Consider the following 57,017-nt stretch of genomic DNA (forward strand, 5'->3'; position numbering starts at 1 on the left):
GCGAACTCCGTCATGCCCCCGTGCTAGCACGCCCCCGGCCCACCCCGCCAGGCGCGCCCCCGCCACACTCACCTGCGCGCTGGCGCGAAGGCGCGATGGGGCGAACGTACGAGGTGCGGCGGAGGGTCCGTGCCGCCGAGGGGCGCGTCGCAGGGCGCGCAGCCGCCGGGCTCGGCGGGGCGGGGACGCGTTCGCTCGGGCGCGTGGGGGCACGGGTCAGACGGGGGTGAGGCGGAAGATGCGGAGGTCGCGGTCCACGCGGGACTGGTAGCGGTTGAAGACGGGCCACATGGCGTTCAGGCGGGCCCAGGTCTCCTCGCGGTCGGCGCCTTCCAGGAGGGTGCCGGTGACCTCGTGCGCGCGCTTGCGGATCTCGACGGTGGCGCGCGGCTCCTTGAGGAGGTTGCCCGTCCAGGCCGGGTGCTTCTCCTGGCCGAAGTTGCTTCCGACGACGATCCAGCCGCCGTCCTCGGGCATGCAGAGCAGCGGCGTCACCCGGGGCTGCCCCGACTTCGCGCCCGTGGTCGTCAGGTAGAGCGTCGGGATCAGGAGCTGGGCGAGCATCATGCGCCCGCCCGTGACCCGGTGGATCGCCCGGTCGAGCGCGGGCACGACCTTCGGTCCGACCTTGGCGAACCAGGCGGCTCCGGAGATGCTCTGGAACAGCGGGCGGAACACACGCTGCACGGGCGTGGGCGCGGACATCGGCGGCTCCCGGCGACAAGACGGATGACTACGAAAACAAACTAGCGCTTGGTTCGCGATCCGTCAGCATCGAGGGCCGCCGGAGCGGCCCTCGCGGCGTCACAAGGCGGTCGAAAGGGTCGAACCCCTGCGGGTCTTGGCCAGCCGCAGCTGGGTCGGGATGCGGGTCCGCAGCTCGGCCACATGGCTGACGACGCCGACGGATCGGCCGCCTCCGCGCAGCGCATCGAGCACGTTCATCACCTCGTCCAAGGTGTCCTCATCCAGGGTGCCGAAGCCTTCGTCGATGAACAGCGTGTTGATCTCCGCACCGCCCGCCTCGGCCGCCACGACGTCGGCGAGGCCGAGCGCGAGGGCGAGGCTCGTGACGAACGACTCGCCGCCGGACAGCGTGGCCGGCTCGCGCTCCTGGCCCGTCCAGGAGTCGACGACGCGCAGGCCGAGGCCGCCGCCCGCCTTCTTGCGCTCGCCCGCCGCGCGCTCGTCGGTGCGCAGCAGCAGGTACCGGTTCTGCGCCATCGTGGACAGCCGCGCGTTCGCCGCGGCGACGACCTGGTCGAGCCGGGCCGACAGCACATAGGCGGAAAGCCGCATCTGCACCGGGTTCGGCGGCTGCCCGTTCACCAGATTGGCGAGCTGCGCGGTGGTCCGGTACAGGTCGCGCGCGGGGATCCAGGCGGCGTGCGAGGCCCGCAGCGCGGCGGAGAGCTTCGCGAGGTCGGCGCTGACCTTCCGGGCCTCGTCGCGGGCCGACACGAGCGCCGTGTGGGCCTCCTCCGCCTCGGTCGCGGTCTGCCGGGCCTTGTCGGCGTCGATCTCGTCGGCGGCAGCGGCGGCGACGAGCGCCGGGTCCGCCAGCCGGGCGCGGACCGCAGCGTCGGCGTCATCGAAGCGGCGGACCTCCTCGCGGGCCGCGGCGCGATCGGCCTCCTGGAGCAGCGCGGCGCGCGCCTCGTCCACGGAGGCGAACTCCTGCTCGCGCCAGGCCGCCTCGAACGCCTCCTCGGCCTGGGCCAGCTCCCGGGCGGCGGTGCCGACCCGCGCGTCGGCGGCGACGGCCGCCTCCAAAAGGGCTTCTTCGGCGCTGAGGCGGGCGATCCGAGCGGCGAGCGTGAGGTCCTCGCCGCGTGCGGTGGCGAGCTCGGCGCGCAGTTCCCCGGCCTCCTCGGTGAGCGCCTGGAGCGAGGCGACGGCCTCGGCGACCTGCCGGGCCGCCTCCGCCTGCGCCGCGCGCGCCGTGTCGAGCAGCCGCTCGCCCTCGCGGACCCGCGCCTCCAGCGGCTCGACGCGGCGCTCGGCTTCCCGCCGCTCGCGCAGCTGCGTCCGCGCGGCGGCCAGCGCCTCCATCAGGGACGCGGGCGGGCCCTCGACCCGATCGGCCAGCACGTCGTACTCGGTGCGCACGCCCTCGACCCGCAGCGCGGCTTCCTCGCGGGCGCGCCGGAGCTTCTCCTCGACGGCGGCGGCCCGCTCCTCCTCGGCGTCGGTGGGCACCTCGGCCGCACCCGGCGCGGGCGCGGGATGCTCGGGCGAACCGCAGACCTGGCAGGGCTCGCCCTCGCGCAGCCCGGACGCCAGCAGCGCGGCCATGCCCGCGAGCCGCGCCCCCCGGATCGCCTGGAGCGCGTCGGTGGCCTCCTGCGCGCGGTCCACGGCGGCGCGGCGCGCCTCCTCGGCCTTGGCGAGGTCGTGGCCGAGTTGGTCGCGGCGGCGGGCGTCCTCGACGGCCTGGCCCGCGTCCTGTTCGGCCTTGCGGGCGGCGGGAAGCTGGGCCGCGCCGATCCGGGCCAGCTCCAGCTCGCGCCGGTCGGTCTCGATGACCGCGGGCAGCCGCTCGACCTCCAGCCGCGCCTTCTCCTCGGCGGCGGCCTGGTGCTCCCGGCGCGTGTCCTGCTTCGCGCTCTCCCGCGTCACCTCCGCCAGCTTCGCCTCGCGCCCGCGCAGCGCCTCCAGCCGCGCCACCTCGTCCTGCCACACCCGACGGGCCCGCCCGACCACCTCGGCCGGAGCCTTGGCGTCGAGCACCCCGCACAGGCACTCTTCGGGGCCATCTGAGGAGGCGCCATCCGAGCAGGCGCAGGGGAGCGGGGAGGGCGGGGTGAGGGCGGTGAGCGCGCCTCGGGCGGCGACGGCGGCGGCCCTGGCCGCCTCGGACTCGCGGAGCCGGGCCGCCGCGGCGGAGCCGTAGGGGCGGACGCGTTCGGCCCGTTCGGCGGCGGCCAGCCGGTCGCGCAGCGCCTCGACGCGCGGGGCGACACCGTCGAGGTCGGCGCGGCGGCGGACCGCCTCGGCGTGCTCGCGCCGCAGCCGCGCCTGCTCGGCGGCCCCGGTCGCCGCCTGCTGGGCGGCGGTCATGCGCGCGCGGGCCGCCTCCAGGGCCTCGGCGGCCCCTTCCAGCCGGGCCGCGTGCCCGGCGGCCAGTCCCTCGGCCCACGCCAGCAGCGCCTCCTCGTCGGCGCCTTCGGGCGGGTCCTCGCCCGCGACCTGGGTGACGAGCCTCGCCGTCGTGACGACCTCGGCGTGCAGCGCCTCGGCCTCGCGGTTCGCGCGGGCGCGCTCGTCGGCGAGCCGCTTCTCCACGGCCGCGTAGATCTCGGTGGCGAACAGCTTCTCCAGCACCCTGCGGCGGTCCTCGACGCCCGCGCGCAGGAACGCCGCGAAATCGCCCTGCGGGAGCAGCGCGACCTGGCTGAACTGGTCGATGTTCATGCCGAGGGTGTTCTCGACGTGGTGCGCGGCCTCGTCGATCCGGGTCGACAGCGCCCGCCACCCCCCGCCGTCCCGCTCCTCAAGGATGACCGACGCCTGCTGCCTCGTGGTGCCCGTGCCGCGCAGCTTGGGCCGCTGCCACTCGGGGGTGCGGGTGAGCCGGAACACCCGGCCGGAGATCGCGTACTCCAGGACCACCTTCGGCTCCGCGCCCGGCGCCGCGTGGTCGCTGCGCAGGCTGCGGATCGCCTTGCGCGGCCCCGGCACCGTGCCGAACAGGGCGAAGCACACCGCGTCCAGGACGCTCGTCTTGCCCGCGCCGGTGGGGCCCTGGATGAGGAACAGGCCCGCGTCGGCCAGGGCCGAGAAATCGACCCTCTCGGTTCCGGCGAAGGGTCCGAAGGCGCTGACCGTCAGCTCGCGCAACCTCACCGGGACGCCTCTTCCCGCACGGGCTCGCGCTGCGCCGGGACGGGCGCCTTCTCCTCGCGGCGGCAGTACTCGAAAGCCTCGCGCAACAGGGCCTCCTCGACCTCGGTGGCCGCCTCGCCGGTGACCTCCTTGACGAACTCCCCGGCCATCTCCGGCGCGGTGCGGGTCGCCAGCAGCTCGGCGCGGCCCGGGCCGTCGGAGGCGAAGGACTCGGCGGCGAACTCCAGGACGAGCGCGTGCGGGAAGCGTGTGCGCAGCCGCTCCATGGCCCCCACCACCCGCCGGGTGTCGGTGAGGACCGCCTTCACCCAGGACTCCTCGTGCCGCGCGTGGGCCGGCTCGGAGAGCAGCTCTTCGAGGGTGCCCGTCAGCTGGGCCAGCCGCCTCGGGACGGGCGCCTCCACGAACTCGCAGCCGCGCAGGCCGTCCGGGCCCAGGTCCACCAGCCAGGAGCCCTTCACGTGCGCCCGCTCGGAGAAGGAGTAGGCGAGCGGCGACCCCGAGTAGCGGACGTGCTCGCGCAGGGCGCGCCTTCCGTGCAAGTGGCCCAGGGCGACGTAGTCGATGCCGTCGAAGACGCCCGCGGGGACGATGCTCGCGCCGCCCACGGAGATGTCGCGCTCGCTGTCGCTGGTCTCGGGCGCCTCGCCCGCCGAGACGAAGGCGTGCGCCATGACGACGCGGGGGCCGCGGTGGCCGTCGGCGTGGATCCTGCGCACGGCCTCGGTGAGGGCCGCGGTGTGCGAGCGCTCCGCCAGCTCCCAGGAGGCGCGGACGAGCTCCGGCTCCAGGTAGGGCACTGGGTAGACGGCCACGTCGCCGAGCACGACCGGGCGGCCCACCTCGCCGGCGTCGGTGCGGATGTGGACTCCCGCGCCCTCCAGCAGGCGGGAGCCCACGCCGAGGCGGATCGCCGAGTCGTGGTTGCCGGAGATGATCACGATCTCGGCGCCCGCGGCCCTGAGCCGGGCGAGGGTCTCGTCGTACAGGCGGACCGCGTCGACCGGCGGGATGGCGCGGTCGTACACGTCGCCGCTGATGAGCACGGCTTCGACGCGCTCGGCGGCGACGGTCTCGACGAGATGGTCGGCGAACGCGGCCTGGGCCCCGAGCAGGTCCTCCCGGTGGAAGGATCGGCCCAGGTGCCAGTCGGAGGTGTGCAGGAGTCTCATGGCACGACCGACCCTAGACCTGGGCACCGACACTTCGGCCTCGGATGCCACTTCCGGTATCGAGATTCACACGGGGCCCGCGGGCTCGGGTGACCTCGCGTACCCGGAACGTCACCTCTGGTGGAATTGTGCAGTCGCACAATCCTGCCGCGCCCCGGGGGTGGCCGGGCCCACGCCGAACGTGGGACCCTGGACGGCCCGACGGCGGCGTGCTGTAGTGACGGCGGCTTCCTGGGAGGTTCCGCGATGGGCGTCCACGGTCGTGACCGGGAACTGGATCTGCTCGACCGCCTCGTGGTCGAGGCGCGCGCAGGGCGGGGCGGTGCCCTTGCCGTGCGCAGCGGGCCGGGCCTCGGCCGCAGCACCCTGCTGCGCTGGGCGGCCCGCCGCGCCTCGCCCGACTTCCGGGTGCTGAGCGTGCCCGGCGTCCGCGTCGAGGCGGACCTGGCCGGTGCGGCGCTCGACCGCATCCTGCCGGGCGGGTCGGGCGACCCCCTGGAGGTCCACCGGCGGCTCACCGCGCTCGCCGCCGACCGGCCGCTGCTGTGCGTCGCCGACGACGCGCACTGGATGGACGCCCCCTCGCTCGCCGCCCTGGCCTTCACCGCCCGCAGGGCCGGGACCCTGCCCATCCTCATGCTGTTCGGCGCGAGCGACGGCAGGGTGCGCGGCGCCGGCCGCGACAGGCTCGCCGCCATCCCCGACCTCCCGCTGCCCCCGCTGGACGACGCCGCGGCCCGGCTCGTGCTGCGCGAATGCGTCGAAGGCATCCCTGGAGAGGTCGAGTCGGTGCTCGTCGAGCTGGCGGGCGGCAACCCGCGCGCGCTGCGCGAGCTCGGCAGCGCGCTCACCCCGGGCCAGATCTCGGGCATCGAGCCGCCTCCGGCGACCCTGCCCACCGACAGCGAATTGCGCGCCACCTTCCGCAGACGCTACGACCGCCTGCCTGAGGACGCCAAGAGCCTGCTCGCCTTCGCCGTCGTGGAAGAGCGGCTGGACATCGTCACCCTGGGCAGGGCCGCCGCGTCGGGAGGACTCGACCTGGCCGCGCTGGAGCCGGCGCGGAGCGCGGGCCTGCTGACGGTGGACCGCGACCACGTCAGCGTGCCCAGCGCGCTCATGCGCAGCGTCCTGGAGGCCGACTCCCCGCTCACTTCGCTGCACACGGCGCACCGGCTCCTCTCCCAGGTCATGGACCGGCCCGGTCAGCGCGCCCGGCGGGTCATGCACCGGACCGCGGTGGACCGCCGCCCGGGCGACCTCGCGGAGCTGCGCGCCGTCGCGGCGGGGGCCGAGCCCGCGGAGGCCGCAGGGATCTGGGCGCGCGCCGCGGAGCTGTCGGGCGACCCGGCCGACCTGCTCGGCGCGGCGGCGGCGCACTGGCGGGCCGGCGCGCCCGCCCGGGCAAGGGTGCTGGTGCGCCGCGCGCTGGCAGACCCGGAAGCGCCGCCCGGAGAGGCCGAGATGCTGCTCGGGGAGATAGAGCTGTTCGACGGGATGCCCGAGAAGGCGCGAACGCTCTATGCCTCGGCGGCCGACCTGCTGCCCGAGGCCGGAAGGCTGGACGCCCTCGCCCGCGCGGGAGAGGCCGCGTACCTGGCGGGCGACATCATGTCCTACCTCGACCTCGCCGAGCGGGCCGCCCGCACACCCGGCTCGGACCTGCTCACCCTGCACTTCCAGGGCATCGCCGCCGCGTTCGTCGGCGAGGACTTCAGCCATGCGCTGCGCAAGGTGCTCACCCTCCCCGAGACCTGCCTCGACCACCTGTGGGCGAGCACTGCGGCGTCACTGCTGGGCGACGACTTCGCCGCGCACGAGATCGCGGGCGCCGCCGTCAGGGCAGCCTACGGGGCCAGCATCGCGCTCAAGCCCTGCGCGCTGCATCTGCTCGCCCAAGCTGAGCTGTGGAGGGGACGGTTCTGCGAAGCCGTCGAGGCCTCCCGCGAAGGGCTGGCCCTCGCCGAGGCGACAGGGCAGGGCAACGTGGCCGTCGACCACAGGGCACTGCTCGCCCTGGTCGCGGCGTTGCGCGGTGACCGCGCGGAGAGCCGGAGGCAGGCGGGCACGGCGGCCGCCGCGGCGGCGGGGCGCGGGCTGAGCCGTCCCGAGGCGTTCCTAAGCTGGGCGGAGGCGGCGCTGGACCTCCTCGCCGACAGGCCCGCCGAAGCGGCCGCCCGCCTTCGGACCATCACCGTGCACCCCGTCGTGCGCGTCATGTCGACCCCGCTGTACGTCGAGGCGGAGGTGCACTCCGGAGGGCGGGAGGCCGCGGCGCGGTCACTGGCCGTCTTCGACGGGTGGGCCGAGGCGACCGCGAACCCGGCGCGGCTGGCGCTCTCGCGGCGCTGCCACGCGCTGCTCGCCGAGGGGTCCGAGGCCGAGGCGCACTTCACCGCGGCGCTCGCCCTGCACCGGCTCGGCGGCTCCCCCTTCGAACTGGCCCGCACCGAGCTGCTGTTCGGCGCGTGGCTGCGGCGGTCCCGGCGGCCCAGCGACGCCCGCCCGCACCTGAGGCACGCGCTGCACCTGTTCCGGCACTACGAGGCGGAGACGTGGGCCGGCAGGGCCCGCGGCGAGCTGCGCGCGGCGGGGGAGACCGCCGCGGGCGGCGAACCCGCCGCCGAGCTGACCGCCCAGCAGGAGCAGATCGCGCGCCTCGCCGCCGAGGGCGCGACGAACCGGGAGATAGCGGCCCGGCTGGTGCTGAGCCCGCGGACCGTCGAACACCATCTGCGCAACGTCTTCACCCGGCTCGGGGTCCGGTCGAGGGTCGAGCTGGCGAAGTTCTTCTGAGCCGCCGGGAGACGGCGAGAACCCGGTCTGAGCAGGGGTTTCCTGGCCGGGGCAGGGGTCGCTGGACCGTTCCCATCCGGGCGCGGGGCACACCGGTGATGTCACCGATGCGGGGCCCGCGGACGGTCGGCAGACTCGGTCCCACCCCACCCCCCGAGGAGAGAACATGCTCCGCAAGATAGGCGTCATCATGGCCGCGATCGTGGCCGTCCTCGCCGGCTTCACCGCCCCGGCGCACGCCGCGAAGACCCCCGTCGTGTTCGTCCACGGCTACACCGGCAGCGCCTCCAACTGGACGACCGCCATGACGCTCTTCCGGGCCGGCGGCTACGCAGGCTCCGAGCTCTACGCCTACGAGTACAACTCCTACGGCAACAACATCACCAACGCGCAGGGCCTGGCGACGTTCGTCGACAAGGTGCGCTCGCAGACCGGCGCGTCCCAGGTGGACATCGTCAACCACTCCATGGGCGGCCTGGTCAGCCAGTACTACCTCAAGGTGCTGGGCGGCAACACCAAGGTCCGCCACCTCGCCTCGATCGCGGGCGCCAACCACGGCACCACGTTCGCGAGCGCCTGCCTCATCTACGTGACCTGCCAGCAGATGTACCCCGGCTCGTCCTTCATCGCCACGATCAGCAGCGGTGACGAGACCCCCGGCAGCACCAAGTACGGCACCTGGTACTCGCCCTGCGACGGGGTCATCCTCCCCTACACCAGCACCCCGCTGTCCGGCGCGACCAACAACTACGTCGCCTGCCAGACCCACATCGGCTTCCTGACCGACACCGGCGTTCTCTCCCAGATCCGGACGTTCCTCGGCACCTGATGCCGCGTCCGGCCCGGCCCGGCCCCCTTGTGCGGAGGGGGCCGGGCCCTTCCGTCCGGCCCGCCCCCACCCAGCGCGCGGGGGCGGGCCTCGCGGGTGTCGAACGGCCGTGCGAAGGCGGATCTGGGCCGTCGGACGAGTTGTCCACAGGCGTGAAATCGGGGCTGACGGATCCGGGCTATGTTGCCCTCATGAACGAGCGAGACCGTCCTTATGTGCTGCTGAGCTGCGCGGCGTCCGTCGACGGGTACATCGACGACGCCTCGCCCGAGCGGCTCCGCCTGTCGAACGAGGCGGATTTCGACAGGGTCGACGCCGCGAGGGCGGAGGTCGACGCGATCCTGGTGGGGGCGACGACGATCCGGCGCGACGATCCGTCGCTGCTGGTGCGTTCGGCGGCGCGGCGCGCCGCGCGCGTGGCACGGGGCCTGCCGGAGAACCTGGTGAAGGTGACGGTGACGGGCCGGGGCGGGCTCGACCCACGGGCGCGGTTCTTCACGACGGGGGAAGAGCCCAAGCTCGTCTACACGGCGGACCCGGTGGCCGCAGCGCTGAGCGCGGAACTCGGCGACGCCGCCGAGGTCGTCTCCCTGGGTGAGAAGGCCGACCTCGGCGCCCTCCTCACCGATCTGGCCGCACGCGGAATCCGGCGACTCATGGTCGAAGGCGGCGGCGGAGTCCACACCGGCTTCCTCACCGCCGACCTCGTCGACGAGATCCACCTGGCCGTGGCCCCCTTCTTCGTGGGCGATCCCGCCGCCCCCCGCTTCACCCACCCCGGCCTCTTCCCCCAGAGCCCCTCCCGCCCCATGCGCCTGGCCGAAGCCCGCTCGATCGGCGACATCGCCTTCCTCCGCTACCTCATCGACCACCCCTCCCCACGCCCAGGAGCCCCCGCCTCCGTCTGACACCGCTCGGTGGCGGGCGGGCGGTCCCCGGCTTCCCGGCCGGTGGTCCGGCGGTGGCGGGTGGGCGGGTCCTCGTCTTCCGGCCGGTGGTCCGGGGGTGGCGGGTGGGCAGAGAATGGTCGGAGAGGACGAGGAGGCGGCGATGGCGGGTGCGAGCGCGGAGGACGTGCGGTGGCTGGAGGTCGCGTGTGAGCTGGCGGGGTCCTGCCCGCCTTCGGAGACGGCGTTCTCGGTGGGGGCCGTGATCGTGGGGGCGGACGGGAAGGAGGTGGCTCGGGGCTTCTCGCGGGAGGTCGATGACAAGGTGCACGCGGAAGAAGCGGCGTTGGGGAAGGTTTCGGGCATGGACCTCGCGGGGGCCACCGTCTACAGTTCGCTGGAGCCATGTGCGCGGAGGCTCTCGCGGCCCAGGTCTTGTGCACGGCTCATCGTGGAGCGGGGCATCCGGCGGGTGGTGTTCGCCTGGCGGGAGCCCGTGCTGTTCGTCGAGGGGGACGGGCTGGAGCTGCTGGAGCGGGAAGGGGTCGAGGTGGTGGAGGTCCCGGCGCTGGCGGCGCGGGCCAAACTGCCGAACGCCCACCTGCTGTAGCGGTCGCGGCCGTCGGCGGCGGGCGACCGCCGACCCCGGCGATTGAGACTCAGGTCTCATCGGCATATGCTGCGCCCAAGCAAGCACTCGGTGGGTTGCGGAGGGTTTTCCATGCACGAGCACAAGAGCTTCTTCATCGGCGGCGAGTGGGTCGCCCCGGCCGGGACCGGGGTCATCGACGTCGTCTCCCCGCACACCGAGGAGGTCATCGGGCGCGTTCCCGACGGCTCCGAGGCCGACATCGACGCCGCCGTCGCCGCCGCGCGCCGCGCCTTCGACGAGGGGCCGTGGCCGCGGATGTCGCCGGCCGAGCGGGCCGAGATCGTCGGCCGGCTGTCGGCGATCTACGCCGCGAACATCGAGCCGATGTCGCAGCTGGTGACCGAGGAGATGGGCTCCCCGGCGCTGTTCTCCATGTTCGCGCAGGCCGCCATCCCGCAGATGGTGCTGCAGTACTACGTCGACCTCGCCGCCACCTACAAGTGGGAGGACGAGCGGCAGGGCATGCAGGGCCCCGTCAGCGTCGTGCGCGAGCCCGTGGGCGTCGTCGCGGCGATCGTGCCGTGGAACGTCCCGCAGTTCACGCTGATGCTGAAGCTCGCCCCGGCGCTCATCGCGGGCTGCACGATCGTGGCGAAGCCGTCGCCGGAGACCCCGCTCGACACCTACCTCCTCGCCGAGTGGATCAAGGAGGCGGGCATTCCGGAGGGCGTCGTCAACATCGTGCCCGCGGGCCGCGAGGTGGGCGCGTACCTGGTCGCCCACCCCGACGTCGACAAGGTCTCCTTCACCGGGTCCACCGCGGCCGGGCGCAGCATCGCCGAGGTGTGCGGGCGGCAGCTCAAGCGGGTCACCCTGGAGCTCGGCGGCAAGTCCGCCGCGATCATCCTGGAGGACGCCGACCTCGCCTCCACCGTCGAGGGCTTCAAGCTCGCCTCGCTGATGAACAACGGCCAGGCCTGCGCCGCGCAGACCCGCATCCTCGCCCCCCGCTCCCGCTACGACGAGGTCGCCGACGCGCTCGCGACCATGGTCGGCGGGATGGCGGTCGGCGACCCGGCCGACTTCGGCACCGAGATCGGCCCACTCGTCGCCCAGCGCCAGCAGGAGCGCGTCGAGGGCTACATCCGCATCGGCCAGGACGAGGGCGCGAAGGTCCTCGTCGGCGGCCTTGACCGCCCGCACGACCGCGGCTGGTACGTCGCGCCGACGGTGTTCGGCGGCGTCACCAACGACATGCGCATCGCCCGCGAGGAGATCTTCGGACCCGTCCTCGCCCTGCTCGCCTACGACGACGAGGAGGAGGCGATCCGCATCGCCAACGACAGCGACTACGGCCTCGGCGGCTCCGTCTGGACCGCCGACGAGGAGCACGGCGTCGCCGTCGCCCGCCGCATCCGCACCGGCTCCTGCGGCGTCAACCTCTACAGCATCGACCCGGCGACCCCCTTCGGCGGCTACAAGTCCAGCGGTCTCGGCCGCGAACTCGGCCCCGAAGGCCTCGACGCCTACCTCGAGCTCAAGTCGATCCCCCGCCCGGCCCCCAAGGCCTGACGGCTTCGCGCCCGCGCCTCCGAGCCCCCGGAACCACCCTGTCCGGGGGCTCGCCCCCTTTTCCTCCCCGGCCGCCGCCCTCGTCGATCGAACGGCGCGGCGGCCCGACGGACAGCGACGCGTCAGGCGGGCGGGTCGGTAATGGTGGGCGGGGCGGTGTGCAAGGGGGCCTCCGGGTCGGGGTCGAGGCCGGTGTCCTGGTAGGAGAGGGGGTCCTCGATGGCCTCCAGGTGGGTGAAGACGGAGGCGTGGGGGAGGGCGGCGCGGATGGCGGTCTCGACGTCGCTGGCGGTGCGGTGGCCGTGGAAGACGGTCCAGGAGCCCGGGACGAGGACGTGCAGGGAGACGAAGGAGCGGCTGGCGGCCTGACGGGTGCGCAGCGCGTGGAAGACGATGCCTTCGTCGCGGAAGGGGCGCAGCGCTCCGTCGATGAGGCCCAGTTCGTCGTCGGGCAGGGCGCGGTCCATGAGGCCGGAGCCGGAGCGCCGGACGAGCTTCGCGCCGGTGAACGCGATGTTCGCCGCGACGGCCAGCGCGATGAGCGGGTCGAGAGCCTGCCAGCCGGTGAGGCCCACGACGGCGACGCCGGCGATGACGCCGACGGACGTCCACACGTCGGTGAGCAGGTGCCTGCCGTCGGCCTCGACCACGATCGACCGGTTCGCCCGGCCGGCCCGCACCAGCACCCACCCGACCGCCAGGTTGATCAGTGACGCGACGGCCGACACCGCGAGCCCCGCCCCGACGTCCTCGACGGGCTGCGGCGACAGCAGCCGGCTCACCGCCGCGATGACGATCGTCACCGACGCGATGAAGATCATGATGCCTTCGGCGCCGGCTGAGAAGTACTCGGCCTTGGTGTGCCCGTAGGCGTGCTCGTCGTCGGCGGGCATGGACGACCAGCGCAGCGCCCCCACCGCGATGAGCGCCGCCACCAGGTTCACCACCGACTCGGCCGCGTCCGACAGCAGACCCACCGACCCGGTCAGCCACCAGGCCGTCGTCTTCAGCGCGATCGTCGCCACCGCGGCCGCCACCGACAGCCAAAGCAACCGCCCCAGCCTTTCCGACCCCACCCGCCACTTCCTTTCCCTGAGCAACCTTCTCAACTATGCCCGACCTGTTGTTTCGGACGCTCGGGCGGGCCGGGGGAGACGATCAGCGGACGGGAGGAGTTCGCGCCCGTCGCAGGAGGGCGAGGTCCGCCGGTCAGGGTCGCGCAGGTCCGAAGGGCGCGCGCCCGGCCTCGGCCGAGGAGGCGCCGACCGCCGGAGCAGGGCATGATGGGTGCGGATGAGAAGGGCGGGCGGGCGTTGAGCGAGGTCGCGGAGCAGGGCGAGCCCGGCGGGGGCGGGGTGCGGGAGGCAGTGGCGGGGAACGTGCGGCGGATCCGGCTTGCACGGGGGCTGAGCCTGCGGGAGCTGTCGGAGGCCACCGGGGTGAGCAAGGCGCTGCTGTCGCAGATCGAGCGGGGGGTCGCGAATCCGACGATCGACGTGCTGTCGCGGGTCGCCGCGGCGCTCGGGGAGAGCTTCGTGGAGCTGGCGCGGCCCCGCATGGACGGACCCGAGGTGCTGCGGGCCGAGCCGGATGAGGAGGCCGGGCAGGTCGCCAGGACGCTGTTCGGATCCTGGGAGCGGCGGCGGTTCGAGATCTCCGAGGGGTGGATTCCGGCGGGCACGCGCAGCGTGAAGAACGCGCACGGCACCGACACCGTCGAGTACGCCTACGTGGTGTCCGGCTCCGTCACCGTCGAGTCCGAGGGCTGGTCGGTGGACCTGGCCCCCGGCGACGCGATCAGGTTCGGCGCCGAGCACGACCACGTCTACACGACGGGCTCCGAGCCCGCCCGGGTCCTCACGATCCTGTCGTTCGACGAGCTCTGACGGCTCAGCCGGACTTGCGGGCCGGGTCGGGGACGCTGGCGAGGAGGCGGCGGGTGTAGGGGTCCGACGGGGCGTCCAGGACGCGGGAGGTGGGGCCCTCCTCGCGGCGGGTCCCTTCGGCGAGGACGTAGACGCGGTCGGTGATCTGGCGGACGACGGCCAGGTCGTGGGTGATGAAGAGGAGCGCCATCGACAGCGACTCCCGCAGTTCGGCGAGCAGGCCGAGGATCTGGGCCTGGACGGAGACGTCGAGGGCCGAGACCGATTCGTCGCAGATGAGAAGCTTTGGACGGCCTGCGACGGCGCGGGCGATCGCGACGCGCTGGCGCTCGCCGCCCGACATGCCCGCCGGAGGGCGCGCCGCGACGGCAGGGGAGAGCCCGACGAGTTCCAGCAGCGCCGCCACTTCGGCCTTCCCGCCGTCGCGGCCCGCCGCGCGCAGGGCCTCGGCGAGCACCGCGCCGACCGAGCGGACGGGGTTGAGCGAGGAGTAGGGGTCCTGGAAGACCATCTGGACGCCGTGCAGCACCCGGGCCCGGTCTGCCTTGGGCAGCGCTCCGAGGTCGCCGTACGTGATGCCGTCGAAGGCGATCTCGCCGCCGTCGGGGCGTTCCAGGCCGACGACGCAGCGGGCGAGGGTGGTCTTGCCGGAACCGGACTCGCCGACGATCCCGACGGCCTCGCCGGGCGCGACCCGCAGGTCGATGCCGCCGAGCGCGGGCCGCTGCGCGCCGCGGAACGTCCGGGTGAGGCCGCGGATCTCCAGCAGCGCGGCCGCCTCCGGGCCTGCCTCGACGGGCTCGGCCGCGATCTCGGGCTCGGGGGCGACGGTCAGGGAGACCTCGTCGGCCTTGACGCACGCCGACATCCGGCCGGGCCCGGCGGGCCGCAGCGCGGGCGTCCCGGCGCGGCAGACGTCCGAGGCGAGGGCGCAGCGGTCGGTGAACCCGCACCGGCCGGTGACGGCGTCGTGCGCGGGCACGTTGCCGGGCACCGAGGGCAGGACGGCGAGCCTGCGGTCGAGCGGCGGCTCGGCGGCGAGCAGCGCCCGTGTGTAAGGGTGCCGGGAGCCTTCCCGGACGGCGTCGGCGGGCCCCGTCTCGACGGTCCGGCCCGCGTACAGGACGAGGACGTCGTCGCACATCGAGAACGCGACGCGCAGGTCGTGCGTGATGAGCACGAAGGCCATGCCGCGTTCGTGCTGCACCCGCCGGACGAGGTCGAGCACCTCGGCCTGGGTGGTGACGTCCAGGGCGGTCGTGGGCTCGTCGGCGACGAGGACCCGGGGGTCCCCGGAAAGGGCGCAGGCGAGGCCGACGCGCTGGCGCATCCCGCCGGACAGCTCGTAAGGGCGGCGGTCGGCCACGTCGGCGGGCAGGCCCACCTCGGCGAGCCGGCGGGCGATCTCCTCCCGGGTGCGCTTCGCGCGCGGCAGCCCGTCAGCGATCTGCTTGCCTACGGGACGCAGCGGGTTGAGCAGCGTGAACGGGTCCTGGAGGAGGAGCGACACGGTCGTGCCGCGTAGGCCGCGCAGTTCCTTGGGCTTCTCGGAGACCCGCACCCCTGCGAGGTCGACATCGCCGCTCGCCTTGAGTCCGGAAGGCAGCAGCCCGAAGAGCGCGCGCACGGTCAGGGACTTGCCTGAGCCGGACTCCCCGACGATCGCCAGCGAGCGGCCCGCCTCGACGGTGAAGGACACGTCCGAAAGGAGGGTCCGTCCGTCGGAGGTCCGCTGCACGGCGAGTCTTTCGACCTCGATCAGCGGCTGCGTCTTCCGCGCCGCGGCCGTCCCCGTCGTCGTGGCCGTCATCGCGCCAGCCTCCGCTGCTCGGCCCGCTCCTGGAGCCAGTCGCCGACGACGGTCACCGCGGCCGCCGTGATGATGATCGCGAGGCCCGGGGCGACCGAGGCCCACGGGTTCGTGAAGAGCTGGCCCTTGTTGTCCGAAAGGGTGCGGCCCCAGTCCGGCGAGCCGGCGGCGACGCCTAGGCCGAGGAACGACAGCGACGCCAAGGACACCAGCGCGTACGCGAAGTTCAAGAACGCGTTCGCCAGGGCCACCGGAAGGATGTTCGGCCAGACGTGCCGCGTCATGATCCGCCAGGACGACAGGTTCTGGAGCCGCGCGGCCTCCACGTACGCCCGGGAGCGCTGCTCCAGGACCGCGCCGCGCACGACCCTGGCGTCGGTGGGCGCGAAGAGCACGATGAGGACGAGGACGGCGAGCCCGTACCCGCCGCCCATGACCCCGGCGACGACGATCGCGACCAGCAGGGCGGGCAGGGAGAGCACCAGGTCGGCCCAGCGCATGGCGAAGGCGTCGGTCCTGCCTCCGAGGTATCCGGCGGGCAGCCCGATGAGGTTGCCGAGGACCATCGACCCGGCGCTCACCGCGAGCGCGCCCAGCACCGCGGTGCCCGCCCCGGCGACGAGCAGTTGGAGCACGTCGCGGCCGAGTTCGTCGGTGCCGAGGGGGTGGCCGGGGCCGGAGAAGGTGATGCCGGTGGCGAGGTCCTGGCCGGTGGCGCCGGGCACGATCAGCGTGCCGAAGACCGCGCAGACGCCCGCGACGGCCAGGACGAGCAGGGCGACGGCGACGGCCGGGCCGGGGATCCGGAACGGGAGCCTCATCGCTCCTCCCCGAAGCGGATGCGCGGGTCGGCGACGGTGTAGGCGACGTCCACGAGCAGGTTCACCGCCGAGATCAGCAGGGTCAGCAGCAGCGCGAGGGCCTGCACGACGGGCATGTCCTTGAACGTCACCGAGTCGACGAGCAGCGAGCCGAGGCCGGGCAGCGTGAACGTCACCTCGATGAGGACGGTCCCGGCGAGGGTGCTGGTGACGATCAGGCCGATGGCCGTGAGGATCGGGATGAGCGAGTTGCGCAGCGCGTATCCGGCGATGACCGGCGCGGACAGGCCGCGGGCCCGGGCGAAGACGATGTAGTCCTGGTCGAGTTCGCGGACGAGTGCGGTGCGGGTGAACCGGACGAGGAGCCCGGCGGCGCCGATGGCGAGGGCGACGGCGGGCAGCGTCAGGTGGACGAGCCTGCCGGTGAAGCCTTCGCCCGCCCCGTACACCGGGAACCACTGGAGGTAGACGGCGAACGCCGTGAGCAGCACAAGGCCGACCGCGAAGGGCGGCGCGCTCATGCCGGCGACGGCGGTGACGGCGGCGGCCCGGTCGGCGGCCCTGCCCTTGCGGAAGGCGCCGACGATCCCGAGCGGCAGCCCGATGAGGACGGCCAGGAAGGTGCCGTAGGCGGTGAGCTGAAGGGTGAGGCCGAGTCGGGAGCCGATGGACTCGGTCACGGGCATGCCGGTGCGGATCGAGGTGCCGAGGTCGCCCTGGAACACGCCGCCGAGCCAGCGCAGGTACTGGGCGACGAGCGGCTCGTCCAGGTGGTGGCGCGCCCGGATGGCCGCCAAGGCCTCGGGGGAGGCGGGGCGGGTGCCCAGGAGGGTCCGCTCGACGGAGCCCGGCGCGAGGTAGAGCAGGCAGAAGACGCCGATCGAGAGGATCGCCAGGACGGCGAGCGTGCCCAGCGCCCGCCGCGCCAGGAAGCCCGCGCTCACGCCGCCCGGCCCGGCGCGGGCGCGCCGGCGAGCGGCGGGGCGGTGGCGGTCATGCGCGGTCTCCGGCGGGGACGGGGGCGGGAAGGACTCCTTGGGCGGTGAGCCAGTCGAGGATCCGGTCGCGGGCGTCCGCGCAGTGCGCGGGATCGACCAGCTCGTGGCCCTCGTGAGGATATGTCACCATCTCCACGGTCGCGCCTGCTCTGACCAGGGCCTTGTACAGGCGCTCGGCCTCCCCGAGGGTGGTGATCCTGTCCTCGGCTCCGTGCAGGATCAGCGTCGGGGTCGTCACCGAGTCCGCGGCGTAGAGCGGCGAGCGGTCGGTGAGGAACTCGCGGCCGTCGGGCGTCGCCGGGTCGGCGCCCGGCAGGTACACGACGTCGTAGCCGCCGCCGATCGCGCTGGTCGTGCGGAAGCTCACCCAGTCCGGGACGCCCGACATGACGACCGCGGCCTGGAAGCGCCCGGTCGTGGTGATCGCCCGGGCCGTCAGGTAGCCGCCGTAGCTCAGGCCCGCGACGGCCTGCCTGTCCGGGTCGGCGACGCCCTCGCAGATCAGCAGGTCGGCCCCGGCGAGCACGTCGGCGAGGTCGCCCCCGCCGAAGTCGCCGATGACGGCGCGGGCGTGCTCCTGGCCCCGGCCGCTGCTGCCGCGCGGGTTCGGCAGCAGCACCGCGGCCCCGGCGAGGGCCAGCGGCAGCGCCATGAGGTTCGACTCGCCGGGCGCGAAGGACTGCGCCCACAACCAGGTCGGCCCGCCGTGCGCCAGGACGACCAGCGGAAACGGCCCGGGGCCCTCGGGGCGCAGCACGATGCCCTCGATCACCCGGCCGTCCTCGGCCTCCCAGCGGCGGACCTCCCGGACGACGCCCTCGGCGAGCTTCGCCAGATCGGCGTTGAAGGCCGTGCGCGGGGTGAAGCCGCCGCGGCTCAGGGAGCCCACGGCGACCTCAGGAGGGCTTTCCGGGGAGTCCCAGACGACCGCCGCGCGGTCGGGGCCGCAGGGGACCAGTGAGGGCTGGCCGTCGCGCCCGCCGAGCGCGGCCGAGGCCGCCCAGCGCGAGACGACGGCGCCGTCGGCCTGGACCACGCCGCCCTGGACGCCCGTGCCCGCCCAGCCCGCGAACCAGAGCCGGCCCGCGTCCAGCCAGCCGAGGTCGGTGACGTCGTCGAGGGACTCCCAGCACGTCGCCCCGCCCGAGGCGAGGTCGACGCGCAGGACCCGGCCCGACACGATGGAAAGGCCCTCCACCACGACCGCGCAGGCGCCGTCCGGAGACAGGCGCGGACGGGCGAGCTGCCAGGGCGTGGTCAGAAGGGTCCGGACGGAGCCGTCCCGCAGATCCACCTTGACGAGGCGGGGCGCGTAGTAGCCGCTCGGAGCCGGGTCCGCGGAGACGACCGCGAGGGCCGTGTCCTTGCCGTCCCAGTCGGCCTCCCACACGGTGAGCCCGTCCATGGGCACCGGCGTGAGGCCCTCCTGCCCGGCCCGTGCCAGGAAGAGGCGGCGCAGGCGGGTGCCCGGGGAGTCCACGTAAGGCCCCTCGGGGGAGGGGACGCGCAGCCCTAGGTGCATGCCGTCCCGGTCGCTGCCCGGGTCGGCGACCCGGACGAGGAGGGCGCCCCCGGCCGCCGCGATGACGTCCTCCACCGCGCCGTCCACGGCCTGCGACCAGGCGATCGCGCCGGTCGCGGCGTCGATCTCCTCGATCCGGCCGAGATCCGACGTGGCCGCGACCAGCCTGCCGGTGCCGGGGATCCAGCGCGGCATGACGTGGTCGGTGCCCGGCAGCGGGCGGACGCCACCCGTCTCGTCGCCGGCCGATCCTCCCGCGTCCATGACGTGCAGCACGGTGCCGCCGTCCGACGGCACCGTGAAGGCGATCAGGGAGCCGTCGGCGGTGACGTCGGACGGGACGCGGGCCGCGGTCAGGGCGGCGTGGGCGGCGCGGGGGTCGGCGGTCCCGTCCCATCGGTTCATTTGGCGGAGACCTCGGCGGCCCAGGGGGAGATGAAGAAGTACGGGCCGTAGCCTTCGGCGGTGACCTTCGGGCCGAACGCGGTGGCCGACTGGCCCCACCACAGCGGCTGGTACGGCACGTCGGCGGCGGCGAGTTGGAGCGCCTTGCCGATCAGCTGCCCGCGCGCGTCCACGTCGGTGGTGGCCTTGGCCTCGTCGAGGGCGGCGGTGACCTTCGCGTTGGCGTAGGAGGCGATGTTGGTGCCGCCCGCCGCCGCGTTGGCGCCGTTGAGGAGCTGCTGGGTGAACTCGGCGGGGTCGCCGGTCGTGGCGAAGTACCAGCCGTAGAGCAGGCCGGACTTGCGCTCGGTCAGCTCGGCGATCCACGCCTCCAGCGTGATCTCCTTGACCGTCAGCTCGATCCCGAGGCCCTTGAGGTTCTCGGCGAGGGTCAGCGCGGCCTTGCCGAGCTGGGAACCGCTGTTGGGGTAGGTGAGGGTGGCCTTGAAGCCGTTCGGCACCTTGGAGGCGGCCAGTTCGGTCTTGGCCTTGGCCAGGTCGAACTCGACCTGCGGGATGCCCGCGTAGATGGTCTCGACCTGCTCGGCGCCCAGGCCCGCCCACTGCGCGGACGACGGCAGGGTCGTCGCGACCTCGGCGTGCCCGCCCAGGATGCTCTTGACGATGCCCTCGCGGTCGACGGAGTGCGCGATCGCGCGGCGCACGTGCGCGTCGTCGAACGGGGCGACCGCGGTGTTGAAGGCCAGCGCGACGAGGGAGCGGTCGGTCGTGGTCTTGACCTCGACGCCGTCCAGGCCCTCCCACTGGGAGAGCTGCTCCAACGGCACGTTCAGCGCGATGTCGACCTCGCCCTGGCGCATGGCCAGCAGGCGGGTGGAGTCCTCGGCGATGAACTCGAAGCGGATCTTGGCGATCGAGGCCTTGCCGTTCCACCAGGCGTCGTTGCGCTCCAGCGTGACGTGCGAGTCGGGCGCGAACTCGGTGACCTTGTAGGGGCCGGTGCCGAGGAGCAGCACGTCCGGCGTGCCGATCTTGTCGCCGCCCTCCTTGAGGAACTTCTCGCTCGTGACGAGGAGGGTGCCGGGGGAGACCGTCCAGGCGAAGGAGCTGTCGGTCTGCTTCAGCTCGATCGTGACCTCGTGCTCGCCGGTCGCCTTGACCGACTTCACGCCCGCGTAGGCGTAGGCGAAGGCCGAGGTGGAGCCCTTCTTGGCGTTGTACTCCAGGCTCGCGACGATGTCGGCGGCGGTGACGGGGGTGCCGTCGGAGAACACGACGTCCTTGCGGAGCCGGTAGACGAACGTCTTGGCGTCGTCGCTCTTCCAGGACTCGGCGAGGGCGGGCACGAGCTCGCCGTCGGGGCCGACGCCGACCAGGGCCTCCTGGGTGAGGAGCGCGACCACGTAGTTCATGATCCCGGCTTCCTTGCTGGCGTCGAGCGAGCTCAGCGAGGACGGGAGGGCGACCCTCAGCTCGTCCAGCGTGCCGCCCTTGGCGGCCTCCGGCGCGTCCGGGGCGCCGCACGCGGTGAGGAATCCGGGCAGCGTCGCCACGCCTCCGGCCACCGCGATCCCTCGCAAGAACGACCGCCGAGAGACCTGCTCGAAAGCGCCCATCGCCACCTACCCTTTGCTCACTATGGCCTTCACCAGCGGCGTCTACCATATCTATCCGATTGGGCAGTGACACTAGTAATCCCCACCGAACCAGTCAAGAAGCCTGAACCGCCACGGAGTGCGTCCTTCGTCACGCCGCGCACCGAGGCCGATGGGGCCTAGGCAGGAGCGCGCCGAGCGGCCACAGTGAGCTGTGATGTGCGACACGGTGCGGGAGGTCGGGATGGGGCTGGGCGTGGTGCGGCGGCTGGTGGCCGTCGGGGTGCTGGCGGGGCTGGTGGTCGGGCTGGCGCAGGCGCCCTCGGCGGCGCGGGAAGAGGCGACGGTGTGGCTGTGCGCCCCCGACCTCGCCTCCGACCCCTGCCAGGGCGGGCTGTCCACGACGGACGAGAAGACGGGCAAGGTCACGACCGTGCCCGAGAGCCGGCCTGTGGACTGCTTCTATGTCTACCCGACGGTCTCCCAAGAGGTGACGGTCAACGCGAGCCTTGAGGCGAAGCCGCCGGTGACGTCGATAGCGAGGCACCAGGCCGCGCGGTTCTCGGACGTGTGCGAGGTGTGGGCGCCGGTCTACCGGCAGCGGACGCTCACCGCGCTGCTCGGGGGGAACCTCGGCCTGTACGGGCCGGAGGTCCAGGCCGAGTCCGCGCGGATCGCCTACGAGGACGTGCTCCGGGCCTGGAAGGAGTACCTGGCGCGCAGCGAGGACGGGCGGGGCGTCGTCCTGATCGGGCACTCGCAGGGCACCGGGATCCTCCGGCGGCTCATCCGCGAGGAGATCGACCCCGACCCGGCGGCCCGCGCCCGGCTCGTCTCCGGGCTCCTGCTCGGCGGGACCGTCGCCGTCCGCAAGGGCTCCGACCGCGGCGGGGACTTCCAGAACGTCCCGCTGTGCGAGGCCGAGAGCCAGACGGGCTGTGTCCTGACGTACGCCTCCTTCAGCAACGAGCCCGGCGAGGACTCGCTGTTCGGACGCGTCCCGGCCGAGGACAATGGCAGCGGCTTCCCCTCCGGGCCCGAATATGAGGCCGCCTGCACGAACCCGACGTCGCTCCGCTACAATCTCCCGGGCATCGCCAGGACGATCCTGCGCACGGACCCCGTCCCCGGCCTCCTCGGCATCGCCGCGAAGATCACCTACTGGGGCGAGCCTCCGACGGCCGCCACCCCCTGGCTCGTCCCGTCCGACAAGTACGTCGTCCGGTGCGTGCACGAGAACGGCGCGCACGTCCTGCGCTACACGGGGCTGCCCGGATCGCGCACCCTGCACGCGGCGCCTCTGCCGACGTGGGGCACCCACCTGCTCGACGTCAACATCGCGCTGGGGGACCTGCTCAGGATCGTCGGCAAGCAGACGGCCGCCTACGGGGCCTGATCACCGGGCCCGATGACATGCCTGATCATTTGGCCTGATCACGTGGCTGCGCCGCGCTCGCCGAGAAGGTCGGTCAGCACCTTGATCTCCGCGCTCTGGCTGCGCACGATGCTGGACGCGAGCGCCCGCACGTGCTCATCGTCGGCGAGCGGGAGGACGGCCTCGGCCATCTCCACACCGCCCTTGTGGTGGGCGATCATGAGCGTGAGGAAGAGGACCTCGGCGTCGCGTCCGCGCAGCCCGCGCAGCCGCGTGAGGTCCTCCTGGGAGGCCATGCCGGGCATCTGCGTGTAGTCGGCGACGGCGGCGCCGCCGTGGTGGCCGCCCATCCACTCCATCGGGCGGCGCGCACCCGTCAGTGGCAGGCCCCACTGGATCAGCCAGTCCTGCATGCGGCCTATCTGGTTCTGCTGGGTGAGCGCCATGTCCAGCGCGATCGCCCGCAGCGTCGCGTCGTCGCTGCCGTCCCGGATGATCAGCGCCATCTCCACCGCCTGCGTGTGGTGGACGGTCATGTCGCGGCTGAAGCCCGCCTCCGCCGAGGTCTCCACCGGCCGGTGCGGGGCGGCGACGAACGCGCCGGCGAGGCCCGCCGCGAGCAGCAGGACCAGGCCGAGCAGGACACGGGGGAGCTGCGCGGCGCGCCGCGTCGGGGTCATCGGGTGGATCCTCCGCAATCGTGGGGCCGGGGGCTCGTGGGGCCGGGGGCGCGAACTTCTACCGACAATAGAAGACGGTCGCGGGTGGGCCGCACCGGTCCGGAGGAACCCGTCAGGGGCCCGCGTTACCCTGGCGACCACTCGCCGGCGAAGCCGGACGGCTGAGGAGGGGGACGGCGTGCGTCTGGGCGACCTGGAACGAGCGGTGATGAACGAGCTGTGGGCCAGGCCCGGGGATGGCGTCCTCGCCAAGGACCTGGCCGAGTCCCTGCCGTCGCATCCGGCCGTCACCACGGTGCTGACCATCCTCGACCGCCTCGTCCGCAAGGGACTCGTCACCCGGGAGCGCGAGGGCCGCGCGCACCGCTACCACGCGCTGCACAGCAAGGAGGCCCACGTCGCCGAGACCATGAACGAGGCCCTCGCCACCGCCGACGACCGCGAGTCGGCCCTCACCCACTTCCTCGGCACCGTCTCGCCGGACGACGTGGCGGCCCTCCGCCGCATCCTGGAGGCCGCCCCGGATACGGAGCGGGACTCCTAGCCGTGGCAGGGCTCTTCGTCGCGGTGGGGCTGCTCGCGCTCGCCGCCGTGCTCCTCGGACCGCTGCCCGCGGTGCTCGCGCGCGCCGCCTGGTGCGAGCGCGCGCCGCGCGCCGCCCTCGCGCTCTGGCAGGCGGTCACCGGCGCGGCGGCGCTCAGCGTCGCCGGCGGGCTGCTCGCCGTCGCGGTCGCGCCGCTGGCCGCGACGCTCCACTGCAGCCTGCGGGTCTTCGCGGCGCAGACGCTCGCCGGCGATCCGCTGCGCGGGATGGGCGCCACCGAGATCGTCGCGCTCGGGTGGGCTCTGGCGGTGGCGGGCGGGATCACCGCGGCGTTCGGGCACGCGTTCGCGCGCCAGACCGGGGTCCGGCGCAGGCACCGGCACCGGGTCGGGCTCGTCGCCGTGTCCCGGCGCGACGGCGCCCTCGTCGTCGACCACGAGGTCCCCGCGGCCTACTGCCTGCCCGGTTTCCGGCCGCGCGTGGTCGTCACCTCGGGGCTCGTCGCGCTCCTGCCGCCCGCGGAGCTCGCCGCGGTCCTCGACCACGAGCGCGCGCACGCCAGGGGCAGGCACCATCTGCTCCTCCTGCCGTTCCACGCGCTCGCCGCCGCGCTGCCGCGGCTCCCCGCGCTGCGGACCGCGCACGACGACGCGGCCCGGCTGGTGGAGATGCTCGCCGACGACCACGCGCGGGCCCGGCACGGCGGCAGGGCCGTCGCGTCGGCGCTGGTCCGGCTCGCCGCGGGGCGCGCCGCCGTCCCGGACGCCGCGCTGGGCGCGGCCGAGCACTCGGTCGTCGCGCGAGTGCGCCGCCTCACCGCGCCCGCGGCCCCGATGCCGCTCTGGCAGCGGGCCGCGGTGTACGCCGGGTCGGCGGCTCTGTGGGCGGTGACGCCCGCCGCGCTCGGGCTCTGCCTCCTGTGAGGCTCAGGCGTCCGGCGTGCCGACGCCGTTGGTGCACGGGGCGCCCGGCTCGGGGGCGTTCGGCGACTGGGCGAACTCGGTGACGAACGCCATCAGCCCGGCGTCGGCGGGTTCGGCGACCTTGAGCTGGGCGCCCCACGCGCTGGCGTGGATCCCGTCGGTGACGCCCGGGTGCGGGCTCACCAGGACGTACGGCTTGCCCCGGAGGAGGTCCCGCAGGGCCGTCACCTTGTCGTCGGCGAGGTTCTCGGGGTAGGTGATCCACACCGCCCCGTGCTCCAGGGCGTGCACGCCGTTCTCGTCGCGGACGGGCCCGGAGTAGATCCCGCAGTTCTGCCAGACGGCGTCGTGGTCGCCGCCGACCGGCGGGGTCTGCCCGTAGTCCATGTCGGACGTGGTGTGCTCGGCGGTCAGCCCCTCGAAGACCGTCACCCCGTCTTCGCGGACGCTGGACGACACCGCCCCGGTCTTCTTCGGCGGCGCGGTCTCCTGCTGGGTGACCATGAACACCAGCCCCGCGGCGACCGCGACGCCCGCGGCGCCCACCGCCGCGATCCCCAGCGCCTTCTTGCGCCGCTCCCGCGCCGCCTCCCGCTGCCGCATCTCCGCGACCCGCTGCCGCGCCTCGCGTGCCGACTTCTGACTGGGGGACATCGCACTCCTCCGGGGGAAACCGCCGCACCCGGGGGGACCGGCGACACATCTTTCTACACAACGTAGAAAAATATAACCGCCCCGCCCAGCGAACCGCCCCGATCCTTCCCGATACAGCCCGGTTGAAGGCGGGGCGGCCCCTGTGGCTCGACTCCGGCGGCCCGCCGTCGCCGTGCTCGTGGTGGCCCCCGGGCCGACTGGCGCCATGCCCGGTCTCATGTCGGGAATTCGGCTGAGCGAGGGCTGAGGCGTCGGATATCCGCGATCGGTGGGCGCTGGTTAGCGGGTTCCGGGGGAGGGGCCGAATATGGAATCTCGCTTCTGGCGCGTGGGAGAGCGCGCCGTGTAGGGGGATTCCTTGAGTGTCATGACAGGGCCGGCGCAGACCTCGCGGAGCAGGGCGGCCACTCTGGCGCTGGCCTGCGCCGGGGTTTTCGTGGCCTATCTGCCCGTCGTCACCGTGGTGGTGAGCCTGCCGGCGATCCAGCGGGCGCTGGGGGCGTCGACGGCGCAGCTCGCCTGGGTGCCTGACGCGTTCGTGCTGCCGGTGGCGGCGCTGATCCTCAGCGCCGGGGTGTTCGGCGACGTCCACGGGCGCCGGAAGGTGTACCAGGTCGGGCTCGCGCTGTGCGCGGCAGGAGCGCTGGTGTCTCTGTGCGCGCCGTCGATCGAGGTGGTGTGGCTGGGGCAGGCCCTGTCGGGGGCGGGGGCCGCGGCGCTGCTGCCGGTCACGCTCGCGCTGATCAGCCACGTGGTGCCCGACCACCGGGAGCGCGGCAGGTACATCGGGCTGTGGACGACGTGCATGATGGCCGCGATGGCGGTGCCGCCGCTCATCGCCGGGGTGATCCTGGAGTTCGCCGGCTGGCGCTGGATCTTCGTGCTGCCGATCCCCGTCGCGCTCGTCACCATGGCGGTCGCCGCGCGGTTCCTCGACGAGTCGCGGGCGCCCGGCGGCCGGCGGCTCGACTGGCCCGGGCAGATCACCGCGGCTCTGGCGATCACCGCCCTGGTCTACGGGGTGATCGAGGGCGGCGCCACGTCGTTCACCGCAGCCCGGGCGCTCACCGCGCTCGCCGTCGCGGTCCTCGGCGCGATCGCGTTCGTCGTCGTCGAGAGGCGCAGCGCCTCGCCCATGTTCGACCTGTCGCTGTTCCGGGTCCCGGCGTTCGTCGCCTCGGCCGTCGCCGCGCTCGTGAGCTTCCTCGGCCTGATCGGCTTCTTCTTCGTCCTCAGCCTCTACTTCGGGGTGGTGCAGCGGCTCAGCACCCTGGAGTCGGGGATCCGGATGGTCCTGGTCAACATCGTCTGCATGCTGCTCGGCTTCGCCATGGCCCGCCTCCTGCGCCATCTGACGCCGCGGGTCCTGATCACCGCGGGCCTGGTGATCGCCGGGATCGCGCTGCTGACGCTGACCGCCCTCGACGCGGACACGTCCCTCCCGTCGGTGGCCTGGCGGCTGTGCCTGCTCGGCCTCGGCCTCGGCCTGGCGTTCCCCGTCATCACCGGCATCGCCGTCGGCTCGGTGCCGCACCACCAGGCGGGCATGGCGGCCGCGGGCAACAACGCGTTCCGCCAGGTCGGCGGCTCCCTCGGCCCCGCGCTGCTCGGCGCCCTGCTGACCGTGAAGGTCCTGGACGCCCTGCCCGACAGGCTCAGCGCGTCCGGCGTGACGGGGGCCGCCGCCGAACTCGTCACCTCGACCGCCGAGGACGGGGGCCTCGGCGCGATCGCCGGGCTTGACCTCGGGGCGCAGCGGGACGCGGCGCTCGAAGCGGTCTCGCAGGCCTTCCTGGAGGGCATGCGGTGGTGCCTGTCGGTCTCCGCGATCCTGCTGCTCCTCGCCGCGCTGGCCGCGGCAGTCCTGCTGCGCCGCCCTCGCCGGTTCCCTCAGGCGGACACCGCCTGAGGGAACCGGCAAGCCTACGATGACGCAGGGGGACCGTCCGGACCCTCAGCGTCATCGCAGGCTCGCTGCGGCGTCTCCCGGGAGGACGGAAGTGGCTCCGCCGACGCTCGACCGGCTCGACCTGAAGCTGCTCCAGGCGCTGGAACTCGACGGCAGGGCGCCGTTCAGCCGGATCGCGCGGGTCCTCGGGGTGTCCGACCAGACCGTCGCCCGGCGCGTCCGGCGGCTGCGCTCCACCGCCCGGCTGCGGATCACCGGCATGGCCGACGACGCGCGGCTCGGCAGGGAGACGTGGATCGTCCGGCTCGGCTGCACGCCCGACGTCGCCGAGCAGCTCGCCGCGGCCCTCGCCCGGCGGCCCGACACGCAGTTCATCGACCTGGTCTCCGGCGGCACCGAGGTGATGTGCGGGATGCGCCCGCGCAGCCGCCAGGAGCGCGACGACCTCCTGCTGGACCGGCTTCCGCGGACCCAGCGCGTCACCTCCGTCGGCGCCTACTGCGTCCTGCGGTCGTTCTGCGGCGGGCCGTCGGGGTGGCTGCGCAAGGCGAACGCGCTGGACCCGGACGAGGAGGCGGCGCTGCGCCCGCCGGAGGTCTCGCCCAGCCTGGGCCCGGTCGTCCTCGACGCCCTCGACGAGGCGCTCTTCGCGGCCCTCCGGGTCGACGGGCGGGCGCCGCTCGCCGACCTCCAGGCGGCCACCGGCCAGTCGGAGTCCGTGGTCCGGCGTCGGCTGGACCGGCTGCGTGCGGACGGAGTGCTGTACTTCGCCGTGGAGTATGACCATGTGTCCCTCGGCCACGACGTCGAGGCGATGTGCTGGCTGACCGTGGCGCCGCACGCCCTCGCCGCGGTGGGCGCCGCGGTCGCCGCCCATCCCGAGGTCCGGTTCGCCGCCGCCACGACCGGCGCCTCCAACCTCGTCCTGTCGGTCCTGACCCGCACCACCGACGCGCTCTACACCTATCTGACCGACAAGATCGGCACCCTCGACGGCATCCGGAGCGCCGAGACCGCCCTCACCCTCCGCCGCGTCAAGATCCTCACCTACGTCCCCGCCGCCGCACGCGGCTAGGCGTCAGGGCGTCAGGGCGTCGTGGACGGCGCGGATGGCGGTCAGCAGTTCGCGCGCGGGCAGGGCGCCTTCCGGGTCGCCGAGCCATTGGGCCGCGGCCCCGCCGAGCAGCATCTGCAGGTACGCGCCGACGTTCTCGGCCACGGCCGGGTCGACCCGCAGGCCGAAGAGTTCGACGAGCCCGAGCCGCGCCTCCCGGTCGGCCTCGGTGAAGGCCTGGCGGAGCTCCGGGTTCCCCTCGAACCGGGCGACCACCTCGAACTGGACGGTCCACAGCGCCCGGTGGGCGGCGAAGGACCGCAGCACGTCGGTCCACACCGCCTCGAAGCGCTCCGCGGGATCGGCGTGCGCGCCGACCGCCGCCGAGAGCGTCGCGGCGAGTTCGTCGGCCCACTCTCCGACGGCCTCGCGCAGCGCCTCGTTGAGGAGCGCCTCCTTGGAGCCGAAGTGGTAGCCGATCGCGGCGAGGCTGACGCCCGCCGCGGTGGTGATGTCCCGTGCGGTGGTCCGGCCGTAGCCCTTGTCGAGCAGGCAGCGCTTGGCGCCGGCCAGCAGGTCTTCGCGGTTGCCCATGCCGGGAGGGTATCCGAATGTCGATACAAACGTCTTAGACAAACGTCTTGCACAAATGTCTTAATCCGGGTTACCGTCAGGGCACACCCACGAAGGAGCCCCCATGGAAGGCAAGACCGTCCTCATCTCAGGCGCCGGCGTCGCAGGCATCGCGGCGGCCTACTGGCTGCGCCGCCACGGATTCGCGCCCACCGTCGTCGAGCGCGCTCCCGGGATCCGGGAGGGCGGCTACAAGGTGGACCTGCGAGGCGCCGCGCTGGACGTCGCCGAGCGGATGGGCCTCCTGGACGACGTGCGGAGCCTGCGCACCGGAGTGCGGTCCGGATCCGTCGTCGACGCCGCAGGGCGCAAGGCGGCGAGCATGGACGGCGACACCTTCGGCGGCCGCGTCCACGACGACGCCGAACTCCTGCGCGGCGACCTCCTCCACCTCCTCCACGAACTGACGAAGGACGAGGTCGAGTACCTGTTCGGGGACTTCGTCACCGCGCTGGAGGAGACCGGCGAGGGCGTCGAGGCGACATTCGGGAGCGGCGCGGTCCGCACGTTCGACCTGGTCGTGGGCGCCGACGGAATGCGGTCGTCCACCCGCGCGCTGGTCTTCGGCCCCGACGCCGAGTTCGTCCGCGACCTCGGCTATCACATCTCGATCTTCAGCGTCCCCAACCGCCTCGGCCTCGAGAGCGAGGAGGTCACCTACATCGGCCCCGGCCGCACCGCCCTGGCCTACAGCACCGCGCGGGACACCGAAGCCAAGGCCATGCTCCTGTTCGCCTCACCCGACTCGGCCTCACTCGAATCCGCCTCCGGCCGCCCCGACCGGCCCGGCGCGGAGCGGATCGTCGCCGACGTGTACGCGGGCGAAGGCTGGGAGGTGCCCAAGCTGCTCGCCGACATGCCCGCCTCCGCCGACTTCTACTTCGACTCCATCAGCCAGGTGCACATGGACCACTGGTCGCGAGGGCGTACGGTCCTGCTCGGGGACGCCGCCTACTGCGCCTCACCCGCGTCCGGCCAAGGCACCAGCCTCGCGCTCGTCGGCGCCTACCTCCTCGCCGGAGAACTCGCCTCCGCCGCCGACCACACGGCCGCCTACACCGCCTACGAACGGCTCATGCGGCCCTTCGCCGAGGAGAACCAGAAGCTCGGTCCGGCCAACATCAAGCGCATGGTCGTCGGCTCCAAGGCAGGGGTCCGCCTCTCCCTGGCCACGCTCGCGCTGATGTCCCGCCTCCCCGGCAAGGACCGGATCATGGCCAAGATGATCGCGCCGATCCACAGGGCGGCCACGGCGATCACCTTGCCCCGGTACTGAGGGCGCGTGCGGCGCGTGACGGTCCTGCGACAGACCGAGCACGCCGTCAGACCGAGCACACTGCGTCAGACCGAGCACACTGCGTCAGACCGAGCACTCGGAGATACGCCCGAGGAAGCGGATCCTCGCGGTGCCGTACTTGAAGCACGGCTGCTGCGACACCGGATCCCAGGCCGTCGGGGTCAGCTCGTTGGCGGCGCTGCCGCCGCAGGGGCCGGGCCCGCGGCCGTCGGGGGTGTCCCAGTAGCCGTAGTGGAACGGCAGGAACAGGGTGCCCTCGCGGATGTCGCGGACCCGCAGCCACGCGCGGACCGAGCCGCGCGGCGAGCACACCGCCACCCGGTCGCCGTCGGTGAGGCCGAGCCGGTCGGCGTCGGCGGGCGCGATCTCCACCCAGACGTCCGGGGCCGCCTCCTGGAGCTCGGGGACGCGTGCGGTCTTGGTGCGGGTGTGGAAGTGGTGGATCGTCCGGCCCGTGACGAGGGTGAACGGGTAGTCGGACGAGACGGGCTCCTCCGGGGCCGTGTACGCGGCGGCCTTGATGATCGCGCGTCCGTCGGGCGCGAGGTCGCGGTACTCGTCGGGCGTGACCGGATCGCCCGTCTCCAGGTTCTTGCCGTAGGTCTCGCAGGTGGCGAAGGCGGTGGGGAAGACGCCGTCGGCGTACAGGCGTTCGGCTCCGTCGGGCCAGGGGACACCGCCTTCGCGGAGCCTGCCGTAGGTGAGTCCGGTGTAGTCGCAGGGCCGTCCGGCCGAGCAGCGCTTCCAGGCGTCGAAGGCGGCCTCGGGGCCGTCCCAGGCGATCAGCGGGTCGCCGTCGCGGTTGCGGAAGTCCATACGCCGGGCGTAGTCGAGGAAGACGTCGAGGTCGGCGCGGGACTCGCCGGGAGGGTCCATGGCCTTTCCGGCGAAGTGGACGGTCCGGTCGGCGTTGGTGAACGTGCCGGTCTTCTCACCCCAGGTGGCGGCCGGCAGGACGACGTCGGCGAACCGGGTGGTCTCGGTGGGGAAGATGTCCTGGACGACGAGGAAGAGATCGGGCCTGCCGAGGATCTCCCGGATCCTGGACAACTCGGGCAGCGACACGGCGGGGTTCGTCGCGCTCACCCACAGCATCCTGACGTCGCCGGACTCGGCGAGCCGGAAGATCTCCATGGCGTGGGTGGACGGCGCGCCGTGGTCGAGCCTGGCCCGGTCGACCCGCCACAGATCGGCGAGTTCGTCGAGGTGGGCAGGGTTCTGCCAGTTGCGGAATCCCGGCAGTTCGCCGTCGGCCCCGCACTCGCGGGTGTTCTGCGCCGTCGGCTGCCCGTTCATCTGGAGCACGCCCGCGCCCGGCCTGCCGATCATCGCGCGCAGCAGATGGATGTTGTTCACCTGGACCGCGGTCGCCGTCGCCTGATGCGACTGGTAGACGCCCTGCAGGACCGTCGACAGCAGCCGGTCCGCGGCGCCGATGAGCTGGGCGGCCCGTCTGATGTCCCCGGCGGGGACGTCGCAGAGGTCCGCGGCCCAGGCCGGCGAGCACGGCGCGACGGCCGCGCGCAGGTCGGCGAACCCGACGGTGTGCGATGCGAGGAAGGCGTGGTCGATCCGGTCGTCGGCGATGAGCTGGTGCACGAGCGCGTTGAGGAGCGCGAGATTGGTGCCGGGCCGGGGCGCCAGATGCACCGAGGCCCGCTCGGCGACGGCGGTGTGCCGCGGGTCGACGCAGACGAGCTCCGGAGGGTGGGGCCCGGCCAGCCGGTCCAGGATCCGCATCCACAGCACCGGCTGGGTCTCGGCGACGTTGTGCCCGTACAGGGCGATCACGTCGGCCTGGTCGACGTCGGCGTAGGAGGCGGGCTGGCCGTCGCTGCCGAAGCTCTCCTTGAGCGCCTCGGCGGCGGTCGCCGTGCACAGCCGGGTGTTCCCGTCGAGGTGGTTCGTGCCGATCCCGGCCCGCGCCAGGACGGCGAGGGTGTAGTACTCCTCAAGGTAGAGCTGGCCGCTGGTGTAGAACGCGATCGACTCCGGCCCGTGCTCGGCCAGCAGCTCCCGCGTCCGCGCGACGATCGCGTCCATCGCGGCGTCCCACCCGACGGGCTCCTGGACGCCCTCGCGCGCGAGGAGCGGCGTCGTCAGCCGGTCGGGGGACAGCCCCGCCCGCCACCCGTAGAGGTCCTTCGGGCACAGCCGCCCCCGGTTGACCCGGTCCACGGCCCTCCCGCGCACCCCGCAGATCCGCCCCTGGCGGACCGCGATGTCCATCGCGTCCCCGTTGGAGTGCATCAGCGACGCCGCGGGCACCCACTCCTCGACGTCCTCCTCGCGAAGCCCGTCGTCCAGCATGAGATCGGTCCGCTCCGGCCAGGGCCCCGGCGGTCCGTACGGCGTGCGCGCCCCCCAGGGGTCCGCGGTCCTCATGGACATGACTCACCCCTCCCGCCTCCCAGTCAACGCCCCCCACCAGCTACCCAAGGCACACAAACCACCATCTCTCGCCCATGTCTCACATGGTCGTCTTGGATGGTCGCCTCAGACGGCGGCGCGCCGACATCGGCCGCGGGCCGGGAGGCCAGGGATCGTCGGGGATCGGCGGGGATCGCGCAGGGGCGGCCCCGGGCCGTCAGAGGTACAGGCCGGTGCCGTGTTCGACGCGCTCGGAGGCGACGGCGTGGAGGTCGCGTTCGCGCATGACCAGGTACTTGGCGCCCTGGATGTCGACTTCGAGCTGATCTTCGGGGTGGAACAGGACGCGGTCGCCGACCTTGACGGTGCGGACGTGGTGGCCGGTGCCGCAGACCTCGCCCCAGGCCAGGAGATTGGAGGAGTCGGCGGTCGCGGGGATGACGATGCCGCTGCTGCTCGTCCGCTCGGCCTCCTTGTCGGCCTTGATCATGACGCGGTCGTGCAGCATCTGGACTTCGAACTTCGGGTCGGACACGTCCCCGATTCTACCGAGCGGGGAGGCTGCCGGGGCTTGTCCTGACTTTCCCGGAGGGACCGGGCCGCGGGCCGCCCGGTAAGGCGGCCCGCCCGGCGAGGTCAGTCGTAGCGGCGGGCGGTCTTCGAGGAGATCCGGCCGATCAGACCCTTGGGGACGAACTTCGCGAACCCCACGATCGCCTTGTAGCGCGGGTCCGGGACGCTCACGGCACGGCCCCGGCGCAGGTCCGCGAGGGCGGCGTCCACCACCGCGTCGGCGTCGAGCCACAGGAGGTCCGGGGTGTCGCTCACGTCCATCTTGGCCCGCTCGTGGAACTCGGTCCGCACCAGCCCGGGGCACAGCGCCATGGCCTGCACGTTCGGTTCCCTGATCTCCTGCGCGAGGGCCTCGGTGAAGCTGACGACCCAGGCCTTGGAAGCCCCGTAGGTGCCGCGCGTAAGGAACGCCGCGACGGAGGCGACGTTGATGATCCCGCCCTTGCCGCGCCGGCGCATGCCCGGGAGTGCCGCGTAGGTGAGCCGCAGTACGGCCTCGCAGTGCACCTTGAGCATCCGCAGCTCGTCCTCGACGGGGACGTCGAGGAACGTGCCCTGGTTGCCGAAGCCCGCGTTGTTGATCAGCAGGTCGACGCCGTCTTCCAGGCGCTTCTCGACCCGCTCGATCCCGGCGTCGGTCGCCAGATCGGCCTGCAGGACCTCGGTCCGCACGCCGAACTTCCCGTGCAGCGCGTCGGCGGCGGTCGTCAGCCGGTCGTTGTCGCGGGCGACGAGGACGAGGTCGAGTCCCTCGCGGGCCAGGCGTCGGGCGAAGGCCGCGCCGAGGCCGGCGGTCGCGCCGGTGATGAGTGCGGTAGGCATGACCTCACCCTAGGTCCTGCGCCGCCGCCCCGTCGGGCACGGCGGCGGGACGCGGCGCCGGGAGGACGTGGAAGTCGGCGGGGTCGGGCCGCCGGGTCGCCCTGCGGTAGGCGAAGGTGTAACCGGGCCAGTTGTTGGTGTTGCGGCCGTCCTCGGTGAGGTACCAGCTGTCGCAGCCCGCCGTCCACACCGACCGCTTCGAGCGCTCGCGCATCGCCGCGGTGAACCGGCTCTGCGCCTCGCGCCGGACCTCGAGGACGCGCCCGGAGCGGACGCACCCGAGGATGTAGGCGATCTGGCTCTCGATCATGTAGACGATGCTGCTGTGGCCCAGGTTGGTGTTGGGGCCGTAGAGCAGGTAGAGGTTCGGGAAGCCGTGCACGGCGATGCCGAGGTGCGCCTCGGCCCCGTCCCGCCACGCGTCGTCCAGGGCCGCGCCGTCCCGTCCGGTGACGCGCATCGGGGCGAGGAACTCGGTGGCGCGGAAGCCCGTCCCGAAGACGAGGGTGTCGGCCCGGCGCAGCGTTCCGTCGGCGGTGACGATCCCCTCGGGCCGCACCTCCTTGACGGCGTCGGTGACGACCTCGACGTGCGGCCGCCGCAGCGCCGGGTAGTACTCGTCGGAGATCAGGACGCGCTTGCAGCCGAGCGGGTAGTCGGGGGTGAGCTTGCGGCGCAGCTCCGGGTCGAGGATCTCCTCGCGCAGCATCCTCAGTGAGCTGCGCTCCATCGTCTTCAGCAGGGCCGGCCAGGAGACGAAGCCGAGCGCGCGCGACTCCAGCAGCGTGTACAGCATCGCGCGGTTGAGGTCCTGGACGGCCGGGACCGCCGCGAACAGGCGGTGCTCCCACCGCCCGTACGTCCGGTCGGACTTGGCGACGACCCACGGCGCGGACCGCTGGTAGACGGTGAGGCGCGCGGCCTTCTCCGCGAGGTGCGGCACGAACTGGATCGCGCTGGCGCCCGTGCCGATGACGGCGACGTCCCGCCCGGTGAGGTCGTGGTCGTGGTCCCAGCGGGCGGAGTGGAAGGCCTTGCCGGCGAAGGTCTCAAGCCCGGGCAGGTCGGGCACCGCGGGCCGGTTGAGCTGCCCGGTGGCCGAGACGACGACGTCGGCGCGGACCGTTCCCCGCGACGTGGTGAGGAGCCAGCGCCCGTCCTGGAAGACCGCTTCGTGTACTTCGGTGTTCAGGCGCGGTTCGATTCCGTATTTCCGCACGCAATGGTGCAGATATTGGAGGATTTCCGATTGCTCGCCGAAGCGGCGGGACCAGTCGGGCTTTCGCTCGAACGAGAATGAGTACACATGCGAGGGAACATCGCAGGCCGCCCCCGGGTAGGTGTTGTCCCGCCACGTGCCGCCGATTCCGTCGGCCTTCTCCAGCAGCAGGACGGGGCCGATGCCCTCCTGCTTCAGCCGGATCGCCAGTCCGATGCCGCCGAAACCGGCCCCGACGATCGCCACCCGCACATGTTCCATAAGCGCATACTGACTGCGCGGGTGGCGGCCGTCCAGGGTCCCCTGTCCCGTCAGGTATCGGGAAAATCATCCTTCACCATGACGCGCAGGGCGTTCGGCAGCAGCGTGACCGTCATCGGGGTGCCCGGGTGCAGCTCGCCGTCCACGTCGGCGGCCATCGGCGGATCGGTGACGATCTTCACCTTCCCGGCGGTCAGGAACGGCGGCTGGGTGATCGTGCGGAACTGCCCGGTGAGCACATGCCGCGCGGTGGCCGACAGCAGCCGCAGCCGGCCCGCCCCACCGAGCGGATAGACCGCCAGCAGCCTGTCGTCCGGGCTGGCGTCCCTGGCGATCGGCCTGCCGCTGTGATGGGAGCCGTTGGCGATGTTGAGCTGGTGGGTCTCCAGCGTGTGCGCCTCGCCGTCGACGGTGAGCTCCGCGGTGAACGCGCGCTGCCGGGCGAGACTCACGATCGCGGTCAGCGGATAGGCGTTGCGGCCCAGATAGCGCTTCAGCAGATGCGGGACGTTCTCGGCCACCTGCACCGAAAGGCCCATGCTCAGCATGTTGGCGAAGATCTCCGGTGGGGAGCCGTCGGCACGGTCGATCTCGGCGAGGTCCACGTCGGCGACCTTGCCCCGGGCGATCACCTCGATGGCCCCGGCGAGCTTCAGAGGCAGCTGGAGGCCGCGCGCGAAGTTGTTGGTGGTGCCGAGCGGCAGCAGCCCGAGCGCGATGTCGCGGTGCGCCAGATGCCTGACGGCCTCCTTCAGCGTGCCGTCGCCGCCGCCCACCACCACGAGATCCGGCTCCAGCTCCAGTGCCTCGGCGAAGACCTCGGGCAGCTTCTCCGGATCGGCGACCGGGAACAGCCCGACGAAGCCGATGCGCGCCGCCAGCAGCAGCCGCAGCGCCTCGGTGTACTCGCGGCGGCCGCGGCGCGAGCGGGTGTTGACGATGAGGACCGCTTTGCCGCCCGCGCGGATGGATGCGCCGAGTTCGGCCTTGCTGCGCATCATGCCACCCCGTCGTCGGTTCGCGCTTTACACCATCGAGTACTCATGTGTCCTGCCGTTGACCTTCATCTTATTAATCTTTGCGGACAGGTGCGAACTGCCTTTCCGACGGGCAGAAAGTGATTACCAGAACAAGAATCTCATTGTGAGGCGGCTATGCGGAGGGCTGCTTGGTCTGTCATCGGAACCTTCTCCCTGATCTCGGCGGTCCTCAGGAACGTCGCGACCATCGCACCCGGCGGCCCGGCGCGGGCCCGGGTGCCTTCGGCCGACGACGGCGCCCGGGTCGTCGGTGAGCGCCGGAAGGGCCGGATGCTCGATCTCACCGTGCGATCCCCCGCCCTCGGCGAGGACCGGAGCGTCCGGCTCCTGCTGCCGCCGGGCTGGACGCGTGACGCGGCACGCACCTGGCCCGCGCTGTGGCTCCTGCACGGCCCGGGCGGCGACCACACGAGCTGGACGACGCACACCGACGCGGCGTCCCTGACCGAGCACGACGACTTCCTCGTCGTGCTGCCCGAAGGCGGCGCGTGCGCCGCCTACACCGACCCCCTCCGGCCGCGCCGCGGCGGCGCGCGCTGGGAGACCTTCCACATGGCCGAGCTCACCCAGATCCTGGAGCGCGGCTACCGGGCGGGCCCCGCGCGGGCCGTCGCGGGCTGCTCCCAGGGCGGAAGGGGGGCCCTCGCCTACGCGGCACGCAACCGTGGAACGTTCCGGGCCGTCGCCGCGTTCAGCGCCCCCGTCGACGTCCTGCACCACTCGGCCTCCGCCCTCGACGGGCCCGACCTCATGGAGGTGACGGCGGCCGTCGCCGGAGTCGACTGGACGAAGGTGTGGGGCGATCCCGGCGAGCAGCGCGCGCTGTGGAGGCGGCACAACCCCTACGACCTCGTCACCCAGCTCACCGGGGTGCGGCTGCACCTGGCGTGCGGCACCGGCGCCCCCGGACCCCTCGACCCCCTCCCGCACGCCGGACCCGATCCCGTCGAGTCCCTCGTGCACACCGTCAACACCCTGTACGCCGCCAAACTCCAGCAGCTCGGCGTACCCGCGACGACCCGCTTCCACCCCGGCACGCACACCTGGCCTTACTGGTCGCGCGAGTTCGCCCGCGCCCTCCCGATCCTGCGCGAGGCCCTGATCCCCCCACCCGTCACCGGCGAACGCGCCGCCTGAACCGCTCACGGGCCCGGGAGCGGCCGCCGCTGGAGGGCGGCGGCAAGGAGCTCGGGGAAGGCGTCGGGGGTGCAGGCGAAGGCGGGAACGCCCAGGGCCGCGAGCGCTTCGGCGGTGCCGTGGTCGTGGGCGGGCGCGCCGTCGTCGGACAGGGCGAGCAGGGCGATCATCTGCACGCCCGACCGCACGAGGGCGGCGGCGCGCGCGAGCATCTCCCGCCTGTCCCCGCCCTCGAACAGATCGCTCACCAGCACCAGCACCGTCCGCTCCGGCCGGGAGACCAGGCCCTGGCAGTACGCCAGGGCCCGGTTGATGTCGGTGCCGCCGCCCAGGGTGGTGCCGAACAGCACCTCGACGGGGTCGTGCAGATGCTCGGTGAGGTCCACCACCTCGGTGTCGAACGCGACGACCGAGGTCCGCAGCGCCGGCAGCGACGCCAGCACCGCGCCGAACAGGCCCGCGTAGACCACCGACGACGCCATCGACCCGCTCTGGTCGACGCAGAGGATCACCTCCCGCTCGACCGCGCGCCTTTTGCGGCCGTGCCCGACGAGGCGCTCGGGGACGATGGTGCGGCGCTCCGGCAGGTAGTGCCGGAGATTCGCCCGGATCGTCCGGTCCCAGTCGATGTCGGAGGGACGCGGCCGGGACGTGCGCGCCGCCCTGTCGAGCGCGCCCCGGACCGCCGCCCGCGTCTTGTCGGCCAGCCTCCGCTCCAGGTCGGTGACGACCTTGCGCACGACGGCCCGTGCCGACTCGCGCGCCCGCTCCGGCAGCACCTTCGCCAGCGACAGCAGCGTCCCCACCAGCCGCACGTCGGGCTCGACGGCGTCCAGCAACTCCGGCTCCAGCAGCAGCCGGTCCAGGTCGAGCCGCTCGATCGCGTCCCGCTGCATCACCCGGACCACCGACGCCGGAAAGTACTCCCTGATGTCCCCGAGCCACCGCGCCACCCCCGGCGCTGAGGCCCCCAGCCCACCTCTCCGACCTTCCCCTCCGTAAAGCGCGTTGAGCGCCTCATCCGCCTTCCGGTCGCGCCCTTCGGCCGCGACCCCGACCCCTTCCTCGCCTTCCGGCCCGAGTACCATCCGCCACCGCCGCAACCTCTCACCGTCCTCGTTCACGACCCCACCCCCCAACCCCATCCCGGGCGGGCCCTTCGACCCGTCGAAGGGCCACCATGTCGGGCCGGGGTTGAGGCATGCCTTCGTGGCGGTGCCTCGGCGCGGGGTGGGATTCCATGTCGGGCGTGCGTTCGGGTGCGGGTGGGTGGGTGAGGTGGGCCTGTGCGGGTGCGCTTGGGTGCGGGGAGGGTGTTCGCGCCCTGTGGGGGTTGTGGCGGTGTCGCGAGGTCGTTCACGTCTGCGCCTTTCGGGTCGGGTCGGGGGTGCGCAGGTCGAGGAAGGAGAGGACCGTGGCGATGGCGGGGGCGGCTCGGGGGCGGTCGAGGTCGGGAGCGGCGCGGGTGCGTTTGGCGGCGGGGCGGCGGACGGCGGTGGCCAAGGCGCGGCGCTCGGCCGTGGAGAAGCCGGCGAAGGTGCGGCGCAGCAGGGGGAGGGCGGCGTCGAAGGCCGAGGCGGGCAGCGCGGCGAGCCAGGAGTCCAGCAGGGACAGCAGGCTCTCGTCGTGCAGGAGGACGAGCGCGCCGTCGGACAGGAATCCCTCGATCCAGGCGGCGGCGCGCTCGGTCGGCGCGGCCGCCGAGACGGCCCGGGACATGCGGTCGGCCAGGTCGGCGAGTTCGCCCGCGTCGAGGAGGAGCCGGGTGAACCGGCCCGCGAGGAGCCCGTGCACGGACGGGGCCTCGGCGAGGGAGGACAGCGTTCTCAGCCAGCGCCCGGTGTGGGCCGGATCGTCCAGCAGCCCGAGCGCCTCGTGCACGGTTCCCACGAGCCGCAGCGCCTCGGCCGCCGCGTCGTCGTCCAGCGCGGAGACTGCCGCGGGCAGCCCCAGGCAGAACCGGACGACGAGGCCGTCCACCACCGCGCGCAGCGGGCCCGTGGGGGTACCGCGCACGTCGCCGTAGCGCAGCGACCGCACGAGCGGGGGCAGTGCGGCCATCAGGCGGGTCGCGTCGTGGTCTGCCGCGGCGCGGTCGGCGAGCGCGTGCATGACGTCCGGGAGCGCGTCGGCGAGGTCGGCGAGCAGGCAGCGTTCCGCGAGCGCCGTCAACTCGGGCAGATCGGGCGTCGCAGGCGTCATCACGGCGGCGGTGACGCGGGCCGTCGCCGCCTCCTCCACGCTCGTTCCGAGCGCGCCCGCCTCGATCAGCCGGACGTCGAACTCCGGCTGCCAGCGCAGCGTCCACGTCTCCTTGAAGGTGCCCTTGCCGCGTTCGGTCCCCGCGGGCTCGCCCCAGCCGACGTCCAGCAGGCGCAGCCGGTGCAGCAGCCGGCTGCGCCCGAGGTCGAGCCCCGTGCGCAGATCGAGGGTCTGCTCCTTGGCCTCGGCCGACGGCTTGAGCCGCAGCCGCCGCTGCTCCGCCGCAAGATCGCGCTGGAGCGGCACCATCGGGGTGCCCGACGGCACCGCCCCGAGCCGCTCGCCGACGACCAGGAGGCGCTCCACCAGGGCGACGGGCAGGTCGGCCCCCTCGCAGAGCACCGCCCGGACCGCCTCCGTCAGCTCCTCCAGGCCCGGCAGCGGCCTTCCGCGCAGGACCGCGAGGGACTCGGCGAGCCGCACCGCCTCGATCACATGCCCGGACGAAGCGGGCAGCCCCTCCTCGCGCAGCACCCTCGCCGCCGCGGTGAGCCACCGCTCGACCGGCCTGTCGGGCACCTCGAACAGATGCCCGTACCAGCCGGGCGAGGAGACCCCCGCGCCGTAACCGGACTCGCGGGTGAGCCGCCCGTGCGTCCAAGGCACCCAGGTCATCGCGACCTTCGCCTTGGGCAGGCCCCTGAGCGCGGCGGCGTCCCGGCTCGCCGTGATCCTGGCGCGCGCCTCGTCGACCAAGGCCGGCACATGCCACGCGCCGCACACCACGGCGATGTTGGAGTGCCCTTCCTTGAGCGCCTTGCGGATCGCCTGCCGCATCGCCGCCTCCCGCCGCTCCTCCCTGGGCGTGAAAGCCGAGTCGTCGCCTTCGCGGAGCGCGCACATCGCCTCGGCGACCGCGGCGAACCTGTCCGACCCGCCCCGCAGCTCGATCACGTCATCCCACCACCGCTCGGCGTCCTCATAACCCGCCGCCTCGGCCAGAACCCCGAGCGGGTCCGCCCTGACCCGCTCCCGCCACCCCTCGCCCCCACCCCCGCTCCCGGTCCGCCCCGCCTCCGCCCCGGATGCGCCCGACCCGCCTGGCGCGCCCCCGTCCGGTCCGCCCTGCGCACCGCCACGCGGTCCACTTCGCGGCATGCTCCGCGCGTCGCCTCCCGTCCCATCCTGGGGGGGACCCCCTCCAGGGTCGCTCTGGAAGCCGTCTCCCCATCCTCCTTGGGCTCCGTCTCCTGACAGTCTCTGCGCGTCACCTCCCGGCGTGCCCTGGGCGTCGCCACTCGGTCCGGCTTGGACTCGACTTCCCGGCAGTCTCTGCGCGTCGACTCCCGGTTCGCCTTGGGCGCCGTCTCCTGGCGGGCTCTGCGCGTTGCCTCCCGTTTTGTCCTGGGAGTCGCCTCCCGGCCCGTTTTGGGTGCCGCCTTCCGGTTGGCCTTGTGAGTCGTCCTCTGGCTCTACCTGGGTGTTGCCTCCTCGCTCGTTCTGGGTGATGTCGGCCGGGGTGGGTTGAGGGGTGTCTTCGGAAGGGGCCGGGGCGGCGAGGGTGTGGGCGGCGGGGAGGTCGATGAATCGGGCGGGGACGCCGTGGGTCAGGGCGTGCCGCAGGGCCCGCCATTCCGGGCTGAACGCGGCGAACGGCCAGAAGGCGGCGCGGGTGGGGGAGGCGTCGGCGGTGTAGGCGAGCAGCGCGACGGGCGGGACCATGCCGGGGTCGGCGGCCAGCGGCACCAGCGCGTCGGCCTCGGGCGGACCCTCGACGAGCACGATGTCGGGCCGCTGGGCGGCGAGGGCCTCGTCCAGCGCGCGCGCTGAGCCAGGGCCGTGGTGGCGGATGCCGTAGACCTCGACGGTCATGGGGACTCCCGGAAGGAGGCGAGGGGAAGGAAGGGGGAGCGGGGCGGCGTCAGGCCGGGGCTTCGCGGCAGGCCCGGTAGAAGTCCGCCCACTCTGGTCGCTCCCGCACGACGGTCTCGACGTACTCCTGCCAGACGACCCGGTCGGACACCGCGTCCTGGACGACCGCCCCGCGGACCCCCGCCGCGACGTCGCCGGCGCGCAGCTCGCCGTCGCCGAAGTGCGCGGCCAGGGCCAGCCCGCCGGTGATCACCGAGATGGCCTCGGCGGTGCTGAGGGTGCCGCTCGGCGTCTTGACCTTCGTCCTGCCGTCCTCGGTGAGCCCGCTGCGCAGCTCGCGGAACACCGTGACGACCCTGCGGATCTCGGCGAGCCCCGTCGCGGCCTCGGGCAGCTCCAGCGCGCGGCCGAGCTGCGCCACCCGGCGCGCGACGATCTCCACCTCCTCCTCGGCGGAGCCCGGCACCGGCAGCACCACGGTGTTGAAGCGGCGGCGCAGCGCGCTGGACAGCTCGTTCACGCCGCGGTCCCGGTCGTTGGCGGTGGCGATCACGGTGAAGCCGCGCCGCGCCTGGACCTCGGTGTTCAGTTCCGGCACCGGCAGCGTCTTCTCCGACAGGATCGTGATGAGCGCGTCCTGCACGTCCGACGGGATGCGCGTCAGCTCCTCGATCCGGGCCACCGAACCGAGCCGCATCGCGCGCATCACCGGGCTCTCCACGAGCGCCTCCGGCGACGGACCCTCGGCGAGCAGCCGTGCGTAGTTCCACCCGTAGCGCACGGCCTCCTCGGCGGTGCCCGCGGTGCCCTGCACCAGCAGCGTCGAATCGCCGCTGATCGCCGCCGCCAGATGCTCCGACACCCACGTCTTGGCGGTGCCCGGCACCCCGAGCAGCAGCAGCGCCCGGTCGGTCGCCAGGGTCGCGACGGCGACCTCCATGAGCCTGCGCGGCCCGACGTACTTGGGCGTGATCACCGTGCCGTCCGCCAGTTCGCCCCCCATCAGGTACTCCGTCACCGCCCACGGCGACAGCCGCCACCCGGGCGGCCTCACCCGCTCGTCGACCTCCGCCAGCCTGGCCAGCTCCGCCGCGTACTCCTGCTCCGCATGCGGCCTCAGCACCTCACCCAAGACGCTCTCCTCCTTCACTCCACCCGATGAACCGACCCGAACCCGAACCCGCCGCGCACTTGAACGACACCCCATCACACCCCTCTGACATCCCCCGGCACGCTCGGTGGGTCTCACCTCGGCCAGAACCGGCGCGCGCGGGGAAAGGCCGGAGGGCGGGCGGCGGGCATGTGCGGGCCGCGGTCATGAGGGGCTCTCTTCGGGTGGGGCGAGGTCGTGGAGCATGCGGCGGCGGAAGAGGAGGGTGTCGGCGAGTTCGGCGAGGGGCCAGGTGGGATGGGCCGCCGCCAGGGCCTGGACGCGTGGGGCCGCGTCGGGGGAGAGGCGCTCGTCGGCGAGGCGGCACAGCTGGGCGGTGACGCGCGGGGCGTCGGGGTCGGTGAGGGTGTCGGACAGGGCGGTGAGGACGGCGTCGGTGAGCGGGCCCGTCCAGGGGCCGGGGATGTGGGCGAGCAGGCGGAGCCGGTGCGCGTGGTCCTCGGCCGCGGCGAGGAGGGCGGCGGCCTCGCTTGCCCTGTCCTCCTCGGGGAGGAGAGCGAGCAGCCCTGTCGGCGACTCGGCCTCGTCGATGATGAATCCCTCCCGTAGGAGGGCGCGCGCCCACGGCGCGGAGCCTTGGCGGAGCGCGGCCCGGCACCACCCGAGGTGGACGTCGCGGGCGAAGTCGTCGGCGACCGGGAGCCCGACGGCCTGCTGCGGACTCATCCCGAGATGGTCCGGCCAGGTGCCGAGCGGCGCGCGCGAGAGGATCTCGCGGAGCCACGCGGCGCGGACCCCGGTGCGGGCGGCGGCCGGGTCGAACGATCCGGCCGGATGGAACGGGATGCCGTCGCGCGCCATCGTGTCGTCGTGCTCGGCCGGCAGCGTCACGGCGAGGTGCCGTCGCGCGGGGGTGCCCGACAGGCGGATGAGGGACCGCGCCCGGTCGGCCATCCGCCGGGCGTACGCGGTGTCCGGCAGGAGGGCCAGCAGATCGGCGGCGCCGCGGCGGACGTCCTTGCCGCGGTCGTCCAGGGCACGTTCCAGGAACTCCTCGTCGTCCGGCGACAGGCCGTGGGCGAAGGTCGCCAGGAACGCGGCCCGGTCGGGCGCGGACTCCCGCGACCAGGTGCGCAGGAGCAGTTCCCGCGCCTCGGCGGGATCGGCCCTGCGGGCCGCGGTGAGCGCGGCGACCCGCTGCCCCCGGGAGCCGCGCGACCAGTCCGCGACGGGTTCGGCCGCGGCCCCCGACTCGGTGAGCAGGTACGCCCAGTCGGAGTTCCGCAGCGCGAGCCAGGCGCCGCGCCGCCCCGCCGCGCGCGCGATCAGCGGCCTGAGCGCGCGGTCGGCGCGGCCCCGGTCGAGGAGCTCCGGCAGATGGCGCGCAGGCACCCGGTACCCGAGGTCGGCGACGGCGGCCAGCCATTCGGGCAGCAGCCGCACCCGCTCGCCTTCGAGGAGTGCCGCGAGCCCGTCCCGGGCCGCCGGCGGCACCGGTGGCGCGTCCTCGGCGGGCGCGGGCGCGACGGCCTCGGCCGCGCCAGGCTTCACCCCCGCGCGCCGCCCCACCGCGAGCAGCCCCGCCTGGTCGAGCAGCCGCGCCGCCGGATCCTCCTCGGCGAGCGCCGCCTCCGCCAGCTCGGGCACGCCCCGCCGCCGAGTCCCGAGCAGCGCCACCGCCACATGCTCCTGCCACACCTCGGGCCAGGACACGCCCGCACTCACCGATTCACCTCCGTCCACCGCGCACCTCCTCCACGCCTTCGCGAGACCTCTCGCCCCGCCCCGATCCGGAATCCTTCATCCACCGAATCCCTCCCGGCCGCTGCTTCCCTCCCGGCCACCGAGCACCTCCTCCACCGGGACTGCGCTGTGCGCGTGCGTGATGTTGGGGCGTGGCGGCTGACCGGTGTGCCGTGTTCGTTGCGGGGCCGTGCGGCGAGCGCGCGGGCGGGCCGGGGCCGGGGGGAAGGGCGCGGGGCGGTCGACATGGGGGCCTTTCGTGGAGGAGAAGGGGTCAGGGGAGGGTGAGGAGGCCTTCTTCTGGGTGGTGGGCGGTGAGGGGGTGCAGGCCGGTGGGGGTCCATTCGGCGGTGAGGGTGAAAGGGGAGCCGCCGGAGAGGGCCAGGAGATGCCAGGGGTCGGAGGTGCGGAGAGGGAGGGCGTGGCCTGCGGCGTCGACGACCTGGAGGGGGTCGGAGTGGGCGAGGCGCACGCCGGAGAGGCAGGCGGGCCAGTGGTCCAGCCAAGGATCACGGGCCAGGGCCGTGGCGTATTCCTCGAGCAGGGCCATGACGCTGCCGCCTTCCGGAGGCGACGGCTCGGGCGCGGAGTGCCGTTCGACGATCAGGGCGCGCAGCGGCTGGGCCGCGGGATGGAAGGCGAGAGAGGCCTCGACCTCGGTACCGGGCGGGAGAGCGGGTTCCAGGGAGCGTCCGGGCGGAGCGAAGGCGAGCAGCAGCGCGGGCCTGCGGGTGGCCCGGCCGCGCAGCCAGGTGCGGCGGGTCGTCAGCGCCTCGGCCATGGTCTCGCGCGAGCCGAGCACCTGCCAGGAGTCGCGGACGTGCGGGCCCGCGAGGACCTCCTCGCGCGGCGTCGGGAAACCGATCCGGGTGCGAACCGTCTCGTGCAGGCCGTCTGCGAGGGCCGCGCCCTTCATGTGCGCGCGGACCAGGAGGTGCAGCAGGCCGTACTCCTCCAGAAGGCGCTCCGGCCAGTGCTCGCCGCCGCGGGGGATCGCCGCGAGCTCCTTAACCCGCCCGGCCAGCGCGCCCGCCTGCGCGTCGACGAGGCGGCGGGCCGCCTCGTCCCACAGCGTGTATGGCGCGCGTTCGGCTCCGGCCAGCCCGCGGGACACCTGGTCGCGCAGCCAGCGGCCGAACTCGGCCACGCCGTCGTCGACCCGTTCGGCGCGGCGGCGCGCGGTGGCGCCGGCGCTCGCGGAGCCCGGCGCGGCGGCCTCGGACGGCGCGGCCGAGGCGGCGGCCGCGCGATCTCGGCGGGCGGCGGCCCATTCGGCGGCCCACTCCGGACGCTCCCGCGCATCGGGCACCCGGCCCTCGCTCCAGCGCAGCAGCAGGCCGAGCGCGTGCTTGCAGGGGATCTTGCGGCTCGGGCACGAGCATCGGAACGCCGGGCCGGCCAGCTCCACGGCCGTGGCGTACCTGCCTTCCGCCCACACCAGAGCGCCGTCCGCGCCCGACTTGCCTTCGGGGCGCCCGGCCACGACACCCGCGGCCTTGCGCGAGGCGGCGTCCGGCGCGAGCGCCAGCACCTGCTCGCGGCCCCACCGGACGCCGGGGCCGCCGCTCTCCGGACCTGCCTGCCCTTCCCGCCGCTCGTCCACGTCCGCACCTCCCTCCGCTTCGGCCGATCCCCCGCGTACGCGGCGAGCCGACCGGTTTCATTCGATCACATTGTCGAATCTAGCGTCCGCCACCGACAGAATCGGGTTGTCCACAGGCCGGTCCGACGCCGATCCGCGAGATGCGCCAAAGTGCCGGCGAGGGCGCCCGCGACGGGCGCGCACGGCGCGAAATCCCAGGTCGGCGGGCTCGCACCGGGCTAGGGTGGCCGGTCAGGGGGGTGCGGTCGGATGGGCGCGGGGGCCGAGCACGAACACGAGAAGCGGGGCCGAAACGAGCGCGGGCACGAACGCGCCGATCGGCCCGAGCACGCCGACGCGCGCGACCGCGTCGGCCGACGCGGGCCCGACGAGGAGCGCGCGGACCAGCACGGACACGCCGCCGCGCGCGGGGCCGGACACGCGGAAGGCGGTGAACGCGTGGGCGGGCGAGAGCGCGTGGAGCGTCGTGAACACGCAGAAGGGCTCGGACGCGTGACCGGGGGTGGACATGCGGACGGGCTCGGACGCGTGGACGGGTGTGAAGGCGCGGAAAGGAAGGAACGCGCGGGAGCGCATGAACAGGTGGACGGGTGTGAGTGCGTGGCCGGGTGCGAACGGGCGGGCAGGTGCGAACGGGCGCGGGGGTGCGGGGACGGGAGCGGGGGTGGGGAGCCGCGCGGAGGAGTCGCTGGGCGTGGTGGGGAGCGGGTGGATGCGGGTGGACGGGTGGGTCGGCGCGGGCGTGGAGGTGGGCGGCGGCACGGCGGCGGGCATGGACACGGACACGGACACGGACACGGCCATGGCCATGGGCACGGGCATGGGTTGGGGGTGGACGGGGATCGGCGGTTTCTGCGGGGGGCGCTCGCCTTGATCGTCGTGTTCATGTCCGCTGAGGTGGTCATGGGGGTGGCGGCGGGGTCGCTGGCGCTGCTCACCGACGCGGGGCACATGTTGACGGACGCGTTCGCGGTGGGCGTCGCGCTGCTCGCGATGCGGATCGCGGCGCGGCCGCCCACGGGTCGTTTCACGTACGGGCTGAAACGCGTGGAGATCCTCTCCGCGCAGCTCAACGGGCTCACCTTGCTGCTGCTCGCCGCGTACTTCGCGGTCGAGGGGGTGGCCCGGGTCATCACGCCGCATCCGGTCGAGGGCGGGTTCGTCGTGGTGACGGCGCTGGCGGGCATCGCGGTGAACCTCGCCGCGACGTGGCTGCTGCGGCGCGCCGACCGGTCGAAACTCCATGTGGAAGGGGCGTACCAGCACATTCTCAGCGATCTGCTGGCGTTCGTGGCGACGGCGGTCGCGGGCGGCGTCGTGATGGCGACGGGCTGGAACCGCGCCGACGCCGTCGCCTCCCTCGTCGTCGCGGTCCTCATGGTGCGGGCGGGCACGGGGCTGGTGCGCGACGCCGGGCGGGTGCTGCTTCAGGCCGCCCCCTACGGCATGGACGCCGCCGAGATCGGCGCGCTGGTGCTCTCGGTGCCACAGGTCGAGGGGATCGACGCGCTGCACGTGTGGGAGGTGACGTCGGGCCATCCGACGCTGTCCGCGCACATCCTCGCGGCGGCTGGGGGCGACTGCCACGAGGTGCGCAGGCAGGTGCGCCTGCTCCTGCGCGACGCCTACGGCATCACCCACACGACCCTGGAGGTCGACCACGTGGACGGCACCGCCGTGCGCTGCGCGTCGCACGACCTTCCGGATCCGCGGACGGCGCCCGTCTGAAGGGGCGGCGCACCGGCCCCTTCAGCGGCGCGGGGAGCGGTCGCGGCCGAGGTAGAGCCCGGAGAGGAGAAGGGAGACCACGAGCGCGGGCGAGACGGTCTGGAGCACCAGGGTGAGGTCGTGCGGGGGTACTTGGCCGAGCGCCGCGACCCACGTTCCGGCGCGGACGAGGCGGACGGCGATGACGGTCCACACCCCCGACCGGTAGCCGCGCCACGCCGCCACGACCCCGAAGAGGGTGATGACGGCCAGGGACGTGTAGGCGGTGGCCAGCACGAGCGCCCATCGCTGTTCGATCGCCGCGACGGGACCGCCGGCCAGGACCGACAGCGACGCCATGTCGACCAGCGAGACCACGGTGACGAGGAGCAGACCGAGCACGAGCGGCCATGTCCGCCGCAAGGGCGGCCGGCTCGCTTCCGGCTCCGGTTCCCCCTGCGGGTCATCGAGCCGCCGGGCGAAGCCGCGCGGCTCGCCGAGGTCCTGGGTCGTCCCCATGGGAGAGACCGGGCCGGGCGGCCGTCCCCGCCGCACCGAGCCCACCGGCCGCCCTGAGCCCACCGGACGCCTTGCGTCGTCCCGGTCGTTGGGCGCACGCCCCTCGTCCCGATCGGTGCTCGGCGCGTTCGACGGTCGGAGGCGTTCGCGCCTCGTGTCTTGCGGGGCGCTCAGGGCGGGGAATGCCGCAGGCGGGTTCGCGGGGCGCCCTGCGGCGGTCGGCAGGGCCGGGGAGACGCCGGGGGGATCGCCTGGGCTGTTCGGGGGCGGGTTCGGTCGGTCCGGGGGGTCGCGGTCGGTGTCCGGGCGGGCGGTCTGGCCGAGGCCCGGGTCCGGGTGGGAGGTGGGAGCGTTCGGGAGGATCGGTGGGGTGCGCGGGTGCTCGGGTGCGGGACGGCCGCTCCGGTCCGCGGTGCCGGGGGAGCGGCTTGGGAGAGGCGGTGGGGTGCGCGGGTGCTCGGAGGAAGTGGGGGTGGTGAGGGTCAGGAGGGTCCAGAGGGCGTCTTGGGAGGAGGGGCGGGCGGAGGGGGCTTTGGCGAGGCAGGAGAGGAGGAGGGGGACGAGTTCTGGGGGGAGGCCTTCCAGATCGGGGGCTGCGGTGCGGATGGCGTCGATGAGGGAGGTGAGAGTGCCGGCGCCGAAGGCGCCGCGGCCCGTGGCGGCGAAGACGAGGGTGTGCGCCCAGGCGAAGAGGTCGGCGGCGGGGCCTACGGCCGACCCGGAGAACTGCTCGGGCGCCATGTAGGCGGGCGTGCCGACGATCTGGCCCGTCATCGTACGCATGCCCGCGTTGTCCAGGGCGCGCGCGATGCCGAAGTCGATCACGCGGGGGCCGTCGTGGGCCATGAGGACGTTCGCCGGCTTGAAGTCGCGGTGCACGACCCCCGCGCCGTGGATCGCGGCGAGCGCGGTGGCGGTGCCGACGGCAAGGCGCATCAGGGCGCCCTCGGTTCGCGGCCCCTCGGCGGCGACGAGGTCGCGCAGCGACGGCCCCGACACGTACTCGCTGACGATGTAGGGCCGGTCCCCGTCGACGTCGGCGGCGTACACCCGGGCGGTGCAGAATCCGGCGATGCGCCGCACGGCGTCGAGTTCGCGGGCGAAGCGGGAGCGGGCCATGGCGTCGTCGCTGAGTTGGGCGTGCAGCAGCTTCACCGCGACGTCGCCGTGCGGTCCGCGGCCGAGGTACACCGTGCCCTGGCCGCCCTCCCCGATCCGGCCGAGCAGTGTGTGCCCGCCGAGCCGTTCCGGGTCCCCCGGTCGGAGCGCGCGCATGAAATCGTCCCTCCCCGGCCATGCGCTGGAATTGTGCATTTCTCACTTCTATGAGACATCAAAGACGAAGAACTTACCGAAATCCAGACGGGGGTCGGGATGAGGACAGGAATGAGGGTCGTGCTCTTTCTCGTTCTCCTGCTCGCGGCGGGGGCGACGGGGTGCGCGGGCGCGGGGACGGTCATCACCCGCCTGGCGGTGGGCGATCCGGGACCGGACGCCTACACCGTCGTGGCGGGCACGGACCAGGGCGACGTGGGAAGGCTGGCGTCGGCCGGGGGAGCGAAGCCCGGTGACGAGCCGGGCCTGTACGGCGGGAGCAGGCAGGACGCGGTGTGCGACAAGGACGCGCTGGTGGACTTCCTGGAAGGCGACCAGGCCAAGGCGGGGGCGTGGGCGGCGTCGCAAGGCATCTCCCCGGAGGGGATCGCGGAGTTCGTCGACGGCCTCACGCCGGTCCTGCTGCGCGCCGACACGCTGGTGACGAACCACGGCTACCGTGACGGAAAGGCCACGAAGATGGCCGCGGTGCTTCAGGCGGGAATTGCGGTGATGGTGGACTCGCGTGGTGTTCCGGTGGTGAAGTGCAATTGCGGGAATCCGCTCTCGGCACCGGAGGAAGGCGCCCCGGAGGGTGAATTCACCGGAGCCTCGTGGCCACAGTTCTCTCCCGACAAGGTGACGGTCGTCAGCGCGCCCGACGCGGAGATCGAGGAGCTGACCCTCGTGGACACCGCCGAGGACGAGGCCTTCGACCGCCCCGTCGGGACCGGCGGCGAGGCCGACGGCGCGCCCGAGCCCGTGCCCCCGGCCGCCGCCGCGGAGCCGCCCGCCCCGCCCGCTTCGGACCCGTCGCAGACCGGCCCGACCGGCCCGGACGGAGCGGAGCCTTCCGATGCCCCCGCCGAGACCCCCGTAGACCCGGCACCCGCGACCCCGGAAGAAGAGGACGGCACCACCCAGACGACGGCGATCCCCGACCCTTCCGAAGCCCAGTCCGTCGCCCCGGACGACCCGGATCCGGCCGAGGAGCAACCCGCCGACGACCCACCGCCGAACGCGGACGCGTCCCAGCCCGCCGACCCACCCGCGCCGCAGCCGGAGGACCCCGACCCCACGCCCCCGGAGCCCGACGCCACGGGCTGAGCCGCGGTCAGGAGGTGAACGGGACGGTCCACTCCGAGGGCAGGAGGAGCCAGCCGCCCAGAGCGAGGGACGCCAGCGCGACGAGGCCGAAGACGCCCACCCAGACGGCCCCCGGGACACCGGTGAGGTGGGCGAGCTGGTCGGCGTCGGAGCTGGGGGCCTGGCGGCGGGCGCGCAGCCGCTGGAGTTCGATGACGGGCCGGAGCCCGGCCAGCAGGAGGAAGGCGGCGCCGAAGGCGGCGAACGCGCCCTGGATGGCGGCCGATCCGAACCAGGAGACGGCGAAGACGACGGCGCCGGTGGTGACGACGGACACGACGCCGAACACGTTGCGGATCATCACCAGCATGCCGACGAGCAGCAGGAGGGAGAGCCAGAGCATGAGGGTGATGCGGCCGATGCCGAGGAGCCAGGCGAACAGGAGCCCGAGCAGGGACGGCGCGGTGTAGCCGGCGAGCGCGGTGAAGACCATGCCCGCGCCGTCGGGTCTGCCGCGCGACACGGTGACGCCGGAGGTGTCGGAGTGCAGGCGGATGCCGTCGAGTTTGCGGCCGAAGATCAGCGCGACGATCGCGTGCCCGCCTTCGTGCGCGATGGTCACCACGTTGCGGGAGATCCGCCAGGCGGGCCCGTAGCCGACGAGGACCAGCGCGGCGAGGGTCGCCAGTCCGGTGATCCATAGTTCGGGAACGGCCTGCGTGTCCCACAAGTCGCTGAACTTCACCTGATATATCCGCCCTTCGGAGTGCGCCCAGGGTATGACGCCCGGAGCGGTGGGGGTGTTCCGTGTCCGCGGGATTCGGACCGTAGGCGGTCAGGCGAGGGCCGGGCCGCGGAAGACCTGCCTGCCGTGCCAGGCGATGTTGCGGGTGTCGGGTCCGGCGAACCCGGGCTGCGGGGGCTGGAAGGGGCGCCCTGCCAGCTCGGTGACCAGACGACGGGAGGTCTCGGTGGTGCCGACGAACTGGCGGGAGACCATGATCTTGCCGAGCGGGGTGAGCCCGAGGACGCCCTTGTCGAGCAGTTTGTGGTGGAGCGTGCACAGGCACAGGCAGTTGGTCGGGTCGTCCTGGCCGTCGAAGGCCCACCAGCGCAGGCGGGCCGCCTCAAGGCCGATGACCGTCGTGCCGATCCAGCCCTCGAAGCCGCAGAAGGCGCAGCGGCAGTCGTAGGCGAGGAGGATCTTCTGGCGCAGGATGGGGTCGCGTTCGGTGCGCGGGAGGTCGCCCTTGCCGTAGGCGGCGACGGCCGCGGTGTGGGCGAGCTCCGGCATGAGCCCGGCCGCGGCGCAGACGTCGGCGTGCAGGCCGCTTTCGAAGTTGGTGTCGAGGAGCAGCCTGACGAGCTGGGCGAGGAGCGCCGGTTCGGTGAGGAGGTCGCGGGCGAAGGCGGGGGCGAGCCTTCCGTGCACGTCCTCGCTGAGCATGACGGCCCTGTCGGCGGACGGGCTGGCTCCGCCGGACGCGGTGGCGACCTCCCACAGCCCGTCGGAGGCCAGGTGGTGGAAGGGGTAGGAGGCCCCGGCGGGGCGGGGCGGCCCGAATTCCTTGAGCATGCCCTCCAGCACGGATTCGGCGTCCCGGTACCGGATGTTCTTGTGGCCGACGCGCTGGAGTTGGCCGATGGCGTAAAGGAGGAGGAGGGCCTTGTGCGGGTCGCGGGTTCCGTTGTCGGTCCAGCGGCGCAACCTCAAGACGAGCTCCAGCCACTCCATGCGGCAATCGTAAAACCTTTTCACTCCCTGTTGTCGTGCTATCGGGCGACATCGTCCCGGGAAAGGCCAGGTATCGTCCGCGATGCGGTAAATGAAGCACCAACATCCGGGTGGTCGCCCGGTCCCGTTCCTAGCCTCTGATCCGTTTCCAGTCTCCGGGTCAGAGAGGTTTCCCACCCATGCCGGACTTCGGCGTCGACAGGCGGTACCGCGAGCTGGTCAGGCTGTCCTACCTGGTGCTGCCGGGCGAGCGGACGGGCGATGTCCGCCTCGCCCTCGCGCGCAGGATCGTGGATCGGGCGCTGCCGCACCGTCCGATTGGGGGCGGCGCCTACGCCGACGCCCGGCGCGCGGTGCTGCGCCAGTCGATGCGGCCGCCGCGGCGGCTGCGCTGGCGGCTCATGCCCTGGCTGCGCGGCCTGCCCGCGCACGTGCCGGACAATCCGGCGCTGGCGGCGCTGCGCCCGGAGGAACGGGTCGCCTACGTGCTGTGCCGGGTGGTCGGCATGCGCCGGTACACCGTCCGCGACGTCCTGGTCGACCTCGCCGTCCCCGACGTCCAGGGCCTGCTGGAGCGGGTCGCGGAGATGCCCGAGCTGAACGTGGTGACGCCCGGCCCGGTGGGCGCCCGCAGGCCCCGCCGCTCCCGGGTGCCGGTGGCGGTGGCGCTGCTGGTGACGTTCGCGGCCGGCGGCGCCCTCGCCGCCGAGGAGGAGGGCCTGATCTCCGCGGCGGGCGTGGACCACGCGGTGGCTCCTGCCGGGAAGGAGACGGTGGCCGCGCCGGTCCGGGAGACGGTGCCGGCACCCGACGAAAGGCTCCTCTGGAAGGGTTCTCTACCGGGGAAGGGCGGAGCGGGCAGGCTCGTCTGCCGCGTCTTCACGGACGCGCAAGGCAAGGTCCACCACGAGGGCGTCCTGACCGCGGAAGGGGGCACGCACGTCGCGCGGGACTGCACGGACGGCCGTACGGCGCTGTGGTGGCGCGCCCCGAACCGTCACTGGTACTTCCTCGCCGCGGGGGACGGCGTGGACGTCAAGGGGGCGCAGGAGAGAGAAGGTCTCTCCTATGTGAAGGGCGCGCGCGCAAGGCACGCCCCGCATCAGACGATCTCCCTGGACTGACCCGAACCCGGCCGAAAGCACTTACTTACGTCCGTGGCACACTGTCCGGTGAGTCCTTGAAGTGAGGGGTGTTCTTATGGCTGGTCCGCTGTCCGGAGTGCGCGTGATCGAGCTGGCGGGGATCGGTCCCGGCCCGTTCGCGGCGATGCTGCTCGCCGATCTCGGCGCCGAGGTGATCCGGATCGACCGCGCGGGCAAGGGCGGAGGCGGTGGCCCCGCCGCGGAGAAGGACATGACCAACCGCTCCAAGCGCTCGGTCGCGGTCGACCTCAAGAGCGAGGCGGGGCGCGAGGTCGTCCTCCGCCTCGTCGAGCAGTCCGACGTCCTCCTGGAGGGCTTCCGCCCGGGCGTCACCGAGCGCCTCGGCCTCGGCCCGGACGACTGCCTCGCCCGCAACTCCAAGCTCGTCTACGGCCGGATGACGGGCTGGGGCCAGGAGGGCCCGCTCAGCCACACCGCCGGCCACGACATCGGCTACATCGCGATCACCGGCGCGCTGCACGCGATCGGCCGGGCGGGCGGCCCGCCGCAGGTGCCGCTGAACCTGCTCGGCGACTTCGCCGGCGGCAGCATGTACCTCGTCGTGGGCGTGCTCGCCGCGCTGCTGGAGTCGAAGATCAGCGGACGCGGCCAGGTCGTCGACGCCGCGATCGTGGACGGCACCGCGCACCTCACCACCTTCATCCACGCGTTCAAGGCCTCCGGCCTGTGGAGCGAGAACCGCGGCACCAACATGCTCGACACCGGCGCCCCCTTCTACGACGTGTACGAGACCGCCGATGGCAAGCACATGGCTGTCGGCGCGATCGAGCCGCAGTTCTACGCGGAGTTCCTCAAGCGCCTAGGGGTCGCCCCCGAGGAGGCCCCGCAGTACGACATGGCCAACTGGGCCGGGCAGAAGGAGCTCTTCGGGGCGAAGTTCAAGGAGAAGACGCGCGACGAGTGGGCGGAGATCTTCGTGCCGTCCGACGCGTGCGTCGAGCCCGTCCTCAGCATGACCGAGGCCGCCGAGCACCCGTGGAACACCGCTCGCGAGGTGTTCGTGCCGGGCGTCGAGGGCGTCCCGCAGCCCGCGCCCGCGCCGCGCTTCTCGCGGACGCAGGGCGAGATCACCGGCCCGCCGTCGGTCCCGGGCGCGCACACCCGCGCGGTGCTGACGGACCTCGGCTTCAAGGACGTCGACGACCTCCTCGCCTCTGGTGCCGTCGTCCAGCGCTGACGCGGACGGGCCCGTATGGGAGGCTCGGGGCATGCTGAGCGGTCTGCGGGTCCTGGAGATCTCTAGTTTCGTGGCGGCTCCGCTGGGCGGGATGACCCTCGCCCAGCTCGGCGCCGACGTGGTGCGCGTCGATCCGGTCGGCGGCGCGACCGACACCACGCGGTGGCCGGTGACGTCGGAGGGCGCGTCCATCTACTGGACGTCGCTCAACAAGGGCAAGCGGTCGGTCATGGTCGACCAGCGCACCCCCGAAGGCCGCGACCTCGTCCTGCGCCTCGCAGCGCAGGCCGGGGTCGTGCTGGCCAACACCCCCAGGCCCGCGTACGAGGATCTCGCGGCGGCGCGTCCGGGCCTCATCCACGTGCTGGTGCAGGGGTATCCCGACGGGCGCCCGGCGGTCGACTACACGGTCAACGCCGAGACGGGGTTCCCGCTGATCACCGGGCTCGGCGACGCCCCGGTGAACCACGTGCTCCCCGCCTGGGACGTCGCGTGCGGACTGTACGCGGCGGTCGCGATCCTCGCGGCCGACCACCACAGGCTGCGCACCGGTGAGGGCAGGTCGGTGAAGATCGCCCTGTCGGACGTGGCGCTGGCGACGGCAGGGAACCTCGGTTTCCTCGGCGAGGCCGAGCTGAACGGGGTGGACCGGCCGCGCATCGGCAACCACCTGTTCGGCGGGTTCGCTCGGGACTTCGCCGTCCGCGACGGCAGGTTCATGATCGTCACGCTCTCCCGCAGGCACCTCGACGACCTGGGCAGGGCCACCGGCACGACGGAGAAGATCGCCGAACTGGAGAAGCTCGTAGGGGCCGACTTCTCAGACGACGGCGACAGATACCGGCACCGGGAGAGCCTCGCGGCAGTCCTCGAACCCTGGTTCGCCGCGCGCACGGCCGCCGAGGCCGCAGAGGTGCTGGCCCGCACGTCGGTCCTCTGGTCGAAGTACGGCACGTTCCGCGACCTGATGGCCCGCGACCACGCGCTGCTCGCCGAGATCGAGCAGCCCGGCATCGGTCGGCTGCGCGCGCCGCGCACCCCCATCCGCGACGGCGCGCCGCGCGACCCGCGCCCCGCTCCGGTCCTCGGAGCGGACGCCGAGCAGGTCCTCGGGACCCTCGGCCTGACCCCCGGCGACGTCGCCGGCCTGCGTGAGAAGGGCATCGTCGGATGAGCACCCCCTGGGCCCCGGAGCCGATCGAGACCGCCGACGTGATCACCGAGGGGCCGGTGCGCGCGCTCGCCGGGCTGCTCGATGTCGACCCGCCGGGCGAGGCGCTGCCGCCGTTGTGGCACTGGCTGTTCCATCTCGACCGGTACCCGCAGGCCGCCCTCGGCCCGGACGGGCATCCGCGCGACGGGCACTTCCTGCCGCCGCTGCCCGACCGCCGCCGCATGTTCGCCGGCGCCCGCCTCACCTCGCACGCGCCGATCCGGATCGGCGACGAGGTCGTCAAGCACGCGGAGCTGGTGTCGGTCACCGAGAAGGAGGGCCGCAGCGGGAGGCTGCTCTTCACCACGGTGCGGAACCGGCTGCTGCGCGGCGGGGAACTGCTGGCCGTGGAGGAGCAGGACATCGTCTACCGCTCCGGCGACGCCCCCGCGAGCCCGGAGCCTCCGATCCGTCCGGAAGGCAAGGGCCTGCGCCGTACCGATGAGCGTACCTTCGCGCTGTCCGCCGATCCCGCTCTGCTGTTCCGCTTCAGCGCCCTGACGTACAACGCCCACCGCATCCACTACGACTTCGCGTACGCGACGGAAGTAGAGGGGCACAGGGGCCTCGTCGTGCACGGGCCGCTGCTGGCGATCCTCATGGCCGAGTTGGGACGGACCGCGCAAGGCGGTCCGGAGGCTTTGTCGTTCACTTTGCGGCGTCCGGTCTTCGCAGGTGCCGACGCAGCCGTGGAACGTACCGAAGATGGGGCGAAGGTGACGAATGAGCACGGAGAGACGGCAGCGGTCATGGCGTTCTCGCCGGGCGTCTGACGAACCGGCTGTATAACTTTGGCGTCAGACCCCAAAACCCCCTGAAAGGGCGGACCACGGTCCTGTCCCTGGTCTGGAGGACCTCCTTGTACAGCCCCCCGCCGTACACGCCACCGCCTGGTTACTTCACGCCACCGCCGCCGCCTCCCCGGCGGAGCAAGGGTCCGCTGGTCCTCGGCCTGGTCGCCCTTCTGACGGTGCTCGTGGTGGCGGGCGGCGTCGCCTTCTATGTGATGGGTTCGGGCGGCGGCTCGTGCGGCTCCGACGGCGTGACGCTGAACGTGTCCTCGTCGCCGGAGAAGTTCGGCGTCATGGAGGACCTGGCGGAGGAGTACTCGGGCACCGAGGTGAACGGGGTCTGCGCGCAGATCGCGATCCACTCCAAGTCGTCGGGCGAGGCGATGGCCGCGCTCGTGCGCGGATGGAACGCCGAGGCCGACAAGGCTCCCCAGCCCGACGTGTGGACTCCCGCCGCGTCGACCTGGGTGAGCCTGCTGCGCCAGCGGCTGTCCGACAGCGGGAAGATCGACTTCCTGCCGCTGGAGGCGCCGGGCGTCGCGGTGTCGCCGCTGGT

At 73.5% G+C, this 57,017-nt stretch carries 47 protein-coding genes (2 of these 47 running past the window's edge); 20 read left to right on the forward strand and 27 right to left on the reverse strand.

Annotation, left to right across the window (positions count from 1 at the left end; all coding sequences use genetic code 11):
- The 4 genes from ACYVOM_RS39165 to ACYVOM_RS39180 all read right to left on the reverse strand — a co-directional run.
- Positions 1–14, reverse strand: partial view of a GNAT family N-acetyltransferase gene (locus ACYVOM_RS39165; RefSeq protein ID WP_460308683.1) — the beginning only. 556 nt of this gene lie to the left of the window's left edge; the window shows 14 of its 570 coding nt (coding positions 1–14); its start codon is at positions 12–14; its stop codon lies beyond the left edge, outside the window.
- 202 nt (positions 15–216) lie between these two features.
- Complete coding sequence (locus ACYVOM_RS39170; protein ID WP_460308684.1) at positions 217–705, reverse strand: nitroreductase family deazaflavin-dependent oxidoreductase; 489 nt, start codon at positions 703–705, stop codon at positions 217–219.
- 99 nt (positions 706–804) lie between these two features.
- Positions 805–3,846 (reverse strand): AAA family ATPase, encoded by a 3,042-nt coding sequence (locus ACYVOM_RS39175; RefSeq protein ID WP_460308685.1) that lies wholly within the window; start codon positions 3,844–3,846, stop codon positions 805–807.
- Positions 3,843–5,018 carry an exonuclease SbcCD subunit D gene (locus ACYVOM_RS39180; RefSeq protein ID WP_460308686.1) on the reverse strand — a complete coding sequence of 392 codons (1,176 nt, stop codon included), beginning with the start codon at positions 5,016–5,018 and terminating at the stop codon, positions 3,843–3,845. Before ACYVOM_RS39180 ends, ACYVOM_RS39175 begins: the two co-directional genes overlap by 4 nt.
- Before the next feature lie 246 nt (positions 5,019–5,264).
- Here ACYVOM_RS39180 and ACYVOM_RS39185 point away from each other — a divergent pair, with 246 nt between their 5' ends.
- The 5 genes from ACYVOM_RS39185 (at position 5,265) to ACYVOM_RS39205 (ending at position 11,694) form a co-directional block, all read left to right on the forward strand.
- Positions 5,265–7,814, forward strand: coding sequence for a LuxR C-terminal-related transcriptional regulator (locus ACYVOM_RS39185; RefSeq protein ID WP_460308687.1), 2,550 nt, complete (start codon positions 5,265–5,267; stop codon positions 7,812–7,814).
- Between the two features lie 166 nt (positions 7,815–7,980).
- Complete coding sequence (locus tag ACYVOM_RS39190) at positions 7,981–8,643, forward strand: esterase/lipase family protein (protein WP_460308688.1); 663 nt, start codon at positions 7,981–7,983, stop codon at positions 8,641–8,643.
- 191 nt (positions 8,644–8,834) lie between these two features.
- Complete coding sequence (locus ACYVOM_RS39195; RefSeq protein ID WP_460308689.1) at positions 8,835–9,551, forward strand: RibD family protein; 717 nt, start codon at positions 8,835–8,837, stop codon at positions 9,549–9,551.
- Between the two features lie 142 nt (positions 9,552–9,693).
- Complete coding sequence (locus ACYVOM_RS39200; protein WP_460308690.1) at positions 9,694–10,140, forward strand: cytidine/deoxycytidylate deaminase family protein; 447 nt, start codon at positions 9,694–9,696, stop codon at positions 10,138–10,140.
- A gap of 111 nt (positions 10,141–10,251) precedes the next feature.
- Positions 10,252–11,694 carry an aldehyde dehydrogenase gene (locus ACYVOM_RS39205; protein WP_460308691.1) on the forward strand — a complete coding sequence of 481 codons (1,443 nt, stop codon included), beginning with the start codon at positions 10,252–10,254 and terminating at the stop codon, positions 11,692–11,694.
- Between the two features lie 122 nt (positions 11,695–11,816).
- Here ACYVOM_RS39205 and ACYVOM_RS39210 read toward each other — a convergent pair whose 3' ends face one another.
- A complete protein-coding gene (locus ACYVOM_RS39210; protein WP_460308692.1) occupies positions 11,817–12,770 on the reverse strand; it encodes a cation diffusion facilitator family transporter in 954 nt (317 codons plus the stop codon).
- A 204-nt stretch (positions 12,771–12,974) separates the two neighbouring features.
- Between ACYVOM_RS39210 and ACYVOM_RS39215 the strand changes: the two genes are divergently transcribed.
- Positions 12,975–13,580 carry a helix-turn-helix domain-containing protein gene (locus ACYVOM_RS39215; protein WP_460308693.1) on the forward strand — a complete coding sequence of 202 codons (606 nt, stop codon included), beginning with the start codon at positions 12,975–12,977 and terminating at the stop codon, positions 13,578–13,580.
- Between the two features lie 4 nt (positions 13,581–13,584).
- Here the strand turns inward: ACYVOM_RS39215 and ACYVOM_RS39220 are convergent, their stop codons facing one another.
- Genes ACYVOM_RS39220 through ACYVOM_RS39240 form a run of 5 tightly spaced genes read right to left on the reverse strand, consistent with a single transcriptional unit; the run spans position 13,585 to position 20,701 of the window.
- On the reverse strand, positions 13,585–15,390 hold the full coding sequence (locus tag ACYVOM_RS39220; protein ID WP_460308694.1) for an ABC transporter ATP-binding protein: 1,806 nt from the start codon (positions 15,388–15,390) through the stop codon (positions 13,585–13,587).
- Positions 15,387–16,211, reverse strand: a complete 825-nt coding sequence (locus tag ACYVOM_RS39225; RefSeq protein ID WP_460308695.1) for an ABC transporter permease — start codon at positions 16,209–16,211, stop codon at positions 15,387–15,389. The genes ACYVOM_RS39220 and ACYVOM_RS39225 overlap by 4 nt, the downstream gene beginning before the upstream one ends.
- Positions 16,208–17,155 carry an ABC transporter permease gene (locus ACYVOM_RS39230; RefSeq protein ID WP_460308696.1) on the reverse strand — a complete coding sequence of 316 codons (948 nt, stop codon included), beginning with the start codon at positions 17,153–17,155 and terminating at the stop codon, positions 16,208–16,210. The genes ACYVOM_RS39225 and ACYVOM_RS39230 overlap by 4 nt, the downstream gene beginning before the upstream one ends.
- Positions 17,156–17,204: 49 nt before the next feature.
- Positions 17,205–19,136 carry a prolyl oligopeptidase family serine peptidase gene (locus ACYVOM_RS39235; protein WP_460308697.1) on the reverse strand — a complete coding sequence of 644 codons (1,932 nt, stop codon included), beginning with the start codon at positions 19,134–19,136 and terminating at the stop codon, positions 17,205–17,207.
- Positions 19,133–20,701: an ABC transporter substrate-binding protein gene (locus ACYVOM_RS39240; RefSeq protein WP_460308698.1), complete on the reverse strand. Its 1,569-nt coding sequence runs from the start codon at positions 20,699–20,701 to the stop codon at positions 19,133–19,135. Before ACYVOM_RS39240 ends, ACYVOM_RS39235 begins: the two co-directional genes overlap by 4 nt.
- 247 nt (positions 20,702–20,948) lie before the next feature.
- On the opposite strand from ACYVOM_RS39240, the gene ACYVOM_RS39245 reads away from it, so the two are divergent.
- Entirely contained in the window at positions 20,949–22,127 is a 1,179-nt protein-coding gene (locus tag ACYVOM_RS39245; protein WP_460308699.1) for a DUF3089 domain-containing protein, read from the forward strand.
- 38 nt (positions 22,128–22,165) lie between these two features.
- Here ACYVOM_RS39245 and ACYVOM_RS39250 read toward each other — a convergent pair whose 3' ends face one another.
- Positions 22,166–22,786, reverse strand: coding sequence for a DUF305 domain-containing protein (locus ACYVOM_RS39250; RefSeq protein WP_460308700.1), 621 nt, complete (start codon positions 22,784–22,786; stop codon positions 22,166–22,168).
- 178 nt (positions 22,787–22,964) lie between these two features.
- Here ACYVOM_RS39250 and ACYVOM_RS39255 point away from each other — a divergent pair, with 178 nt between their 5' ends.
- Positions 22,965–23,330: a BlaI/MecI/CopY family transcriptional regulator gene (locus ACYVOM_RS39255; RefSeq protein ID WP_460308701.1), complete on the forward strand. Its 366-nt coding sequence runs from the start codon at positions 22,965–22,967 to the stop codon at positions 23,328–23,330.
- Between the two features lie 2 nt (positions 23,331–23,332).
- Positions 23,333–24,253, forward strand: a complete 921-nt coding sequence (locus tag ACYVOM_RS39260) for a M56 family metallopeptidase (RefSeq protein ID WP_460308702.1) — start codon at positions 23,333–23,335, stop codon at positions 24,251–24,253.
- Positions 24,254–24,256: 3 nt separating this feature from the next.
- Here the strand turns inward: ACYVOM_RS39260 and ACYVOM_RS39265 are convergent, their stop codons facing one another.
- A complete protein-coding gene (locus tag ACYVOM_RS39265) occupies positions 24,257–24,907 on the reverse strand; it encodes a DUF3105 domain-containing protein (protein ID WP_460308703.1) in 651 nt (216 codons plus the stop codon).
- A gap of 367 nt (positions 24,908–25,274) precedes the next feature.
- On the opposite strand from ACYVOM_RS39265, the gene ACYVOM_RS39270 reads away from it, so the two are divergent.
- Positions 25,275–26,816 (forward strand): MFS transporter, encoded by a 1,542-nt coding sequence (locus ACYVOM_RS39270; RefSeq protein ID WP_460308704.1) that lies wholly within the window; start codon positions 25,275–25,277, stop codon positions 26,814–26,816.
- A gap of 91 nt (positions 26,817–26,907) precedes the next feature.
- Positions 26,908–27,891, forward strand: a complete 984-nt coding sequence (locus ACYVOM_RS39275; RefSeq protein ID WP_460308705.1) for an Lrp/AsnC family transcriptional regulator — start codon at positions 26,908–26,910, stop codon at positions 27,889–27,891.
- A gap of 3 nt (positions 27,892–27,894) precedes the next feature.
- On the opposite strand, the gene ACYVOM_RS39280 is transcribed toward ACYVOM_RS39275, so the two are convergent.
- On the reverse strand, positions 27,895–28,464 hold the full coding sequence (locus ACYVOM_RS39280) for a TetR/AcrR family transcriptional regulator (RefSeq protein WP_460308706.1): 570 nt from the start codon (positions 28,462–28,464) through the stop codon (positions 27,895–27,897).
- Positions 28,465–28,567: 103 nt separating this feature from the next.
- On the opposite strand from ACYVOM_RS39280, the gene ACYVOM_RS39285 reads away from it, so the two are divergent.
- Positions 28,568–29,779: an FAD-dependent monooxygenase gene (locus ACYVOM_RS39285; protein ID WP_460308707.1), complete on the forward strand. Its 1,212-nt coding sequence runs from the start codon at positions 28,568–28,570 to the stop codon at positions 29,777–29,779.
- Between the two features lie 84 nt (positions 29,780–29,863).
- On the opposite strand, the gene ACYVOM_RS39290 is transcribed toward ACYVOM_RS39285, so the two are convergent.
- The 5 genes from ACYVOM_RS39290 to ACYVOM_RS39310 all read right to left on the reverse strand — a co-directional run bounded on the left by ACYVOM_RS39290 (position 29,864) and on the right by ACYVOM_RS39310 (position 36,046).
- The gene (locus tag ACYVOM_RS39290; RefSeq protein ID WP_460308708.1) at positions 29,864–32,191 is read right to left on the reverse strand and encodes a molybdopterin oxidoreductase family protein; all 2,328 of its coding nucleotides are present in this window, start codon (positions 32,189–32,191) and stop codon (positions 29,864–29,866) included.
- Positions 32,192–32,387: 196 nt separating this feature from the next.
- Positions 32,388–32,705, reverse strand: coding sequence for a GroES family chaperonin (locus ACYVOM_RS39295; RefSeq protein ID WP_460308709.1), 318 nt, complete (start codon positions 32,703–32,705; stop codon positions 32,388–32,390).
- Between the two features lie 101 nt (positions 32,706–32,806).
- Positions 32,807–33,565 (reverse strand): SDR family NAD(P)-dependent oxidoreductase, encoded by a 759-nt coding sequence (locus tag ACYVOM_RS39300; protein ID WP_460308710.1) that lies wholly within the window; start codon positions 33,563–33,565, stop codon positions 32,807–32,809.
- A 4-nt stretch (positions 33,566–33,569) separates the two neighbouring features.
- Positions 33,570–35,045, reverse strand: coding sequence for a flavin-containing monooxygenase (locus ACYVOM_RS39305; protein WP_460308711.1), 1,476 nt, complete (start codon positions 35,043–35,045; stop codon positions 33,570–33,572).
- A 50-nt stretch (positions 35,046–35,095) separates the two neighbouring features.
- Positions 35,096–36,046 carry a diacylglycerol/lipid kinase family protein gene (locus ACYVOM_RS39310; protein ID WP_460308712.1) on the reverse strand — a complete coding sequence of 317 codons (951 nt, stop codon included), beginning with the start codon at positions 36,044–36,046 and terminating at the stop codon, positions 35,096–35,098.
- Between the two features lie 153 nt (positions 36,047–36,199).
- Between ACYVOM_RS39310 and ACYVOM_RS39315 the strand changes: the two genes are divergently transcribed.
- Positions 36,200–37,222 (forward strand): alpha/beta hydrolase, encoded by a 1,023-nt coding sequence (locus ACYVOM_RS39315; RefSeq protein ID WP_460308713.1) that lies wholly within the window; start codon positions 36,200–36,202, stop codon positions 37,220–37,222.
- Positions 37,223–37,227: 5 nt separating this feature from the next.
- Here ACYVOM_RS39315 and ACYVOM_RS39320 read toward each other — a convergent pair whose 3' ends face one another.
- The 6 genes from ACYVOM_RS39320 to ACYVOM_RS39345 form a co-directional block, all read right to left on the reverse strand.
- Positions 37,228–38,367 carry a VWA domain-containing protein gene (locus ACYVOM_RS39320; protein WP_460308714.1) on the reverse strand — a complete coding sequence of 380 codons (1,140 nt, stop codon included), beginning with the start codon at positions 38,365–38,367 and terminating at the stop codon, positions 37,228–37,230.
- Between the two features lie 211 nt (positions 38,368–38,578).
- A complete protein-coding gene (locus ACYVOM_RS39325) occupies positions 38,579–41,296 on the reverse strand; it encodes a DUF5682 family protein (protein ID WP_460308715.1) in 2,718 nt (905 codons plus the stop codon).
- A gap of 49 nt (positions 41,297–41,345) precedes the next feature.
- Entirely contained in the window at positions 41,346–42,428 is a 1,083-nt protein-coding gene (locus ACYVOM_RS39330) for an ATP-binding protein (protein WP_460308716.1), read from the reverse strand.
- 183 nt (positions 42,429–42,611) lie between these two features.
- Complete coding sequence (locus tag ACYVOM_RS39335) at positions 42,612–44,150, reverse strand: DUF5691 domain-containing protein (protein WP_460308717.1); 1,539 nt, start codon at positions 44,148–44,150, stop codon at positions 42,612–42,614.
- Positions 44,151–44,424: 274 nt separating this feature from the next.
- Positions 44,425–45,753, reverse strand: a complete 1,329-nt coding sequence (locus tag ACYVOM_RS39340; RefSeq protein ID WP_460308718.1) for an SWIM zinc finger family protein — start codon at positions 45,751–45,753, stop codon at positions 44,425–44,427.
- A 231-nt stretch (positions 45,754–45,984) separates the two neighbouring features.
- A complete protein-coding gene (locus tag ACYVOM_RS39345) occupies positions 45,985–46,575 on the reverse strand; it encodes a hypothetical protein (protein WP_460308719.1) in 591 nt (196 codons plus the stop codon).
- A 9-nt stretch (positions 46,576–46,584) separates the two neighbouring features.
- Here ACYVOM_RS39345 and ACYVOM_RS39350 point away from each other — a divergent pair, with 9 nt between their 5' ends.
- Positions 46,585–47,481: a cation diffusion facilitator family transporter gene (locus ACYVOM_RS39350; protein ID WP_460308720.1), complete on the forward strand. Its 897-nt coding sequence runs from the start codon at positions 46,585–46,587 to the stop codon at positions 47,479–47,481.
- 21 nt (positions 47,482–47,502) lie between these two features.
- Here the strand turns inward: ACYVOM_RS39350 and ACYVOM_RS39355 are convergent, their stop codons facing one another.
- Entirely contained in the window at positions 47,503–49,254 is a 1,752-nt protein-coding gene (locus ACYVOM_RS39355; RefSeq protein ID WP_460308721.1) for a serine/threonine-protein kinase, read from the reverse strand.
- 120 nt (positions 49,255–49,374) lie between these two features.
- Between ACYVOM_RS39355 and ACYVOM_RS39360 the strand changes: the two genes are divergently transcribed.
- Positions 49,375–50,400, forward strand: a complete 1,026-nt coding sequence (locus tag ACYVOM_RS39360; protein WP_460308722.1) for a DUF6777 domain-containing protein — start codon at positions 49,375–49,377, stop codon at positions 50,398–50,400.
- A 7-nt stretch (positions 50,401–50,407) separates the two neighbouring features.
- Here ACYVOM_RS39360 and ACYVOM_RS39365 read toward each other — a convergent pair whose 3' ends face one another.
- Together ACYVOM_RS39365 and ACYVOM_RS39370 are read right to left on the reverse strand one after the other, a co-directional pair.
- A complete protein-coding gene (locus tag ACYVOM_RS39365) occupies positions 50,408–51,133 on the reverse strand; it encodes a M50 family metallopeptidase (RefSeq protein WP_460308909.1) in 726 nt (241 codons plus the stop codon).
- 81 nt (positions 51,134–51,214) lie between these two features.
- Entirely contained in the window at positions 51,215–52,114 is a 900-nt protein-coding gene (locus ACYVOM_RS39370; protein WP_460308723.1) for a phosphorothioated DNA-binding restriction endonuclease, read from the reverse strand.
- Positions 52,115–52,293: 179 nt separating this feature from the next.
- Between ACYVOM_RS39370 and ACYVOM_RS39375 the strand changes: the two genes are divergently transcribed.
- From ACYVOM_RS39375 to ACYVOM_RS39395, 5 genes are all read left to right on the forward strand, one after another.
- Complete coding sequence (locus tag ACYVOM_RS39375; protein WP_460308724.1) at positions 52,294–53,238, forward strand: hypothetical protein; 945 nt, start codon at positions 52,294–52,296, stop codon at positions 53,236–53,238.
- A 76-nt stretch (positions 53,239–53,314) separates the two neighbouring features.
- Complete coding sequence (locus tag ACYVOM_RS39380) at positions 53,315–54,457, forward strand: CaiB/BaiF CoA transferase family protein (protein ID WP_460308725.1); 1,143 nt, start codon at positions 53,315–53,317, stop codon at positions 54,455–54,457.
- Positions 54,458–54,488: 31 nt separating this feature from the next.
- Complete coding sequence (locus ACYVOM_RS39385) at positions 54,489–55,631, forward strand: CoA transferase (RefSeq protein ID WP_460308726.1); 1,143 nt, start codon at positions 54,489–54,491, stop codon at positions 55,629–55,631.
- Entirely contained in the window at positions 55,628–56,443 is an 816-nt protein-coding gene (locus tag ACYVOM_RS39390) for an HTD2 family dehydratase (protein ID WP_460308727.1), read from the forward strand. Before ACYVOM_RS39385 ends, ACYVOM_RS39390 begins: the two co-directional genes overlap by 4 nt.
- A gap of 86 nt (positions 56,444–56,529) precedes the next feature.
- Positions 56,530–57,017: the 5' end (the start) of a substrate-binding and VWA domain-containing protein gene (locus ACYVOM_RS39395; RefSeq protein WP_460308728.1), read on the forward strand. Its footprint extends 1,342 nt past the window's final position; only the first 488 of its 1,830 coding nucleotides appear in the window; it begins with the start codon at positions 56,530–56,532; the stop codon falls past the right edge of the window.

The sequence above is a fragment of the Actinocorallia aurea genome, from assembly GCF_054783995.1.

Coding starts and splice junctions, on each gene's coding strand:
- ACYVOM_RS39170 (WP_460308684.1), bottom strand. CDS start 705: ATGTCCGCGCCCACGCCCGTGCAGCGTGTGTTCCGCCCGCTGTTCCAG.
- ACYVOM_RS39180 (WP_460308686.1), bottom strand. CDS start 5,018: ATGAGACTCCTGCACACCTCCGACTGGCACCTGGGCCGATCCTTCCAC.
- ACYVOM_RS39185 (WP_460308687.1), top strand. CDS start 5,265: ATGGGCGTCCACGGTCGTGACCGGGAACTGGATCTGCTCGACCGCCTC.
- ACYVOM_RS39190 (WP_460308688.1), top strand. CDS start 7,981: ATGCTCCGCAAGATAGGCGTCATCATGGCCGCGATCGTGGCCGTCCTC.
- ACYVOM_RS39195 (WP_460308689.1), top strand. CDS start 8,835: ATGAACGAGCGAGACCGTCCTTATGTGCTGCTGAGCTGCGCGGCGTCC.
- ACYVOM_RS39200 (WP_460308690.1), top strand. CDS start 9,694: ATGGCGGGTGCGAGCGCGGAGGACGTGCGGTGGCTGGAGGTCGCGTGT.
- ACYVOM_RS39205 (WP_460308691.1), top strand. CDS start 10,252: ATGCACGAGCACAAGAGCTTCTTCATCGGCGGCGAGTGGGTCGCCCCG.
- ACYVOM_RS39215 (WP_460308693.1), top strand. CDS start 12,975: ATGATGGGTGCGGATGAGAAGGGCGGGCGGGCGTTGAGCGAGGTCGCG.
- ACYVOM_RS39220 (WP_460308694.1), bottom strand. CDS start 15,390: ATGACGGCCACGACGACGGGGACGGCCGCGGCGCGGAAGACGCAGCCG.
- ACYVOM_RS39225 (WP_460308695.1), bottom strand. CDS start 16,211: ATGAGGCTCCCGTTCCGGATCCCCGGCCCGGCCGTCGCCGTCGCCCTG.
- ACYVOM_RS39235 (WP_460308697.1), bottom strand. CDS start 19,136: ATGAACCGATGGGACGGGACCGCCGACCCCCGCGCCGCCCACGCCGCC.
- ACYVOM_RS39245 (WP_460308699.1), top strand. CDS start 20,949: ATGTGCGACACGGTGCGGGAGGTCGGGATGGGGCTGGGCGTGGTGCGG.
- ACYVOM_RS39250 (WP_460308700.1), bottom strand. CDS start 22,786: ATGACCCCGACGCGGCGCGCCGCGCAGCTCCCCCGTGTCCTGCTCGGC.
- ACYVOM_RS39265 (WP_460308703.1), bottom strand. CDS start 24,907: ATGTCCCCCAGTCAGAAGTCGGCACGCGAGGCGCGGCAGCGGGTCGCG.
- ACYVOM_RS39270 (WP_460308704.1), top strand. CDS start 25,275: ATGACAGGGCCGGCGCAGACCTCGCGGAGCAGGGCGGCCACTCTGGCG.
- ACYVOM_RS39280 (WP_460308706.1), bottom strand. CDS start 28,464: ATGGGCAACCGCGAAGACCTGCTGGCCGGCGCCAAGCGCTGCCTGCTC.
- ACYVOM_RS39285 (WP_460308707.1), top strand. CDS start 28,568: ATGGAAGGCAAGACCGTCCTCATCTCAGGCGCCGGCGTCGCAGGCATC.
- ACYVOM_RS39290 (WP_460308708.1), bottom strand. CDS start 32,191: ATGTCCATGAGGACCGCGGACCCCTGGGGGGCGCGCACGCCGTACGGA.
- ACYVOM_RS39300 (WP_460308710.1), bottom strand. CDS start 33,565: ATGCCTACCGCACTCATCACCGGCGCGACCGCCGGCCTCGGCGCGGCC.
- ACYVOM_RS39305 (WP_460308711.1), bottom strand. CDS start 35,045: ATGGAACATGTGCGGGTGGCGATCGTCGGGGCCGGTTTCGGCGGCATC.
- ACYVOM_RS39310 (WP_460308712.1), bottom strand. CDS start 36,046: ATGATGCGCAGCAAGGCCGAACTCGGCGCATCCATCCGCGCGGGCGGC.
- ACYVOM_RS39315 (WP_460308713.1), top strand. CDS start 36,200: ATGCGGAGGGCTGCTTGGTCTGTCATCGGAACCTTCTCCCTGATCTCG.
- ACYVOM_RS39320 (WP_460308714.1), bottom strand. CDS start 38,367: ATGGGGTTGGGGGGTGGGGTCGTGAACGAGGACGGTGAGAGGTTGCGG.
- ACYVOM_RS39325 (WP_460308715.1), bottom strand. CDS start 41,296: ATGACCGTCGAGGTCTACGGCATCCGCCACCACGGCCCTGGCTCAGCG.
- ACYVOM_RS39345 (WP_460308719.1), bottom strand. CDS start 46,575: ATGCCCGTGCCCATGGCCATGGCCGTGTCCGTGTCCGTGTCCGTGTCC.
- ACYVOM_RS39355 (WP_460308721.1), bottom strand. CDS start 49,254: ATGCGCGCGCTCCGACCGGGGGACCCGGAACGGCTCGGCGGGCACACA.
- ACYVOM_RS39370 (WP_460308723.1), bottom strand. CDS start 52,114: ATGGAGTGGCTGGAGCTCGTCTTGAGGTTGCGCCGCTGGACCGACAAC.
- ACYVOM_RS39375 (WP_460308724.1), top strand. CDS start 52,294: ATGCCGGACTTCGGCGTCGACAGGCGGTACCGCGAGCTGGTCAGGCTG.
- ACYVOM_RS39380 (WP_460308725.1), top strand. CDS start 53,315: ATGGCTGGTCCGCTGTCCGGAGTGCGCGTGATCGAGCTGGCGGGGATC.
- ACYVOM_RS39385 (WP_460308726.1), top strand. CDS start 54,489: ATGCTGAGCGGTCTGCGGGTCCTGGAGATCTCTAGTTTCGTGGCGGCT.
- ACYVOM_RS39390 (WP_460308727.1), top strand. CDS start 55,628: ATGAGCACCCCCTGGGCCCCGGAGCCGATCGAGACCGCCGACGTGATC.